The 57,193-nt window shown below is 66.7% G+C and carries 48 protein-coding genes and 5 tRNA genes (2 of these 53 only partly in view); 25 read left to right on the top strand and 28 right to left on the bottom strand.

The genetic code is table 11. The features are described 5' to 3' along the window. From alaS to AC5P67_RS05960, 3 genes are all read left to right on the top strand, one after another. A protein-coding gene (alaS, locus tag AC5P67_RS05970; RefSeq protein ID WP_005412938.1) for an alanine--tRNA ligase crosses the window boundary here: on the top strand, positions 1–2,519 show its 3' portion. 130 nt of this gene lie to the left of the window's left edge; only the last 2,519 of its 2,649 coding nucleotides appear in the window; the start codon falls outside the window, past its left edge; the stop codon is at positions 2,517–2,519. Between the two features lie 147 nt (positions 2,520–2,666). Then, positions 2,667–2,870 carry a carbon storage regulator CsrA gene (gene csrA / locus AC5P67_RS05965; protein WP_004152909.1) on the top strand — a complete coding sequence of 68 codons (204 nt, stop codon included), beginning with the start codon at positions 2,667–2,669 and terminating at the stop codon, positions 2,868–2,870. Positions 2,871–2,948: 78 nt separating this feature from the next. Continuing rightward, positions 2,949–3,041: transfer RNA gene (locus tag AC5P67_RS05960), tRNA-Ser, on the top strand. 74 nt (positions 3,042–3,115) lie between these two features. Here the strand turns inward: AC5P67_RS05960 and AC5P67_RS05955 are convergent. Together AC5P67_RS05955 and AC5P67_RS05950 are read right to left on the bottom strand one after the other, a co-directional pair. Continuing rightward, the gene (locus AC5P67_RS05955; RefSeq protein ID WP_005412939.1) at positions 3,116–3,577 is read right to left on the bottom strand and encodes a DUF4189 domain-containing protein; all 462 of its coding nucleotides are present in this window, start codon (positions 3,575–3,577) and stop codon (positions 3,116–3,118) included. A gap of 120 nt (positions 3,578–3,697) precedes the next feature. Then, a complete protein-coding gene (locus AC5P67_RS05950; protein ID WP_114618633.1) occupies positions 3,698–6,028 on the bottom strand; it encodes a TonB-dependent receptor domain-containing protein in 2,331 nt (776 codons plus the stop codon). 226 nt (positions 6,029–6,254) lie between these two features. Here AC5P67_RS05950 and AC5P67_RS05945 point away from each other — a divergent pair, with 226 nt between their 5' ends. Continuing rightward, a complete protein-coding gene (locus AC5P67_RS05945) occupies positions 6,255–6,737 on the top strand; it encodes a hypothetical protein (protein ID WP_005409028.1) in 483 nt (160 codons plus the stop codon). Between the two features lie 58 nt (positions 6,738–6,795). Here the strand turns inward: AC5P67_RS05945 and aceE are convergent, their stop codons facing one another. Both aceE and AC5P67_RS05935 read right to left on the bottom strand, forming a co-directional pair. Then, a complete protein-coding gene (gene aceE / locus AC5P67_RS05940) occupies positions 6,796–9,468 on the bottom strand; it encodes a pyruvate dehydrogenase (acetyl-transferring), homodimeric type (protein WP_495214389.1) in 2,673 nt (890 codons plus the stop codon). A 245-nt stretch (positions 9,469–9,713) separates the two neighbouring features. Then, a complete protein-coding gene (locus tag AC5P67_RS05935) occupies positions 9,714–10,112 on the bottom strand; it encodes a hypothetical protein (RefSeq protein WP_005409030.1) in 399 nt (132 codons plus the stop codon). 38 nt (positions 10,113–10,150) lie between these two features. On the opposite strand from AC5P67_RS05935, the gene AC5P67_RS05930 reads away from it, so the two are divergent. From AC5P67_RS05930 to AC5P67_RS05915, 4 genes are all read left to right on the top strand, one after another. Continuing rightward, complete coding sequence (locus AC5P67_RS05930) at positions 10,151–10,666, top strand: RNA polymerase sigma factor (protein ID WP_495214388.1); 516 nt, start codon at positions 10,151–10,153, stop codon at positions 10,664–10,666. Next, positions 10,663–11,685 (top strand): FecR family protein, encoded by a 1,023-nt coding sequence (locus tag AC5P67_RS05925; protein WP_154267820.1) that lies wholly within the window; start codon positions 10,663–10,665, stop codon positions 11,683–11,685. Before AC5P67_RS05930 ends, AC5P67_RS05925 begins: the two co-directional genes overlap by 4 nt. A 141-nt stretch (positions 11,686–11,826) precedes the next feature. Next, positions 11,827–14,760, top strand: a complete 2,934-nt coding sequence (locus tag AC5P67_RS05920) for a TonB-dependent receptor (protein WP_099485097.1) — start codon at positions 11,827–11,829, stop codon at positions 14,758–14,760. Between the two features lie 10 nt (positions 14,761–14,770). After that, positions 14,771–16,366: an alkaline phosphatase D family protein gene (locus AC5P67_RS05915; RefSeq protein WP_099485098.1), complete on the top strand. Its 1,596-nt coding sequence runs from the start codon at positions 14,771–14,773 to the stop codon at positions 16,364–16,366. 108 nt (positions 16,367–16,474) lie between these two features. Here AC5P67_RS05915 and AC5P67_RS05910 read toward each other — a convergent pair whose 3' ends face one another. The 4 genes from AC5P67_RS05910 to AC5P67_RS05895 all read right to left on the bottom strand — a co-directional run bounded on the left by AC5P67_RS05910 (position 16,475) and on the right by AC5P67_RS05895 (position 23,360). Continuing rightward, a complete protein-coding gene (locus AC5P67_RS05910; RefSeq protein ID WP_495214386.1) occupies positions 16,475–18,583 on the bottom strand; it encodes a phosphocholine-specific phospholipase C in 2,109 nt (702 codons plus the stop codon). 8 nt (positions 18,584–18,591) lie between these two features. Then, positions 18,592–20,970, bottom strand: coding sequence for a TonB-dependent receptor domain-containing protein (locus tag AC5P67_RS05905; RefSeq protein WP_279915547.1), 2,379 nt, complete (start codon positions 20,968–20,970; stop codon positions 18,592–18,594). Between the two features lie 120 nt (positions 20,971–21,090). Next, positions 21,091–22,017 (bottom strand): c-type cytochrome, encoded by a 927-nt coding sequence (locus tag AC5P67_RS05900; RefSeq protein ID WP_088431303.1) that lies wholly within the window; start codon positions 22,015–22,017, stop codon positions 21,091–21,093. Continuing rightward, entirely contained in the window at positions 22,014–23,360 is a 1,347-nt protein-coding gene (locus tag AC5P67_RS05895) for a c-type cytochrome (protein WP_088610881.1), read from the bottom strand. The genes AC5P67_RS05900 and AC5P67_RS05895 overlap by 4 nt, the downstream gene beginning before the upstream one ends. Positions 23,361–23,543: 183 nt before the next feature. On the opposite strand from AC5P67_RS05895, the gene AC5P67_RS05890 reads away from it, so the two are divergent. Beyond that, positions 23,544–24,662 carry an alpha/beta fold hydrolase gene (locus AC5P67_RS05890; RefSeq protein WP_005409039.1) on the top strand — a complete coding sequence of 373 codons (1,119 nt, stop codon included), beginning with the start codon at positions 23,544–23,546 and terminating at the stop codon, positions 24,660–24,662. An 81-nt stretch (positions 24,663–24,743) separates the two neighbouring features. Here AC5P67_RS05890 and AC5P67_RS05885 read toward each other — a convergent pair whose 3' ends face one another. Further along, a complete protein-coding gene (locus tag AC5P67_RS05885; RefSeq protein ID WP_111196825.1) occupies positions 24,744–25,883 on the bottom strand; it encodes an MFS transporter in 1,140 nt (379 codons plus the stop codon). A 184-nt stretch (positions 25,884–26,067) separates the two neighbouring features. On the opposite strand from AC5P67_RS05885, the gene AC5P67_RS05880 reads away from it, so the two are divergent. Then, positions 26,068–26,763, top strand: a complete 696-nt coding sequence (locus AC5P67_RS05880) for an alpha/beta hydrolase (protein WP_062607615.1) — start codon at positions 26,068–26,070, stop codon at positions 26,761–26,763. Positions 26,764–26,894: 131 nt separating this feature from the next. Then, positions 26,895–29,099: a TonB-dependent siderophore receptor gene (locus AC5P67_RS05875; RefSeq protein WP_012479751.1), complete on the top strand. Its 2,205-nt coding sequence runs from the start codon at positions 26,895–26,897 to the stop codon at positions 29,097–29,099. 44 nt (positions 29,100–29,143) lie between these two features. On the opposite strand, the gene AC5P67_RS05870 is transcribed toward AC5P67_RS05875, so the two are convergent. Further along, entirely contained in the window at positions 29,144–29,845 is a 702-nt protein-coding gene (locus tag AC5P67_RS05870) for a pirin family protein (protein WP_012479752.1), read from the bottom strand. A gap of 140 nt (positions 29,846–29,985) precedes the next feature. On the opposite strand from AC5P67_RS05870, the gene AC5P67_RS05865 reads away from it, so the two are divergent. Beyond that, on the top strand, positions 29,986–30,984 hold the full coding sequence (locus AC5P67_RS05865; protein ID WP_171968723.1) for a LysR family transcriptional regulator: 999 nt from the start codon (positions 29,986–29,988) through the stop codon (positions 30,982–30,984). 525 nt (positions 30,985–31,509) lie between these two features. Here the strand turns inward: AC5P67_RS05865 and AC5P67_RS05860 are convergent. From AC5P67_RS05860 to AC5P67_RS05815, 10 genes are all read right to left on the bottom strand, one after another. Next, a tRNA-Arg gene (locus AC5P67_RS05860) sits at positions 31,510–31,586 on the bottom strand. A gap of 32 nt (positions 31,587–31,618) precedes the next feature. Beyond that, positions 31,619–31,695 (bottom strand) — tRNA-Arg (locus AC5P67_RS05855). A 58-nt stretch (positions 31,696–31,753) separates the two neighbouring features. Continuing rightward, positions 31,754–31,830: transfer RNA gene (locus AC5P67_RS05850), tRNA-Arg, on the bottom strand. After that, positions 31,821–32,747, bottom strand: a complete 927-nt coding sequence (locus AC5P67_RS05845; protein WP_099498280.1) for an alpha/beta hydrolase family protein — start codon at positions 32,745–32,747, stop codon at positions 31,821–31,823. Before AC5P67_RS05845 ends, AC5P67_RS05850 begins: the two co-directional genes overlap by 10 nt. Next, positions 32,744–33,553: a bifunctional hydroxymethylpyrimidine kinase/phosphomethylpyrimidine kinase gene (gene thiD / locus AC5P67_RS05840; RefSeq protein WP_005409046.1), complete on the bottom strand. Its 810-nt coding sequence runs from the start codon at positions 33,551–33,553 to the stop codon at positions 32,744–32,746. Before thiD ends, AC5P67_RS05845 begins: the two co-directional genes overlap by 4 nt. Before the next feature lie 64 nt (positions 33,554–33,617). Further along, complete coding sequence (locus tag AC5P67_RS05835) at positions 33,618–34,286, bottom strand: YoaK family protein (RefSeq protein WP_005409047.1); 669 nt, start codon at positions 34,284–34,286, stop codon at positions 33,618–33,620. Between the two features lie 12 nt (positions 34,287–34,298). Next, on the bottom strand, positions 34,299–34,805 hold the full coding sequence (locus AC5P67_RS05830) for a hypothetical protein (protein ID WP_100438391.1): 507 nt from the start codon (positions 34,803–34,805) through the stop codon (positions 34,299–34,301). Next, positions 34,802–36,202, bottom strand: coding sequence for a PhoH family protein (locus AC5P67_RS05825; RefSeq protein ID WP_005409049.1), 1,401 nt, complete (start codon positions 36,200–36,202; stop codon positions 34,802–34,804). The genes AC5P67_RS05830 and AC5P67_RS05825 overlap by 4 nt, the downstream gene beginning before the upstream one ends. Positions 36,203–36,286: 84 nt before the next feature. Next, positions 36,287–36,766, bottom strand: a complete 480-nt coding sequence (locus tag AC5P67_RS05820) for a peroxiredoxin (protein ID WP_005409050.1) — start codon at positions 36,764–36,766, stop codon at positions 36,287–36,289. A gap of 92 nt (positions 36,767–36,858) precedes the next feature. After that, positions 36,859–37,419 carry a glycine cleavage system transcriptional repressor gene (locus AC5P67_RS05815; protein WP_005409051.1) on the bottom strand — a complete coding sequence of 187 codons (561 nt, stop codon included), beginning with the start codon at positions 37,417–37,419 and terminating at the stop codon, positions 36,859–36,861. Positions 37,420–37,583: 164 nt separating this feature from the next. Between AC5P67_RS05815 and dapA the strand changes: the two genes are divergently transcribed. Beyond that, entirely contained in the window at positions 37,584–38,477 is an 894-nt protein-coding gene (gene dapA, locus AC5P67_RS05810; RefSeq protein ID WP_012479759.1) for a 4-hydroxy-tetrahydrodipicolinate synthase, read from the top strand. 32 nt (positions 38,478–38,509) lie between these two features. Continuing rightward, the gene (locus AC5P67_RS05805; RefSeq protein WP_005409053.1) at positions 38,510–39,025 is read left to right on the top strand and encodes a hypothetical protein; all 516 of its coding nucleotides are present in this window, start codon (positions 38,510–38,512) and stop codon (positions 39,023–39,025) included. A 207-nt stretch (positions 39,026–39,232) separates the two neighbouring features. Here the strand turns inward: AC5P67_RS05805 and fdxA are convergent, their stop codons facing one another. After that, a complete protein-coding gene (fdxA, locus tag AC5P67_RS05800; RefSeq protein WP_005409054.1) occupies positions 39,233–39,556 on the bottom strand; it encodes a ferredoxin FdxA in 324 nt (107 codons plus the stop codon). Positions 39,557–39,748: 192 nt separating this feature from the next. Here fdxA and AC5P67_RS05795 point away from each other — a divergent pair, with 192 nt between their 5' ends. Further along, positions 39,749–41,173, top strand: a complete 1,425-nt coding sequence (locus tag AC5P67_RS05795; protein WP_111118165.1) for a sugar porter family MFS transporter — start codon at positions 39,749–39,751, stop codon at positions 41,171–41,173. A gap of 324 nt (positions 41,174–41,497) precedes the next feature. Here the strand turns inward: AC5P67_RS05795 and AC5P67_RS05790 are convergent. Next, positions 41,498–41,572, bottom strand: a tRNA-Glu gene (locus AC5P67_RS05790). Between the two features lie 52 nt (positions 41,573–41,624). Here AC5P67_RS05790 and pcnB point away from each other — a divergent pair. From pcnB to pgi, 7 genes are all read left to right on the top strand, one after another. Then, positions 41,625–43,004 (top strand): polynucleotide adenylyltransferase PcnB, encoded by a 1,380-nt coding sequence (pcnB, locus tag AC5P67_RS05785; RefSeq protein ID WP_032965757.1) that lies wholly within the window; start codon positions 41,625–41,627, stop codon positions 43,002–43,004. A 3-nt stretch (positions 43,005–43,007) separates the two neighbouring features. After that, complete coding sequence (gene folK, locus AC5P67_RS05780; RefSeq protein ID WP_005409057.1) at positions 43,008–43,493, top strand: 2-amino-4-hydroxy-6-hydroxymethyldihydropteridine diphosphokinase; 486 nt, start codon at positions 43,008–43,010, stop codon at positions 43,491–43,493. A gap of 34 nt (positions 43,494–43,527) precedes the next feature. Beyond that, a complete protein-coding gene (panB, locus tag AC5P67_RS05775) occupies positions 43,528–44,343 on the top strand; it encodes a 3-methyl-2-oxobutanoate hydroxymethyltransferase (protein WP_005409058.1) in 816 nt (271 codons plus the stop codon). Further along, the gene (gene panC, locus AC5P67_RS05770; protein ID WP_005409059.1) at positions 44,340–45,179 is read left to right on the top strand and encodes a pantoate--beta-alanine ligase; all 840 of its coding nucleotides are present in this window, start codon (positions 44,340–44,342) and stop codon (positions 45,177–45,179) included. The genes panB and panC overlap by 4 nt, the downstream gene beginning before the upstream one ends. A gap of 66 nt (positions 45,180–45,245) precedes the next feature. Next, positions 45,246–45,743 (top strand): hypothetical protein, encoded by a 498-nt coding sequence (locus AC5P67_RS05765; protein ID WP_005409060.1) that lies wholly within the window; start codon positions 45,246–45,248, stop codon positions 45,741–45,743. An 87-nt stretch (positions 45,744–45,830) separates the two neighbouring features. Next, positions 45,831–46,211, top strand: coding sequence for an aspartate 1-decarboxylase (panD, locus tag AC5P67_RS05760; protein ID WP_005409061.1), 381 nt, complete (start codon positions 45,831–45,833; stop codon positions 46,209–46,211). Further along, a complete protein-coding gene (pgi, locus tag AC5P67_RS05755) occupies positions 46,208–47,722 on the top strand; it encodes a glucose-6-phosphate isomerase (RefSeq protein ID WP_111118164.1) in 1,515 nt (504 codons plus the stop codon). Before panD ends, pgi begins: the two co-directional genes overlap by 4 nt. A 138-nt stretch (positions 47,723–47,860) precedes the next feature. On the opposite strand, the gene AC5P67_RS05750 is transcribed toward pgi, so the two are convergent. Together AC5P67_RS05750 and AC5P67_RS05745 are read right to left on the bottom strand one after the other, a co-directional pair. After that, positions 47,861–48,424 carry a response regulator transcription factor gene (locus tag AC5P67_RS05750; protein WP_005409063.1) on the bottom strand — a complete coding sequence of 188 codons (564 nt, stop codon included), beginning with the start codon at positions 48,422–48,424 and terminating at the stop codon, positions 47,861–47,863. Continuing rightward, a complete protein-coding gene (locus tag AC5P67_RS05745) occupies positions 48,421–49,647 on the bottom strand; it encodes an ATP-binding protein (RefSeq protein WP_012479765.1) in 1,227 nt (408 codons plus the stop codon). The genes AC5P67_RS05750 and AC5P67_RS05745 overlap by 4 nt, the downstream gene beginning before the upstream one ends. A gap of 114 nt (positions 49,648–49,761) precedes the next feature. Between AC5P67_RS05745 and ispG the strand changes: the two genes are divergently transcribed. The 3 genes from ispG to AC5P67_RS05730 all read left to right on the top strand — a co-directional run bounded on the left by ispG (position 49,762) and on the right by AC5P67_RS05730 (position 52,605). Then, the gene (ispG, locus tag AC5P67_RS05740) at positions 49,762–51,027 is read left to right on the top strand and encodes a flavodoxin-dependent (E)-4-hydroxy-3-methylbut-2-enyl-diphosphate synthase (protein WP_005409065.1); all 1,266 of its coding nucleotides are present in this window, start codon (positions 49,762–49,764) and stop codon (positions 51,025–51,027) included. Further along, positions 51,008–51,757: a phosphatase PAP2 family protein gene (locus tag AC5P67_RS05735; protein WP_005409066.1), complete on the top strand. Its 750-nt coding sequence runs from the start codon at positions 51,008–51,010 to the stop codon at positions 51,755–51,757. The genes ispG and AC5P67_RS05735 overlap by 20 nt, the downstream gene beginning before the upstream one ends. A 200-nt stretch (positions 51,758–51,957) precedes the next feature. Continuing rightward, positions 51,958–52,605 (top strand): response regulator, encoded by a 648-nt coding sequence (locus tag AC5P67_RS05730; protein WP_005409067.1) that lies wholly within the window; start codon positions 51,958–51,960, stop codon positions 52,603–52,605. A 330-nt stretch (positions 52,606–52,935) separates the two neighbouring features. On the opposite strand, the gene eda is transcribed toward AC5P67_RS05730, so the two are convergent. From eda to glk, 4 genes are all read right to left on the bottom strand, one after another. Further along, positions 52,936–53,595 (bottom strand): bifunctional 4-hydroxy-2-oxoglutarate aldolase/2-dehydro-3-deoxy-phosphogluconate aldolase, encoded by a 660-nt coding sequence (gene eda, locus AC5P67_RS05725; protein WP_005409068.1) that lies wholly within the window; start codon positions 53,593–53,595, stop codon positions 52,936–52,938. 206 nt (positions 53,596–53,801) lie between these two features. Then, positions 53,802–55,718, bottom strand: a complete 1,917-nt coding sequence (edd, locus tag AC5P67_RS05720; RefSeq protein ID WP_005409069.1) for a phosphogluconate dehydratase — start codon at positions 55,716–55,718, stop codon at positions 53,802–53,804. A 58-nt stretch (positions 55,719–55,776) separates the two neighbouring features. After that, entirely contained in the window at positions 55,777–56,499 is a 723-nt protein-coding gene (pgl, locus tag AC5P67_RS05715; protein ID WP_005409070.1) for a 6-phosphogluconolactonase, read from the bottom strand. Further along, on the bottom strand, positions 56,496–57,193 hold the 3' portion of the coding sequence (gene glk / locus AC5P67_RS05710) for a glucokinase (protein WP_005412971.1). The gene runs 310 nt beyond the window's last position; 698 of the gene's 1,008 nt are visible here — the last part of the coding sequence; its start codon lies beyond the right edge, outside the window; its stop codon occupies positions 56,496–56,498. The genes pgl and glk overlap by 4 nt, the downstream gene beginning before the upstream one ends.

The following is a 57,193-nucleotide window of genomic DNA, read 5'->3' as shown; positions in this document are numbered from 1 at the left end:
CCAACTCCGGCATGGTGCAGTTCAAGGACGTGTTCCTTGGCGCGGAAAAGCGCAGCTACGTGCGCGCGGCCGACGTCCAGCGCTGCCTGCGCGCGGGCGGCAAGCACAACGACCTCGACCAGGTCGGCTACACCGCGCGCCACCACACTTTCTTCGAAATGCTGGGCAACTGGTCGTTCGGCGACTACTTCAAGAAGGACGCGATCGCCTGGGCCTGGGAACTGCTGACCCAGGTCTGGAAGCTGCCGGCCGAACGCCTGCTGGTCACCGTCTACCAGACCGATGACGAAGCCTACGCGCTGTGGCGCGACATGGTCGGCGTGCCGGAAGAGCGCATCGTGCGCATCGGCGACAACAAGGGCGCACCGTTTGCCTCGGACAACTTCTGGCAGATGGCCGACACCGGCCCGTGCGGCCCATGCACCGAGATCTTCTACGACCACGGTGACCATATTGCCGGTGGCCCCCCGGGTTCCCCGGATGAAGACGGCGACCGCTTCATCGAAATCTGGAACCTGGTGTTCATGCAGTTCGACCGCCAGCCCGACGGCACCCTGGTGCCACTGCCGGCGCCGTGCGTGGATACCGGCATGGGCCTGGAGCGCCTGGCGGCGATCCTGCAGCACGTGCACACCAACTATGAGATCGACCTGTTCCAGGCGCTGATCCGCAAGGCCTCCGAGCTGACCGGCACCGCCGACCTGGAAAACAAGTCGCTGCGCGTGATCGCCGACCACATCCGTGCCTGTTCGTTCCTGATCGTCGATGGCGTGCTGCCGTCCAACGAAGGCCGCGGTTACGTGCTGCGCCGTATCATCCGCCGCGCACTGCGCCACGGCTGGATGCTGGGCGTGCGCCAGCCGTTCTTCAGCAAGCTGGTGCCGACCCTGGTCGAGCAGATGGGCGAAGCCTATCCGGAACTGCCGGCTGCGGTGGACACCGTCACCCGTGCGCTGCAGGCCGAAGAAGAGCGTTTCGCCGAAACCCTCGATGCCGGCATGAAGATCTTCGAGGACGTCGCGGGCAAGGCCAGCAATGGCGTGATCCCGGGCGTTGACGCCTTCCGCCTGTACGACACCTATGGTTTCCCGCTCGACCTGACCCAGGACATCGCCCGCGAGCGCGACCTGACCGTCGACATTGCCGGCTTCGATGCGGCGATGGAGCAGCAGCGCGAGACCGCGCGCGCGGCCGGCAAGTTCGGTGGTGGCGTGACCCTGCCCGCCGAGCTGGTGGCGACCCTGAGCCCGACCCTGTTCCTGGGCTACGACCGCCTGCAGGCTGACGGCCTGACCGTGCTGGCCCTGCTCAAGGACGGCCGTCCGGTGCAGTCGGCCGATGCCGGTGACGCAGTCATCGTCATCACCAACCAGACCCCGTTCTACGCCGAGTCCGGCGGCCAGGTCGGTGACACCGGCGTACTGACCGGCAACGGCGTGCGCCTGGCGGTGGACGACACCCAGAAGTTCGCCGGCCAGTTCCATGGCCATGTCGGCACCCTGTCCGAAGGCGGCCTGAAGGTCGGCGACGTGCTCTCCGGCCAGGTCGATGGCGAGCGCCGTGGCGCCACCATCCTCAACCACTCGGCCACCCACCTGCTGCACGCCGCCCTGCGCGAAGTGCTGGGCAGCCACGTGCAGCAGAAGGGCTCGCTGGTCGCTCCGGACCGCCTGCGTTTCGACTTCTCGCACTTCCAGCCGATCAGCGCGGAAGAGCTTGCCGTGATCGAGCGCAAGGTCAACCAGCAGGTGCGCGCCAACAACGCCGCCGAAGTACACAACATGGGCATGCAGGAAGCGCTGGACTTCGGCGCGATGGCCCTGTTCGGCGAGAAGTACGGCGAGCACGTGCGCGTGTTGAAGATGGGTGACTACTCCACCGAGCTGTGCGGTGGTACCCACGTCAACCGTACCGGCGACATCGGCCTGTTCAAGATCACCTCCGAGGGCGGCGTCTCCGCGGGCGTGCGCCGCATCGAGGCTGTTACCGGCCAGGGTGCGCTGGATTACGTGGACGCCGAAGAGGCCCGCCTGGCCGAGGCCGCTGAACTGCTCGGTGGCAGCGCTGCCGACGTGGTCGAGAAGATCCGTGCCCTCGGCCAGCGCCAGAAGCAGCTGGAGCGCGAACTGGAGGCCGTGAAGGCCAAGGTCGCCGCCGGTGCCACGGCCGATCTGTCCGGCCAGGCCGTCGAGGTTGCTGGCGTGAAGGTACTGGCTGCCCGCCTGGAGGGCTTCGACGCCAAGGCCCTGCGTGACGCCATGGACCGCCTCAAGCAGCAGCTGGGCGACGCGGTGATCGTGCTGGCCGGCGCCCAGGACGGCAAGGCCGCCCTGGTCGCGGGTGTGAACGGCAGTGCAATGGGCAAGGTCAAGGCCGGGGAACTGTTGTCCCATATCGCCAGTCAGATCGGGGGCAAGGGCGGCGGACGCCCGGACCTCGCCCAGGGTGGTGGCGAGGACGGGCCCGCCCTTGCCACTGCGCTGGCTGCAGTCGTCGAATGGGTCAGCCCCCGCCTGTGATGAACCTGGCCGTCCCCCTCCTTGTAGGAGCGGGACGGCTGACGGTACCATTGCGAATCTTTTCCCTTTGTCGTGGTAGCGCTTCTTGACGGAGCGTCAAGCCGGTGGGGGATACCCTTCCACACGGTTCCATGGAGACTTACAAAAATGTTGATCCTGACTCGCCGCGTCGGCGAAACCCTGATGATCGGAGACTCGGTGAGCGTCACCGTGCTTGGCGTCAAGGGTAACCAGGTGCGTATCGGCATCACCGCGCCGAAGGACGTTGCTGTGCATCGCGAAGAGATCTATCAGCGCATCCAGCGCGGTGACGAAGCCGGTGGCACCGGTAGCGAAAATTCTGCCGAATAACGCTTTACCTTCGCACTCGATTAACGTTATGATTCACGCCCCGCTGAGGTGCAACGCACCAGACGCGGAGAAAACCCCGGAGTGATGCCCGAGTGGCCGAAGGGGCTCCCCTGCTAAGGGAGTATAGGGTCAAAAGCTCTATCGAGGGTTCGAATCCCTCTCACTCCGCCAGATACAAAGAAGCGCCTGCAGATCCTCGATCTGCAGGCGTTTTTCTTTATCCGACACTCGCAGCGTGGAGCTGACTATCCTGGCTGATCGGTGCGGGAGGCAGGCGTTGGCATGAGCGCAGGTGTCATCGCCGGTGCCGGAGCGGGTGTACCCGGCAGCTGTGGCGGTTCAATGTGACGAGGTGGAATTTCCCGCCACAGCAACGCGAGCGTGCAGTCGTTGGCACGTTCCCTGCACATTCTTTCAGCCTTCCGCTGCGCGGCGTCCGCCGTCTTCTCGCCCAGTGCAAAGCCCAACGCAATCGTGCCGGTCGCTATGGCCGAATAGCCTTCGCTGGTGGTGCTGGCGGACTGACCGCAATTGCGCGATCGCGCTGCGCAGTAGTGCAGCGACTGCTGCATCGCAGTGGTGAGGGAAGACTGGTTCATCGAATAGCCGTAGCGGCCATCCTTGTCGTAGGTGATCGCAGACGCAGCACTTGCGGCTGATGAAACGGGCAACAACAGCGCCAGTGAAACCGCATGCTTCCAGTTCATCACGCTCTCCTCTTTTGCCGATGGTGAATCAACCGGTGAATGTGGCGCAACCCCGCCGGGGGGCGGGTGAGAACGCCTGCAGGCCATTTGCCCGCAGGCGCGTACCGACGCGTTCGATCGTCAGAGCTTCACCGTCACGCCCACCTGGAAACCGCGCCCGGGCAGCGGCGCGATGTACTTCAGCGGCGAGTTGTGCGGCCGTGCTTCTTGATTGAGCAGGTTGCTGCCGTTGACGAACACCTCCATGCCGGCGATGTAGCTGTTGCGTACCGGCAGCTCACGGCTGACCTGCAGGTCGACCAGGTTGAACGCATCCAGCGGCACTTCCTCGCTCACGTTGCGGCCGAGGTACTTCTGCGTGTCGTAGTAGGTGCTGGACAGCCGCGCCTTCCAGCCCTCGCGCTGCCACTGCAGGGTGGCGCCGTAGCGGTTGGTCGGCATGTTCGGCAGGTACTCGCCGTCATTGTGGGCACGCAACGAATCCGGGTGATCGGCCTTGTTCTTCACCACGTCGGCGAAGGCGGACACGTTCAACGTGCCGTAGCGGCCCAGGTCCAATGCCTGCGAGGCATCGATCTCGAAGCCCTTCACCGTGGTGTCGGTCTGCTTCCAGTACTTCAGCGGCAGGCGGTTGGCGGTCTGCACGCCCGAGTAACCCAGGTACAGATAGTTCTCGTACTTCATCCGGTACGCGGTGGCCGACAGTTCGAAACCACCAAGGTGGAACAGGCCGGTCAGTTCCAGGTTCTTCGCGCGTTCCGGCTCGAGGTTCTGGTTGCCTTCTTCCTGGGTCATCACCGAATAGTGGGCATTGCTCGCATACAACTCGTTGATCTCCGGTGCGCGCTGGGAGGACGAGTAGCGCACCTTGGCGGCGAACAACGGACCGAGCTCGACATACGATCCCAGGCTGTAGCTGTTGAGCCGGTAGTCGCGGTCCTGCAGTTTCGTGTTGGCGGCATTGCGCGCGGTCTTGAAGCGGCTTGGTTGCAGGTCATGGTCAACGCGCTCGTGGCGCACGCCAGCGTCGAAACTGGCCCAGCCGAAGTCCAGCGTCTCCTTCAGGAACACCGCGTTGCTGCGGGTGTCGACGTCAGGCAGGTAGCGCAGCGAGCCACTGCCGGTGACATCACGCGACTGGTGGCTGAAACCCAGCATGCCGCTGAGCGGACCTACGCGCTGATGGCTGAGCAGCAGCTCGGCCTGGGTGCTCTCGAAATCGTAGTCGTTGGCGCGGGTGGCACCCAGCCGCTCGCCCGAGGTGTTGTCCAGCTTGGAAACGCGCAGTTCGGCGCGCTCGAACCACGGCAGCGGATCGCGCAGCAGGGCTTCCAGTGCATAGCGTTCCTGCTTGATCACCACCCCTACCGGCAGCCCGTTGGCATAGTTGGAACCGAACGACAGGTTCTGCATCGAGAACCCCGGCACGCCGTACTCGCTGTCCTTGGCATCGATGCTGATACCCACGTAACCACGGTCGAAAAACAGGGTCGACCCGAGCGCCACCTGCGAATTTCTCGCGTAGCTGTTGCCCAACCGGTGATGGTAATCGGGCGTCACGTCGTTGTTGATCTGCTTCTGCACGTACGAAGGCGTGCCGGGTACGTAGGCCGGGTTGACCGGATTGATGTAGGTGCGGCGCTGCCAGACCGAAGTCGGATTGTTGGTGTAGAAGGAGAAATCGCCGTCGGCCCAGTCCGGGTTTTCGGTCATGAACTGGTCGATGTAGGGCTGCGACGCCTTGTTGTAGATCTGCTGGACGCGCGCTTCCTTCTGGCAGCTGTCGGCCAGCGCAGAGTTCACGCCACCGGTCGGCGGGAACAGGCGCGTGTTGCAGACACTGGCCTTGCTGTTGCCGGGGATGTCGTAGTGCGAGATGCGCTGACGCGAGACCTGCAGGTTGGTCGAGAAGTTGCGCTGGTTGTTGAAGTTCATGCGGAAGCCCTGCGCGTCGGCGGCGTTGAAGCCCTTGCGCAGGACCAGTTCCATCGACTGGTCCTTGTCTTCCATGCTGCGCGAGATCAGGCCCGAATCGATCTCCACGCTGCCGCCGATCGCATTGCCGCCGTAGCGCACGGTGTCGGAAGACTTGTTGACGGTGACGCTGCGTACGAACAGCGGATCGAACGGGATGTTGATGTCGCCGCTGATCGCGTTCATCCCGAGGATGGACTGGCCGTCCTGCAGGATCTGCACGCGGTTGCCGCTGAGGCTGCGGATGACCGGGGCCCCCGCGTTCGGCCCGAAAGCACTGTTCTGCACGCCGGAGACGTGTTCGAGCAGGCCGCCCAGGGTGCGGTTCTGCGCCTGTGGGTTGTCGACGGTGACCCGGCTGTCGATACGGGAGGGCTGGCTGGCCTGGACCTGGAGGGTGGGGAGAGTGGGTTCGTCCGCGGCCTGGGCGCTGTGGACGGCGAACAGAAGGGCGGTAGCAAGGAGATGGCGACGCATGGCACGGTCCGTGAAATTGACGTGAAATGTTATAACGTAACCGTTCAGGTCAACAAGAGCGGAAACCGCCTCGATTCAATGGGGCAGGGTGCTTTGGCCTCTCGGGATGGGACGGAGTCTCCCTCGTTCAGCGCACCGCCTTGCGCGTGCTGCTGGCGACCGGCACGATCTGGGCACTGCCCCGCAACGCCCCACGCAGAGCTTCCTCATTCAAACGGAGCCCCGTATGAAGCTGTTGTCCGCTGTGTTGTTGTCTGCGCTTTCGCTCTCCGCCGTTCCGGCGCTGGCGGTGGAAGCTTGGCCCTCACCGTTGCTGGGGCGCTGGTCGCTGGATATCGCCACGTCTGCGTTACCCGAAGCACAGCGCCCGAAGCAGGTGGTGCTGGAGTTCAAGGACGCCGGTGCGGGGCGGTGGAGTTCACACGTTGACATCGTCCTGCACGACGGCAAGACGATGAAATCCGACGGCACGTTGGCGCTGGACGGTACGCCCGGGCCCTTGTCCGGCACCTACGGCGCGGACAAGGCCAACCTGAAACTGCCGGCGCCGAATACCCTGGTGATGCAGCTGGTGGACCATGGCACGCCGGCCTCCACCCGCATCTATACCGTGGCGGCGGACCGTACGACGATGACCGAGACCAAGGCGTTCTACGGCCACGACGGCACGCCGATCCTGCAGACCAACCTGTTCAAGCGGATACCGTAGCGGCGCCGCCTGCGCCATGCCCACGGGGAGGGAATCCGCGGGCATGGCACCGGCAGCCTTACACCGAGGCCGGGTCGCGCTTGCCGGTGTCGATGCCGTACTTGTCGATGGCCTCCTGCATCCGCACGCGCTCGATGCGGCCTTCGTCGGCCAGCGACTTCAGGGCGGCCAGCACGATGAAGTGGCGATCCACTTCGAAGAACGTGCGCAGCGACTCACGCGTGTCGGAACGGCCGAAGCCATCGGTACCGAGTGCGATGAAGCGGCGGTCGTTGATGAAGGGACGGATCTGGTCGCCGACGATCTTCATGTAGTCGGTGGCCACCACCACCGGGCCATCATGGCCCTGCAGGCACTCCTGCACGTAGGGTACGCGCGGTTCCTCAGCCGGGTGCAGCAGGTTCCAGCGTTCGGCGGCCAGGCCATCGCGGCGCAGTTCGGTCAGGCTGGTCGCGCTCCACACATCGCTGGCGATGCCGAAGTCCTGCTGCAGCAGTTCTGCCGCAGCTTCCACCTCGCGCAGGATCGAGCCTGCGCCCATCAGCTGCACGCGTGGCTGCGAGGCGGCATCGGCGGCTGCCGGACGCAGCAGGTAGAGGCCCTTCAGGATGCCGGCCTCGGCGCCTTCGGGCAGTGCCGGCTGCGGGTAGTTCTCGTTGAGTACGGTGATGTAGTAGTAGATGTCTTCCTGGTCGACATACATGCGGCGCAGGCCGTCATGGATGATCACCGCCAGCTCGTAGTTGTAGGTCGGGTCGTAGGACACGCAGCTGGGAATCACCGACGACAGCACGTGGCTGTGGCCGTCATCGTGCTGCAGGCCTTCGCCCATCAGCGTGGTGCGGCCCGACGTGGCACCGAGCAGGAAACCGCGGGTACGCGCATCGGCAGCGGCCCAGGCCAGGTCTCCGACGCGCTGCAGGCCGAACATCGAATAGAAGATGTAGAACGGGATCGTGGCCAGGCCGTGGTTGCTGTAGGCGGTACCGGCGGCGATCCACGAACAGATCGCACCGGATTCATTGATGCCTTCCTGCAGGATCTGGCCGTCCTTGGCTTCCTTGTAATAGCTCAGCTGGCCGGCGTCCTGCGGGGTGTACAGCTGGCCCAGGTAGGAGTGGATGCCGATCTGGCGGAACAGGCCTTCCATGCCGAAGGTGCGCGATTCATCGGGCACGATCGGAATGACCAGCTTGCCCAGCTCCGGGTCCTTCAGCAGGCTGGTGAGGATGCGCACGAAGCCCATGGTGGTGGACTGACCGCGATCGCCGCTGCCCTGCAGCTGGGTGTTGAAGATCGACAGCGGCGGCAGCGGCAGCGGATCGACCTTGGCCAGGCGCGCCGGCAGCTGCCCGCCCTGGATGCGGCGGCGCTCGGCGAAGTAGGCCGCTTCGGCGCTGCCCGGTTCCGGGCGCAGATAGGGCATCTCCTCCAGCTGGTCGTCGCTGACCGGCAGGTTGAAGCGGTCGCGGAAAGCGCGCACCGCATCGGCGCTCATCTTCTTCAGCTGGTGGTTGATGTTCTGGCCTTCGCCCGCTTCGCCCATGCCGAAACCCTTGACCGTCTTGGCCAGGATCACCGTCGGCCGGCCGCTGGTTTTCACCGCCTGCTGGTAGGCGGCATACACCTTCTGCGGATCGTGGCCACCACGTGCCAGCGCCCAGATGTCGTCGTCGCTCATGTGCGCGACCAGCTCCAGCAGCTCGGGGTAGCGGCCGAAGAAATGCTCGCGCACGTAGGCGCCGCTCTGCGACTTGAAGGTCTGGTAGTCGCCGTCCACACATTCCATCATGCGCTGGCGCAGCAGGCCGCTGTGGTCGCGGGCCAGCAGGTCGTCCCAGCCACTGCCCCAGATCAGCTTGATCACGTTCCAGCCGGCCGCGCGGAAGGTGCATTCCAGTTCCTGGATGACCTTGGCGTTGCCGCGTACCGGACCGTCCAAGCGCTGCAGGTTGCAGTTGACCACGAACACGATGTTGTCCAGCCGCTCGCGGCCGGCCAGGGAAATTGCCGCCAGCGATTCGGGCTGGTCCATCTCGCCGTCGCCGAGGAAGGCCCAGACCTTGCGGCCCTGGTGTTCTTTCAGGCCGCGGTATTCCAGGTAGCGCATGTAGCGCGCCTGGTAGGCGGCGGTCAGCGGGCCCAGCCCCATCGACACGGTGGGGAACTGCCAGAACTCCGGCATCAGGCGCGGGTGCGGATACGAGGACAGGCCTTCGCGACCGGCTTCGCGGCGGAAGTTGTCCATGCGCGCTGGATCGATGCGGCCTTCCACGTACGCGCGGCCGTAGATCCCCGGCGCGGAGTGGCCCTGGATGTAGATCATGTCGCCGTCGAAGGTGTCAGTACGGCCACGGAAGAAATGATCGAAGCCCACGTCGTACAGCACAGCCGCCGACTGGTAGGTGGCGATGTGGCCGCCGACGTTGGAGTGCTTGCCGGCACGCAGCACCATCACCATCGCGTTCCAGCGGATCATCGCGTTCAGGCGGCGCTCGATGGCCAGGTCACCCGGGTAGGCCGGCTGGCGCTCGGGCGGGATGGTGTTGACGTAGGCGGTCCAGGCACGGGTATGCAGGTCGCCGTGCTGCCGGGCGTCCAGATCGCTCAGCTGGTCGATCAGGTAGTGCGCGCGCGGCCGGCCGCCGGCCTGCATCACCGCCTCCAGCGATTCACGCCACTCCTGGGTTTCCAGTGGATCGGTATCGAAGGGAATGAGGGCTTGGTTCATGGCTGTCTCCAGAGGGCGCCGGTCGGACGTCTGCCTGGGCGACAACACCGGCAGGGCGCACAGCACTGGAGCGGGGTCGCAACGGCGGGCGCCGTGACGCGAAGGGCGACCGTGGCGGCCACCGAGAAGACAAGCGTAGGCCTGCCCCCCACGCTTCGGTAGGCGTGCAGGGCTTGGGTCTCTGGCAAGCAAGGGTTGGTGCCGCGCGCCGTATCATGGGCCGATGCGCTGGGCGCGGCCGCTGATCAGGCCGGGGACAGCCCCGGCAGGAACACCGGGATGATCGCCACGCCGACGCCCAGCAGGCACCAGGCGACGATGGGCAACCAGCGCGCCAGGCGTTGGGCGGGTTCCGGTGCACGACGACCGCCGATCCACAACAGCAGCGTGAGCACACCCAGCGCATAGGCGAGGACGACGATCACCGGATGCACATGGATGACCCGGCTGGGCGGCCACATCTGCTGCTGGTAGGCGGTGGTGTGGGCGACCAGCAGCAGGAACAGCAGGCTGCTGAAGGTGTTGATGGCGGTGCGTGCGTTGATGGGAGCACTCCTTGTGCGGGCTGCCGGGACATTGCAGGGGCCGCATTCTAGCGGCTGCCTGCCGGTCGTTGAAACGCCACTGTCATCGATGGCGGTCACCCTGCGTGGCTTTCCAGCCTCGGGGTGGTTGGCCGGCCGTGAACAGCGTGAGGATCTGGGAGAAGAGCTACGCGCTGCGGCGCCGGCTGCTGCGTGGCTTCTTCCTGCGTCGCGGTTCGGCCAGCGAGGATGCCGAAGACCTGGCGCAGGAGGTCTACCTGCGCCTGCTGCGCAGCACCGGCGAGGATGCCGATGCGGTCGAGAACCCGGAAGCCTACCTGTTCACCGTGGCGGCCAACCTGGCGCGCGAGCATGCGCGCGCGCGGTGGTCGCTGCCGCCGCTGGAAGACGTCGACCTGCTGGCCGAAGTGCTGAAAAGCGAAGAAGACATCGAAGGTGAATTCGAGCGTGCGCAGCGCTGGAACGATATCCGCAGCACCATCGCACGACTGCCGGCGACCACGCGGCGGGTGATGGAACTGCACTACCGCGACGGGCTGGACTGCCCGCGAATCAGCCAGCAGCTGCAGGTGTCGGTGCACATGGTGCGAAAGCACATCGGCAAGGGGCTGGAGGCCTGCAGGAAGGCGCTGGGCGCCAGGGAGCTCACATGAACCGGACCTCATCGCCCGCGGCCGACGACACGATCGCCTGCGAGGCCATGGACTGGTTCCTGCGCAATCGCGAGGGGGCGCTGGATGAGGCCGGGCGCCTCGCGTTCCTGGACTGGATGAAGCGCTCGCCGGAGCACGTGCGCGCCTACATGCACGCCCTTGCCTTGCACCGGCAGGTGGGCGAGGCGCTGCAATCGCCGTTGCCTGACGACGCGGCGGTTCCACCGCGGCAGGTCGCCGCCAAGGTGGTGCCGCTGTTCGGTAGCGTGCACGCGCCGCCGCGCGCTGTGCCGCGTCGCGGTCGTGCGCGCTGGTGGGTGGCGGCGGCCGCAGCCTGTATCACCCTGCTCGGCGTGGGCCTGGTTCCGCAGGTGATGCCCACCGAGCAGCTTTACAGTGCCGGACAGGGTGAACTTCGCGACCTGGTGCTGCCCGACCAGACCCAGGTGCGGCTCAACGCGGACAGCCGCCTGCGGGTACGCATGGGCTGGTTCAGCCGCAAGGTGGAGCTGCTGCAGGGTGAGGCAACGTTCGACATCGCCCGCGACCGCCGTCCGTTCGAGGTGGCGGTGAACGGCCTGGAGATCCGCGACATCGGCACGGTGTTCGATGTATCGCGACGGCTGCAGAGCACGCGCATCGGCGTGGTCTCCGGCGAGGTGGAGGTATGGAGCCAGGGTGTGGACCCCCGGCGTCTTGCGCAACTGCGCGAAGGCCGGGTGGTGCAGGTCGACGCGCGCAGCCATGCGGTCGAGTCATTGGACCTGCCATTGTCGATGCTGCTGGACTGGCAGCAGCGCAAAGTGTCCTTCCTCGACGAGCGGCTTGACGAGGTGGCCGCTGCCTTCAACCGGCACAACCAGGTGCAGGTACGCGTGCTGGACGAAGGTGCGGCATCGGCACGGTTGTCCGGCAGCCTCGATGCGCATCGCATCGGTGCGCTGCAGGCCTTCCTCGAACGCGACCCGCGCTTCGTGGTGAGGCGCGAAGGCGACACCGTGCGGGTTGGCAGCCGCTGAGGCCCGTGCGGTCGTGGACTGTCAGAAAAAATTCATCGAATCCGCGTTCTCCACTTCGGTGGATGCCGGCTCTTACTTGGGAGAAGCCGCTGCCGATCCGCGCAGCGGCGCCTGCTGCCTTCTCTCTTCCAAGGACCCGTGATGCGCAACACGCTCTACCTGTCGATCATCCTCGCCCTGTCCCCCTGCAGCGTGCCGCTGGCCTTCGCCGCCGGTGCCGATGGCCTGGAGGCGCGTGTATCCACGCCGATCGCGGCGCAGCCGTTGGCGCGTGCGCTGGAGCAGCTGTCGCGCGGTTCCGGGGTGCAGTTCCTGTACTCGGCCGGCGGTGATGCCCGCATGGCCGGTGCGGTGCCGCGCGGTGCCACCGTCAGGCAGGCGCTGGACGCGCTGCTGGCCGGTACCGGCCTGGGGTACACCGTGGTGGATGGCAATGTCATCGCCATCGATCCGGCGCCAGCTCGCAACCAACCGAAGCCGGCCGCGCCGAAGCCGCGCGAGGCCGAGGCAATGGTGGCGCCGACCCTGGACACGGTGAAGGTGATTGCCGCACATGAGGTCATCGACCAGAAGAAGTCGTCGCCGGTGATCAAGGATTCGGTGGTGTATGACGAGATGGACAGCTACGGCGACGAGACCCTGGCCGAGAGCCTGATGGCCGCTCCAGGGCTGAGTGCGGTGGAGGATGCCGGCGAGCCACGTTACGTGACCGTGCGCGGCGTGCAGGCCAACCTCAACTACACCACCATCGATGGCATCGCGATTGCCAGCGTGGGGGGCAGTGGCTCCGGCGAGCGCATGAACAACCTGCAGCTGATTCCCAGCGACATCGGCACCCGTACCGACATCTACAAGAGCTTCAGTGCCGAGCAGGCACCGGATGCGATCGGCGGCGTGATCGACATCATCAGCCGCAGTGCCTTCGACCGGTCAGGCAAGTACGTGTTTGCCGATGTGGCAGGCATCTACTCCACCGCCGAGACCAACGTCGAGCGCAGCGCAGGCGGCAACCACGAGACCCTGGGTCACTTCGGCAAGAGCGCCAAGATGGTGTTCTCCAACCAGTTTGGTGTCGACCAGGAGTTCGGCATCGTTGCGGTGGCACGCTACGAGCAGCGTTCGCGCAACAGCGTCAAGCGCTGGGTGGAGTCGAACTACTACTACAACGACGCTGGCAAATACCTCACCGACGGTACCACGGGTCCGGACGAGGCCAAGGGCTGGAACGGGCTGCGTGCGCCTGGCAACTTCAGCACTGGCACCTATACCAACTTCATCACCAACTTCGGTGGCTCCGCCAAGCTTGAGTGGAAGCCGTCGGATGATCCGTTCTACGCATCGCTGCTGGTGTATTCGTACCGGTTCTACGAGAACTCGACGATGAACAAGACGGATCTGTACGGCAACGCCAAGTTTCCGGTCCGCAACCAGACCGAAGACAGCGGCACCACCCAGATCAACAGCATCTACATCAAGAACCGCCACGACCGCTGGGACCGCAGCAACCGTGGCGCCATCGCCAGCTTCAACTGGGACATGGGTGACCGTTCGCGGCTGACCCTGCGCGGTGGCCATACCGAAGAGACCTTCCACAACAGCCAGGTCTACTGGGGGGTACGCGCCTACCCGAGCAACCTGTTCGTCGACTACGAGAACGACAGCCACGGATTCCCCAACGCGGTGGCCGTTTCCGATTCCAGCCTGCTGACCAGTTCCGCATTCAAGCTCAATCCGGCGCAGGCCTACGTCTCCCCGCGCGATGCCAAGGAGAGCATCGACAACCTGCGCGCCGACTTCAGCTACAACATCGACGCCGATGCGAGAGGTTTCGGCCTGGCCGCCGGCGCCGAGTACCGCCACCTGAAGATCTGGCAGGACATCGACTTCGACTATTTCAAGAGCAGTGCCACGCTCAACGACTACCTGTATCCGGGTTCGACGCTGCTGGGCAGCGTGCCGGGCTTCCCGCTGATCGACAACCGCAAGTGGAACGAGCAACTGCTGCCGAAACTGGGCAACAACAATGCGGCGTATCCGAATGCCAACTTCACCAGTGACTACAAGTACGTGGAGGACATCACCAATGCCTATGTGTCCGCGCACTACGCCTGGGACCGGCTGCTGCTGATCGGCGGCCTGCGCTACGACCACACCCGCTTCGATGCCTACAGTCCGTTCAGCGATGATGGCGGCACTACCTATACCTCTGCGTTCCGCAACACGAGCGGTGGCTACAACAATCTGCTGCCCTCGTTGAACGCAACCTTCAAGCTCACCGAGGACCAGCGCCTGCGCTTCTCCGCCAGCCGCACGCTGGGCCGGCCGACGCCGAGCAACATCGCCCAGGCCACCAGCACCAACTGTGGCGATGACGAGGAGGGCAGGGGCTTCTGCAGCATCAAGCAGGGCAATGCCGACCTGCAGCCGCGCCGTTCCACCAACATCGACCTGGCGTGGGACCTGTATTTCAACGGCAACAACGGCCTGGTCTCGGTGGCGCTGTTCGACAAGGTGATCAAGGACGACATCTACACCCTGACCACCTTCGAGGACGTGGGTGATACCCGCTACCGGGTGACCCAGCCGATGAACACCGATGAGTCCAAGCTGCGCGGTGTCGAGTTCGCGGTGGCCAACCGCAACCTGCAGTGGGGCCGCCAGCGCTTCGACATGTACTTCAACGCCACGCGGCTGGAAGGCCAGACCAACTACCGCATCAGTGATGGCACCGAGCGCCGCCTGGACCGGCTGCTGTACCAGCCGGACTGGTCGCTCAACGGTTCGGTGATCTGGCGCATGCCGTGGAAGAGCGCGCAACTGCGCCTGTCCGGCACCTACCGCAGCCGGATGCTGGTCGACTTCGGCGACACCCAGTGGCTGGATTCGTACTACGACCCGTACATGACCTTCAACATGGGCTTCAGCCACAAGGTCAGCAAGCACGTGACGCTGAAGTACGAGGCCAAGAACCTGTTCAACACCCAGCCGACCTACAGCACCGGCCCGAACGGGCGCTTCCGTACCGAGATCGACGACTATGGCCGCTTCTTCTACTTCCACATCATCTACAACTGAGGGCACAGCCGTGGAGACGATCAATCGCAGGCGATTCCTGGCCCTGGCCGGCCTGTCCGCTGCCGGTGCCTGGATGGGCACGGCACACGCGCTGGCCGCGCAGGGCGATGCCACCGCGCTGAACCCGCGCAACCTGCTGGCCAAGCCGCGCTTTGCCAGCACACCCTTCACCCTGGGCGTGGCCTCGGGTGATCCCTCGGCCGATGGCATGGTGCTGTGGACGCGCCTGGCGACCGAACCGCTGGTGTTCGGCGGCGGCATGCCGACCCGGCCGATGCTGGTCGAGTGGCAACTGGCCGCAGACGAAGGCATGCGCAGGGTGGTACGCCAGGGGACGGCGATGGCGCATCCCGAACTCGGCCACGCCGTGCACGTGGAGCTGGACGGGTTGGCGCCCGGACGGCCCTACTGGTACCGCTTCAGCGTCGGTGGCCACGCCAGTGCGGTTGGTTGCACCCGCACGCTGCCCGCAGCCACGGCCGCGGTGGATCGCGTGCGCTTTGCGGTGGCCGGTTGCCAGCACTACGAAGAAGGCCACTACACCGCGTGGCGGCGCATTGCCGAGGAACCGCTCGATTTCGTCTTCCACTATGGTGACTACATCTACGAAGGCGAAAGTCAGCCGGGCCTGCGGAAGATGAACGGCCAGCCGTTCACCAACCTGCGCAACCACGTCGGCCCGCAGATCTACACGCTGGATGATTACCGCCGCCGCTACGCCCAGTACAAGAGCGATACGGACCTGCAGGCCGCGCATGCGGCGGCACCGTGGTTCGTCACCTTTGACGACCACGAAGTGGACAACAACTGGGCCGGCGCCGAAGACCAGGATGACACGCCCAGCGAAGTATTCCTGCTGCGCCGCGCACAGGCGTTCCAGGCCTACTACGAGAACATGCCGTTGCGCCGTTCGGCATTCCCGCGCGATGGCCACATGCAGATGTACCGACGTGCACGCTACGGCACGCTGATGGACCTGCACCTGCTCGACACCCGCCAGTACCGCAGCAAGCAGGTGAACATGGCGCTGCGTGAGGAGGTGGAATCGCCGGAGCGCAGCATCGTGGGGGCGAAGCAGGAGCGCTGGCTGTTCGACGGCCTGGCCGATGCCGCACCGCGCTGGCACACCATCGCCCACCAGGTGGCGCTGGGCAACTACATGCGCGAGAAGGATGGGGTGGTGCAGTCGTCCGACGACCAGTGGTCGGGCTATCTGGACAGCCGCCGGCGCCTGCTCGACCACATCCAGAAGGTGGGCTTCGGCAACGTGGTGACCGCCTGCGGCGACGCGCATCGCCACTATGCCAGCGATCTGGTGCAGGACCACCGTGACTCGGGCGTGGTCTCCAGCGAGTTCCTCGCCACGTCGATCACCTCCGGCGCCGATGGCCAGGGTGTGGACGCGTATGCCAGGAACCAGCTTGCGCACAGCCCCTATCTGAAGGCGACCACCGACAAGCGTGGCTACGTGCTGTGCGATGTCACCCGCGATGCGTGGATCGGCGACATGAAGACGCTGGATACCGTGATGCAGCCGAATGGCGCGGTGCAGAGCTGGAAGCGCTATGCGGTGGAGCACGGCCGGCCGGGGCTGCAGGAGGCCTGAATCTACCGGTCTGCGCTGTAGAGCCGAGCCCACGCTCGGCTGCTTTCTCGGGGCAATGCGACCCGGACGAGAAGCAGCCGAGCGTGGGCTCGGCTCTGCAGGGATTCCTCAATCCTGCTCGAACCGCAGTGGTTCGCTGCCCATCGCCGGGTCACTCGTGCCGGGGCGCCCATCCTCGGCGCGACCGGCCAGGCGCAGCATGCTCTCGCCCGCGCCGATCTGCAGGTCATACCAGCCCGCCGTGGGCGTTGCGTCCCACGCCAACGCGGTTTCTGCGTGTGCGGGTAGTACCAGCGCCTGATCGGGCATGTGCCCGGCATAGGCACCAGGCTGCACACGCACCTGCTGCGCGCCGTCACCCAGGTTGCGCAGCCGCAGCCTCAGTTGGCCATCCGTGCGATCAATTGAAGCCTGCAGCGCAGGATCCTTGGCCGCCCCCTGGAAGTGGCGGTGGAAGCCGTTCGGGCCCAGCAGCCACAGGTCATAGCGGCCCTGGGCATCAAGCGGCCAGCGCTCGCGCAGCGCCATGCCCGGGAGCAGCGTGTAGCGGCGCGGCACCGCATCCAGCCGCAGCCGGTCGTAGACATGCAGCACTGCCGCCGCGCCTTCGCAGGATAGCGCCAGATCCACGCCCGAAGCGTCCACCGCAGCCATCGATGCCTGCGGCCGATAGGGCAGGGCGCGCGCCGGGCGTATGCCGACTTCCTGCTTCGCTGGTTTCAGCCCCTCCGGCAGCGCCGGCACGGTTCGCCCTGGCAACGCAGCGGCGCGTGCGGCCACCGCGCTCACGTCGGGCAGGCCGCGTACGAACGGGCGGGTATCGCGCTGGGCGAAGTCGAAGGCGTTGCTGAGGTCGCCGCAGACCGCGCGGCGCCACGGCGAGATGTCCGGTGCCGCCACACCGAAGCGGCGTTCGATCAGTCGAATGACCGAGGTGTGGTCGTAGACCTGCGAGTCGACCCAGCCACCCCGACTCCACGGCGAGATCACATACAGCGGCACGCGCGGGCCCAGTCCATACGGGCGGCCGCGCAGTTCGGCGGCATCGTACTTCTCGTCGCCCGGTGCGGGATTGCGGTGGTATTCGCCCTCGGTACTGACCGAGGACGCACCCGCCCAGCCGCCATCCACCGGCGAAGGCGGTGCCGGTGGCGGCATGTGGTCGAAGAAGCCGTCGTTCTCATCGAACATCAGCAGCAGGGCGGTGCGGCTCCAGACTTCCGGATCGGCAGTCAGCGCATCCAGCACGCGCGCGGTATAGGCCGCGCCCTGCGCCGGACTGGAGGGTCCGGGGTGCTCGCTGCCGGCCGCGTCGGCGATGATGAAGCTGACCTGCGGCAGGCGCCCGGCCAGTACGTCCTGGCGTAGCTGTGGCAGGCCACGGGTGCTGACCCCGCGTGCGCGCAGTTGCGGGTCATGCCCGGGTGCAGCACTGTACGCCCGACGGAACGCCTCGAAGCCGGCCAGCGGGTTGTCGGTGAAGTTGTCCGCCATGTCCTGGTAGATCTGCCAGGACACGCCGGCCTTCTGCAGGCGCTCGACATGGCTGGTCCAGCGGTAGGACGCCGGATGCCCGCCGTGTTCGGGGAAGTTGTCATGCGAGTTGGCGATCACCGGGCCGCCGGCGCGGGCCTGTGCATCGTTGTGGCCGGTCCACAGGAACACCCGGTTCGGGTTGGTGCCGGCCTGCATGGCGCAGTGGTAGGCGTCGCAGATCGTGAACGCATCGGCCAGCGCGAACTGGAACGGCATGTCGCTGCGCTGGAAGTAGCCCATGGAGTGGTTCTGCTTGGCCTTCGGCCAGTGCCCCATGCGGCCGTGGTCCCAGGCGCGCTGCGCATCGGGCCAGGTGTGCGGCGTGCCTTCCACCCGCATGTAGCCGAAGTGCGCGGCGGTATCCAGCGGGAACGGTGCGATCGCCCGCGTGCCACTGGCATCGGGCTGCAGCCACAGGTTGCGCGCGCGGCCACCGGCCTGCAGCGCGGGGGCCGGGGCCACGAAGCGGTCACCGAAACCACGTACGCCCGGCAGCGTGCCGAAGTAGTGGTCGAACGAACGGTTCTCCTGCATGAACACCACGATGTGCTGCAGGTCTTCGAGGCTGCGCGTCTGCGCGGCGGGGGCGATCGCTGCGGCCCGGGCGATGCTGGGCAGCAGCGGGGCAAGGCCGGCGGCAACGCCGGCCTGCAACAACCGGCGTCGGCCGATATCGGTCACGGGCTCACTCACAGGTCCACGCGGAAGGAGATGCCGACGGTGCGCGGGGCGCCGATGAAGGCGTTGTCGCGGCCGTCCACCCCCGCAAGATACCGCTTATCGGTGAGGTTGCTCACCACCAGGTTGGCACCCATGCCCTTCAGGCGCGGCGACAGGCCCTGCAGGTCGAAACCGATGTTGGCATTGAACACGGTGGCCGAGGGCAGCTTGTTGACGTTGGCGGCATCAAGGTAGCGCGTGCCCAGGTACCGTCCGGAGAGGCCGAAGTTCCAGTTGGCGCCCTGCCAGTCGGCCGACAGCACCAGGGTGTTCTCCGGCTGGCCGATCACCTTGGCACCGTCGACGATGCCGAGCTGCGTATCGCGTGCGGCATTGCCACTGCCCAGGTATTTGGAGCGGTTGTAGGTGTAGGCCGCGTTGATCCGCCAGCCATTGTCCCACCCATAGCCGAACGCCGCTTCCAGGCCGTTGCTTTCCACGCCACCGAAGTTCTCGTAGACGCCGTCGGTCTCGCCCAGGTAGTCGATGCCGCTGACGAAGCCCGCCGGCAGGTAGACGATGCGGTTGTCGAACTTGATGTTGTACAGGGTCACCGAGGCGGTCAGCGGCCAGCGGCTGATGCGCATGCCCACTTCGATGTTGTCGGCGGTCTCCGGTTCGACATTGCGGAAGCGCTGCGGGTCGGTCTCGCCAAGTACGCCTGAAGGAATGGCGGCGAAATTCTGCGAGAAGCCGGCGAACAGCTCCATGCCTTCCACGCCCGGTGCCCAGGTGAAGCCGGTGGACAGCAGCGGATCGGACCTGGAATCGGATTTGACGTGCTCGCTGGCACCGATCACGCGGCGGCGCGACTGGTCGACGAAGAACTGCTTCACGCCCAGGCGGGCACTGAACGGCCCGAAGCGGGCCACGTCCTCGACGTAGTACATCTGCTCGTCAACCTTGTACTTGTCCTCGAACTGCACCCAGTACGGCTGGTGGTCGAAGGCGATGTCCTGGCCGACATTGAGCAGGCGGTGCCAGTCACGGCGTGCCGAACGGTCCAGCTTCTCCACCCACAGGCCGCCACGGATCGTGTTGTCGATCGCACCGAAGGTCTGCCGCCATTCGACGTCGGCGGTCACGCCCATGCGGTCGTTGTCGTAGTGGGTGTGGCGGTAGGACTGCGCGCCCAGCACGTTGCCCGCGTAGCAGTTCGGATCGTACTCGGCGGTGAAGCCCAGGCGCGGGGTGCAGCTGGCCAGGCGCTGCGCGGCGCTGCCATCGGGATTGACGAAGAAGATCTGGCCACGGTTGCTGCCGCCGTACACGGTCTTGCCACCGAGATATTCCGATTCGGGGCGGCCCGCACCCTCATCGCTGACCTGCGCCAGGTAGGGTGGCAGCCAGTCGCCACGACCTTGCATGCGGTGCCCGTAGGCGGCCACCGAGGCCTTGAACCCGTTGCCGCCGTCGAAGGCCGCACGCAGGTAACCAAAGGTGTTCTCGCGCAGTGCACGCGAGCCGGAACGGTAGTTCTGGTCCAGATACGGAATGCCGGTGAGGGTGCCGACCAGGTTGTCGCGATCCGGATTGGTGGCAAAGCCCTTCGGTGAGACGCTGGTGTATTCCGGCTCGTCGGCATCGTTGTAGGACAGGTAGCCGGTCAGGGTCCAGCGATCCAGTTCGGTGATGAACTTGCCGGCGATGTGGTCGTTGCTGGCGTGGCCGGTGCCGTCGATCCAGTCGTGCACCTTCGACGAGGAGGCGCTGATCCACGCGCGGGTGTGGCCGCCGAGCAGGCCGGTGTCGTAGCGCACGTAGTACTTGCGCGCCTCGTTGTCACCGGCGCCGACCACGAAGCGCAGGCGGCTGTCCTGCAGCGGATCGCTGGTGAGGAAGTTGAGCGTGCCGCCCAGTGCTTCGTTCGATCGCGAGGAGATGTCAGCGGTGCCTTGGCTGACTTCCACCGTCTCCAGGTCGAGGGTGTCGATGTAGCGGTTGGCCAGCGAGCCGCCGCCGTAGCCGGAGCCGCCGTTGGGCAGGCCGTCGATGGTGGTGCCGATCTGCTGGGTATCACGATTGGTGACGAACCCGCGCATGCTGATCTGCGTGCCCCACACCGACGAGCCGGTGGCGTCGGCCTCGCTGACCACCACGCCGGGTACTTCGTTGAGCGCATCGTTGACGCTGCTCATCACGGTCTGCCTGTTCAGTGTTTCTGCGCGCACCGACGTCTTGGCGTAGCTGGTGGCCTGGCCGATCACCTGCACCTGGTCGAGGGTACGCGCATCGCTGCTGCGCGCTTCGCCCGTATCGCCCTGCGGTGCTTCTGCGAGGGCGTCCAGGGCGGGGGCGATCAGCAGGGCAAGCAGCGAAACACGGGGAAAGCGCGCAATCGTTCGCATCGATACCGGACCTTGGGGGGAGAGAAGCCCCCGAGTGTCGACAGCACCAATGACATCGACATGACGTAGAGATGCAGGAACCGTGTTGTGTGACGGCCGACGCCCCCGGCCGCCTGCCTGTCAGTACCGCGCGTCCTTGGGTTTCGGGTCGCGCGGCCAGTCCTTGGCCTTGTTGGCGAAGTCCGGGCGTGGCTGGTTGATGAAGTAGCTGGCGATGTCCACCGCATCCTGGTCGGGCATCACCTGCTGCCCAAGCGGCGGCTCGCGGGTCACCGCCGGTGGCATGTTGTGCTTGATGAAGCCGGCGGCCTTGTACAGGCGCGCCATGCCCGCGCCGATGTTGAAGCTGTGGTCGCCCCATAGCGGCGGGAAGGCGATGTCACCGCTGGCGTCGCGCCGTCCTTCGCCGTTGTCGCCATGGCAGGCGGCGCACTGCACGGCGTACAGCGCCTGGCCGCGGACCGGGTCCGGGGTCAGCGTGCTGTCGATCGGTCCCTCACTGGGGGCGGCTACCTTTGCACCTTCTGGCACACGACTGCTCAACCACGCCATGTAATCGAGCATCGCACGCATCTGCGGCGAGTCCTTCGGCAGCGGCTTGCCGTTCATCGAACGCTGCAGGCAGCCGTTGATGCGCTCGGTCAGCCCGATCACCTTGCCCGGACGCGGCATGTAGCGCGGATAGGCGCCGCCGCCGGTATTGAAGTAGTGATTGCCGAAAGGCCGCTTGCCCTCAGCCATGTGGCACGAGTTGCAGTTCAGATCGTTGCCGACATTGTCCGGCAGCAGCCGTGCGGTCTCGTTGAGGATACGGCGGCCGAGCATCACCGATTCGGCATTGCCGAGCCCGGCGATTTCTTCGGCGCTGGGCGCATGGTAGTGGCCGACCACCTTGCCCTGCGCATCGAGGATATCGATCGTGCTGGCCACGGCGGCATCCAGGTCCGGGTACAGATGACGGTAAGCGAGGGTACCGGCGCCGGCCAGCAGCACGAGGGTGATCGCACTGCCGATCAGCAGGCGGGAGCGTTTGCGCGAACGTTTCATCGTGCGGCCTCCTGCGGAACGTAGTGCACCGGCTTGTCGCGCACCACCCGGCGCATGCGCGCCACGTCGACCTCGCTCACTGCACTGGCGTGGTTGCCCCAGCTGCTGCGGATGAAGGTCAGGATCTGTGCCAGCTGCGCATTCGGCAGCTGCTCGAAGCCGGGCATGGTGAAGGCCATGCGGTCATGCGGGGTATGCGGCGTGCGGCCGCCGATCAAGGTCACCTGCACCAGCGAGCTGGGGTCATCGGCGAACACGATCGAGTTGCCGGCCAAGGCTGGATAGACGCGCGGCATGCCGCGCCCGTCGGCGCGGTGGCAGGCCTGGCAGTGCTCGGCATAGGCCAGCGAACCGGCCACGCGGTAGTCGCCGCTACGCAGTGCGGCGGTGGTGGTGTCGGTACCGGGCGACCACTGTGCGCTGCGTCCTTCGCGGGCGGGCAGCTGCTTCAGGTAGCGCGCCATCGCCAGCAGGTCGGCGTCGGACAGGTACTGCGTGCTGTGCTCGACCACGTCGGCCATGCCGCCGAAGGCTGCCGAGCGATCGGTGCGACCGGTGCGCAGGAAGTCGACGATCTCGCCCTCGCTCCAGCTGGCCAGGCCGGTCGACTCGTTGCGCAGGTTCTTCGCATACCAGCCTTCCAGTACCGAGCCGGACAGGAACTGGCGGCTGCCATCATCGGCCATGGCCTTTTCCTGGAACGCCAACCCGCGTGGCGTGTGGCAGGCACCGCAGTGGGCCAGGCCTTCCACCAGTTCGGCGCCGCGCTGCTGGCTGGCATCCAGCGACGGATCCGGGTTGAACGTGCGCGGGCGTGCGAACAGCAGCTGCCACCAGGCCAGTGGCCAGCGCATGTTGGCCGGCCACGGGATCGTGCTGTCGGCGTTGTCCTGCTTCACCGGTTGCACCGAGCCCATGAAGTAGGCGTACAGCGCCTTGATCTCGGCGTCGCTGGCGATCACGTACGAGGCGTACGGCATGGCCGGATACAACGGCTGCCCATCGTGGCGGATGCCGCGACGTACCGCACGCTCGAAGTCGGCGTAGTCGTAGGCGCCAATGCCGGTGTCCGGATCGGGCGTGATGTTGGTCGAGTAGATCGTGCCCATCGGCGTCTGCATGCCGAGGCCACCGGCGAACGGCTTGCCGCCGGGCGCGGTGTGGCAGGCCGCGCAGTCGGCCGCGCGCGACAGGTATTGTCCCTGCGCGATCAATGCCGGATCGTGGATGTCGACCTGCGCGGCCTGTCGCGGTGCGAACCAGTAGGGCGTGGTGCGGGCGACGCCGTAGGCGGCGGCCAGCGTGGCGGCCAGGGCAATGGCGAGCTTGAACGAGGTGCGCATGGCGGCACTGTGGGCAATCCCGCGCGCGCGTTCATTGATCCGGATCAATGACTGAACAGATACAGCTTGTACACCAAGCTGAATCGTTCCTGCGTTGTCATCAAGCCGTCATCCATGCGCGATAGATGGCCCACGCGCGCGTCGCTAACCTGCCACGCAGTCGCACCTTTTCCCCGATCGCCCATGAAGCGCCTGCTGCTGTTGTTGCTGGCGTGCGCCGGCCTGTGGCTGGCTGCATGCTCGTCCTCGATCAATGCCTCGTCCACCTCGCTTGCCGATCGGCTGATCGCGCCGGGTGGCGTATCGACCCTGCTCGATCGTCCGCGTATTGCTGCGGCCATTGCCGAACTGCCCAATCGCCACGGCTTCGCGCCGGGCCGCGATGGCGTGCCGATCTTCTGGCGTGTGTTCGATCCTGGCGATTACGGCGCGCGTTACCACTACCTGCCGCAGCGCCACGAGAACGGCCTGCCGCTGGATACCGGCCTGAGCCTGGCAGTACCGCAGCCGTTCCGCGCGCAGGCACCGCGCGGTACCGTGGTGCTGCTGCACGGCTGGATGATGAACGGTGATTCGATGCTGCCGTGGTCGTTGCAGTTGGCCGAATCCGGCTACCGCGTGGTCACGCTTGACCTGCGCAACCATGGACAGTCCGGTACCGGGCCGTCGGGCTATGGCACCTATGAATCCGACGATGTGGTGGATGTGATCGGCGAGCTGCGCGCGCGTGGTGAAGTAACCGGCCCGCTGTACCTGTTCGGCGTGTCCTATGGCGCCGCCACAGCGGTATTCACCGCCGACAAGCTCGGCGACCAGGTGGAAGGGGTGGTGGCGATGGAGTCGTTCGCCAATGCCGGTGTGGCGATCCGCACGATGATTCCACACCTGATGGGACTGCAGCCGGAAGGCCTGAAGGCGCAGGCGATGGCGTCGTACGCGCGCTGGCGCTACGGCGGCCAGGACATCAACCAGGTGATCGCCGCCGCCAGCCGCCGTATCGACGTCGATCTGGACCGCGTGGATGTAGCGCGCGCGCTGGCCGATACCCGCGCCTGCGTGCTGCTGCTGCACGGCCAGGGCGACCAGCACATTCCGGTCAGCCAGGGCCGCGAACTGGCCCAGGCCAACCCGCGCGCGCACTACATCGAGATGCGCGGCGAGGACCACATCACCCTGCCGCTGCGGCTGGACCTGCTGGCCGGCGTGGTCGATGACTGGATGGCGCGCGACGAACACCACCCGAAGAGCGCCTGCCCGGCCCCACAGCTGCCGGCCCAGGCCGAGTGGCTGGCCCACCGCTGAAAAAAGGGGACGGAGGGAATTAAGTCGTTTCCCGCACAGTTGGACCAGAAACGACTTAATCCCCTCCGTCCCCTTTTTCTGTCAGGCCACGCGTCGTGCCAGCGAGTGGGCAGACGCCGCGACGCCCAGCAGCAGCGCGGCCACGCACAGGAAGGCGAAGCCGAGGCTGGTGGCGTGTGCCAGTGCACCGATCGCTGCCGGGCCGGCGAGGATGCCGGCGTAACCCAGCGTGGTGACTGCGGTGATTGCGATGCTCTCCGGCATCACCCGCTGCTGGCCGGCCATTGAGAACAGTGCCGGCACGATGTTGGCGCAGCCCAGCCCGACCAGCACATAGCCCGCCAGCGCCACCGGGAACGAGGGTACCAGCGTGGCCAGGGTGAAACCTGCTGCGGCGGTGATGCCGCCGAAGACCAGGGTGCGGGTGCGGCCGAGGCGCTCGACGATGCCGTCGCCGAACAGGCGCATCGCGGTCATTGCCAGGGTGAACAGCGCGAAGCCGGCGCCAGCCTGGTCACGCGGCACCTGCCGCACTTCGGCCAGGAACACCGCGCTCCAGTCCAGCATCGAGCCCTCGGCGAGGAACACCACGAAGGCCAGCACGCCGATGAACAGCACCACGCCGTGCGGCAGCGCCAGCAGTGGGCCGTCGTGCAGGATCCGTTGCGGGCGCCAGTGCGGCGCCGACAGCACCGCGACCAGCAGCAGTGCCGCCACCGAAACCAGCGCGGCCAGCCACAGCGGTGTACCCAGGATCAGCAGGCCGGTCATGCAGCCGGCGCCGACGAAGCCACCGATGCTGTAGAAGGCGTGGAAGCCGGACATCATCGCGCGCCCGGCGTCGCGCTCGACCGCGACCGCCTGCATGTTCATCGCACAATCCAGCGCACCGACGCCGGCGCCGAACACGAACAGCGCCGCACCCAGCGCCACCGGCGAGGGCGCCAGCACCAGCAAGGGCAGGGCGCACAGCATCATCGCGCAGGTGATCACCATCACCCGGCGGCAGCCCAGCCGCCCGGTCAGCGCGCCCGCCAACGGCATCGCCAGCAGCGAGCCGAGCCCAAGGCACAGCAGCACGGCGCCGAGGCTGGCGTCGGACAGCCCGGCCTTGGCCTTGGCGTAGGGCACCATCGGCGCCCATGCGGCGGTGGCGAATCCGGGAATGAAGAAGGCGGCGCGGGTGGCGTGCTGCTGGGCACGGGGGGATGAAGGCGTCATGCGCGATGCGAAGCTCCAGGGAACAGTCATGAAAACGATTTCAGACTGACTCGGCAAGTGCCATGCGCGACATCGGGCGACGCATACGATTGCAGTGACCCGATTGCGTCACCAGCGATTAACGCCACGCGCGGACAGTGGCTGCACGGTCTGCATTCCGCCGGCCGCTGCCGGAGACCTGTACATGAGCACGACACCGACCATCCTCCTCGTCCATGGCTTCTGGGGCGGGGCCGCACACTGGGCCAAGGTGATCCTGGAACTGCATCGCAACGGCCACGACCGTGTGCAGGCGGTGGAACTGCCGCTGACCTCGCTGGCCGACGACGCAGGGCGCACCCGGAAAATGATCCGGCAGATCGACGGGCCGGTGCTGCTGGTCGGCCACTCCTATGGTGGCGCGGTGATCAGCCAGGCCGGTAACGAACCCAACGTGAAGGGCCTAGTCTACATCGCCGCGTTCGCGCCCGATGCCGGCGAGAGTCCCGGTGGCATCACCCAGCAGCACCTGCCGGAGGCGGCACCGAACCTGGCACCTGACAGTGATGGCTACCTGTGGCTGCGTGCGGACAAGTTCCATGAGAGCTTCTGCCAGGATCTGAGCGAGGACGAAGGCCGGGTGATGGCCGTTACCCAGAAGGCACCGCTGGCCAGCACCTTCGGTGATGCGGTCAGCGACCCGGCGTGGAAGCACATGCCGAGCTGGTACCAGCTGTCCCGCCAGGACCGCATGATCGCGCCGGAAAACCAGAAGGCCATGGCCGCAAGGATGCAGCCCAGGCGCCTGCTGGAGCTGGATGCGAGCCATGCCTCGCTGGCTTCGCAGCCGAAGGAAGTGACCGCGCTGATCCTGGAGGCCTGCGCCGCCATCGCCGGCTGATTCCGCGCCAGCGCTCCGCACGACAGCCGCGGCGCAGGGGAGTACACTCCTGCGCCGCGGCTGTCCGGCCGCGTCCCTCTCTTCCCTCCAGCCGCCGCCAGAGGATCCCACCCTATCGTGGAGGTCCCGCCGTGCTGTCTGTGCCTGTTGTCCATACGCCGTCCCCCTTGCCGCGTCGCCGCGCGTTGCCGCAGGCGCTGGCCCGGGGTTTGCTGATCGCTGCACTGGGCAGCAGCGGTATTGCTGCTGCGCAGTCCAGTACGGATCCAGCCAAGGATTCGCAGGCGCCTGCATCACAGACCCTGCAGACCGTGCAGGTCACCGCCAACCTGCTCGGTACCATCACCGAGGGCAGCGGCGCCTATACGCCCGGCACCATTGCCACCGCGACCCGCCTGGTGCTGACGCCACGGCAGACCCCGCAGACCATCAGCGTGATCACCCGCGCACAGATGGATGACTTCGGCCTGCACGGCATCGACGACGTGATGCGGGTGACCCCCGGCATCAGCATCGTCACCTACGACAGCGAACGCACCGAGTACTACGCGCGCGGCTTCGCGATCCAGAACTTCCAGTACGACGGCATTCCGATGTCGCGCAATTCGGCGTACTCCGCCGGCAACACGCTCAGCGATACCGCCATCTACGACCGCATCGAAGTGCTCAAGGGCGCGACCGGCCTGCTGACCGGCATGGGCGATCCGGGTGCGACCATCAACCTGGTGCGCAAGAAGCCGGGCAAGGACTTCGCCGGCAGTGCTTCACTGGGTGTCGGCCGCTGGGACGACTACCGCGCCGAGCTTGATGTGGGTGGCCCGCTGACTGCCGATGGCCGCGTGCGTGGCCGTGCCGTGGGTGCCTGGGAAGACAAGCGCTCCAACCTGGACAACTACCAGCGCACCAGCAAGGTCGGCTATGCCGTGGTGGAAGCCGATCTGGGCGATCGCACGCTGCTGTCGGTCGGTGGCGACGTGATGGACAGCGACCCGAAGGGGTCGACGTGGGGCGGCATTCCGCTGCTGGACAGCGCCGGCAACTTCAACCGCATGCCGCGCTCGTTCAACAATGGTGCGCAATGGGCCGGCTGGCGCCAGTACGTGCGTACCGGTTTCACCACGTTGGAGCACACGTTCGCCAACGATTGGATTGCCAAGCTGCAGCTCAACCACCAGGTCAACGGCTATGACGCCGCATTGGCCGGTGCCGCCGCCGGCAATCCTGATCCGTTGACCGGCGAGGGCGTCAGCCTGTGGCTCGGCAAGTACGTTGGCAAGACCGTCAGCAATGCCGCCGACTTCTATGTGAGCGGGCGTTTCGGCCTGTTCGGGCGAGAGCATGAGCTGGTGGTCGGTGGCAGTGCCTCGCGCAAGCGCTGGACCAATACCGGCTACGGCCCGCAGGCGGGGTTCCCGGATACCGTGCCGGACTACAGGACCTGGAATGGCGACATTGCCGAACCGCAGTGGCAGCGCACCTATGACAACAATGAAGTGACCCGCGAGAATGGGCTGTACGTGGTTGGCCGCTTCGATCTGGCCGATCCGTTGAAGCTGATCGTCGGCAGCCGCCTGGCCAGTTACCGCTCGCCGGACACGCGAGAGACCGGCGTCCATGTGCCCTATGCCGGCGTGGTCTACGACCTCGGCGAGCATTACTCGGTGTATGCCAGCTACAGCACCATCTTCAAGCCGCAGGGCGAGCGTGACGAGCAGGGCAAGGCACTGGATCCACTGGAGGGCCGCAGCTACGAGGTTGGCCTGAAGGCTGAGTTCTTCGATGGACGCCTCAATGCCAGTGCGGCGCTGTTCCAGCTTGATCAGGACAACTTCGCCCAGCCCACCGGCGGCAAGACACCGGATGGCCAGGATGCCTACCGCGCCTTGATGGGCGTGCGCACCAAGGGTTACGAGCTTGAAATGTCGGGTCAGCTGGCCGAGGGCTGGCAGGTGCAGGGTGGGTTCTCCCACAAGATTGCCCGCCAGGCGGGCACCAAGGTGACCACGCTGGAACCGGAGAACCAGTTCAGCCTGCACACCCGCTACCGTCTGCGTGGCGCCTGGCAGGCGCTGACGCTGGGTGGTGGCGCACGCTGGCAGGATTCGACTTTCGGCGAGATCACCAACCCGGCCACGCGGGCCAAGGTGGTGCATCGCACGCAGCCGTACTGGTTGCTCGATGCGATGGCGCGCTACCAGTTCAACGATCGCCTGTCGGCCACGGTCAACGTCAACAACCTGCTCGACAAGCGTTACTACACGATCTTCAACTGGTACAGCACCTACACCTGGGGTGAGCCGCGCAACGTGCGGTTGAGCTTGAATTACAGGTTCTGACGCAGATGCGCCCGCGATGCTCTGCAGCATCGCGGGCGATGTGGTTACAGCGGCAGGTCGAACACCAGCACTTCGGCATCGTTGCCGTTTTCCAGCGTCAGCTGGGCTTCGTCGCTGACCTGCAGCGCATCACCGGCTTCCAGGGTGATGCCGTTGACCTGCAGCTGCCCACGGGCCACCTGCACATAGGCGCCACGACCGTTGCCAAGCGCATGGTGCAGCTTCTGGCCGCCATCGAGGATGGTGGCGAAGATGCGGGCATCCTGGTGGATGCGCAGCGAACCGTCGGCACCGTCCGGCGAAGCGATCAGGCGCAGCTGGCCGCGCTTGGTCTCCGGTGCGAAGTGGGTCTCCTCGTACGACGGCGTGATGTTCTCGGTGTCCGGGAAGATCCAGATCTGCAGGAAGTGCACGGTATCGTCGGCGGAATGGTTGAACTCGCTGTGGGTGACGCCGCTGCCGGCGCTCATGCGCTGCACGTCGCCGTAACGCAGCACCGAGCCGGTGCCCATCGAGTCCTTGTGTTCCAGCGCACCGCCCAGCACGTAGGAGATGATTTCCATGTTGCTGTGGCCGTGGGTGCCGAAGCCCTGGCCGCCGATCACCTTGTCTTCGTTGATCACCCGCAGCGGGCCGAAGCTGACGTAGCGCGGGTCGTAGTAGTTGGCGAAGGAGAAGGTATGGCGCGAGGACAGCCAGCCATGCTCGGCCAGGCCACGGGTAGCGCTCTTGCGGATCTGCAGCATGATGGAATCTCCTTGTTCGATGGTTTCGATGGGGCGGGGTGGGCCAGTAGCCGCTGTGTTTCCCCGTTGGAGAGAAGTATCCGCTTGCGCCCGGGGTTTGAAAAACGGATAGTTTTGACGTCCATCATCGAAAAATTCGAATGCTCAAGCTCAGCCTCGATGCCCTGCAGATCCTGGATGCCATCGACCGCCGCGGCTCGTTTGCCGGCGCCGGCAAGGCCCTGCACAAAGTGCCCTCGACCATCTCCTACACCGTGGCCAAGCTGGAGGAGGACCTGGGTGTTCAGCTGTTCGACCGGGTCGGCCCGCGCGCCGAACCGACCGAGGCCGGCCGCGCGCTGCTGGACGAGGGCCGGCACCTGCTGCGCGCCGCCCGCGAGCTGGAACTGCGGGTGCGCCGGGTGGCGTCGGGCTGGGAGACCGAACTGACGCTGGCGGTGGATTCGGTGTTCCCGACCTGGCTGCTCGGCCCGGATATCGCCGCGTTTCGTGAGGCCGAGGCACCGACCCGGCTGCGATTGATCGGCGAGGCCCTGTCCGGCACCTGGGAGGCCCTGCTGGACCGCCGTGCCGACCTGCTGGTCGGCGCGCCGGGTGAGGGCCCCAGTGGCGGTGGTTACGTGGTCGAGCCGCTGGGCACGGTGGAGTTCGTGTTCGCGGTCGCGCCCGGTCATCCGTTGGCCGCAGTGCCGGGTGTGCTGGGTCGCGAGCAGCTGGTCGAGCACTGCGCGATCGCGGTCTCTGATTCCGCGCGCAGGCTGCTGCCGCGCACGGTCGGCTTGTTGATGGGGCAGGAGATGCTGACGGTGCCGGACATGGCCAGCAAACTGAAGCTGCAGTGCGAAGGCGTGGGATTCGGTTTCCTGCCCGAACCGTGTGCGCGCGCTGCGGTGGCGCGCGGCCAGCTGGTGATCCGTGAGGTGGAGGAACACAAGCCGGAAGAGACCTTCTGGCTGGCCTGGCGCACCGGAGAGGATGGCGCCGCACTGCGCTGGTGGCGCGAGCGCCTGCGCAGGCCGGAGCTGCTGTCGCAGTGGTGGCAGGCAATGGCCAGGGGGGAGGGGTTTGGCAGGGCTGCGCCCTGCACCCGCTACGATCCAGAGCAACAGCAACAGCAACAGCAGAAGCTGGTTTCCTGAGGGATGGCGGGGTGGGTCCGGTTGCGGGAGACGCCGTAAACCCGTCCTTGGGGGCTTGGCCGCGGCATCCATGCCGCGGACACTCCCGCAACCGGACCCACCCCGCCTTCGACAGTTTCCGCGATCTGTCGGAACGGCGTACTGCTCTGGTAGGTGTCGACCTTGGTCGACACGGTAGATCCACGCCATGCGTGGATGCTCTTCGATCAATTGTCGAAATGTTCGAACTCGATGGAGATTCATCCACGCATGGCGTGGATCCATCAGATCGCGGAAATCTGTCAGAGGTGGGGCGGTGTCGGAGTGCGGGGTGTCAGCCGCATGGATGCGGCTGCCAAGCCTACATGGACGTACTTGCGGCGTCCCCGCACTCCGACACCGCCCCGCCATCCCACGGAATGCCAGCTTTTGCCGTGGCCGTTGAGGTTGCCGGCCAGCGGCCGGCACTACCAGGGTGCAGGGCGCAGCCCTGCCGAAAAACACACATAAAAAAACAGCAGGCCGAGGCCTGCTGTTTCGGTGTAATGGTGCGCCCGGAGAGATTCGAACTCCCGACCGCCTGGTTCGTAGCCAGGTACTCTATCCAACTGAGCTACGGGCGCCAATTACATGAACTTGTTGTGCTGACTGTGTATGGTGCGCCCGGAGAGATTCGAACTCCCGACCGCCTGGTTCGTAGCCAGGTACTCTATCCAACTGAGCTACGGGCGCGCGGTACACAATCAAATTTTACTGCATTTCCAGCGGCGGATGCTGGAAACCTGTCGAGTGGTGCGCCCGGAGAGATTCGAACTCCCGACCGCCTGGTTCGTAGCCAGGTACTCTATCCAACTGAGCTACGGGCGCCCTGCGACAGGAGCGGAATTATGCGGATGTCGGCGCGTACCGTCAACAGTTTTGTGAAAATTTTCATCCAACTGAATGAAAAAGCTGTCAGCCACGGCATCAGGGGCCTTCAGCCACGCGAAATGATCGGCGCGCGTGCCCAGTTCCTGCGCGGACAGCACGCGCAGCTGCGCGTCCACATTCGGCAGCTTCGCCAGCAGCGTCTGCATCGATCCGGTGGGGGCCAACCAGTCGTGCTCCATCAGCACCGCCTGTGCGCTGCCATGCACACGCGCCATCTGCGCATCGAGGTCTTCGTCCATGCCGACGGCGGCGTAATGGTTGTTCAGGCCGACGCGTGCCCAGTCGGCAATCAGTCCGCGCGCTTCGGTGCCACCAAAGCCGAGGCGACGGCCATGCAGCACGCCCTGGCGCTGTGCGATCCACGGCAGGAAGCGGTAGACCAGCGGCAGCAGCCAGCCACGCGGTGGTGGGAATCCGCGCCAGAACGGTGAGCCGCTGGCGGCCAGCCACAGCCGGTTGAAGTGCTGCGGGTTGCGGCCGGCATGCACGCAGGCCAGCTGCCCGCCCAGGCTATGGCCGCCGATGATCCAGGGCAGGGCGTCGCCTTCGTCATCCGCTGCGGCCAGGACGGCCTGGCTGGTCGGCAGATCCTGTTCGAGTACCTCGCGATAGCCCCAGTCCTGCGTGCGCGATGGGCGCAGCGAACTGCTGCCGTTGCCGCGCCACTCGTGCAGGTAGACCGCCACGCCCTTCGCCGCCAGCGCCAAAGCCAGTGGCAGGTAGTGGCGCGCGGCCACGCCCAGTGCCGGCAGCCACAGCAGGCGTGCGATGGGCTGTGCGGGCACGCAGGCGATCACCTCGAAGCGATGGCCGTCGTCGCACTGCACGGCAAGGACGCTCGGCGTCGGGCTCATGCGTGGGGTGCCGCGCCGAAGTGGTCGAGCACCAGCACCTCGCTGCGGCCGGGGGCATAGCCCTGCTGCAGGCCGCGTGCAACGTAGTCGATACCGGCTTCGCAGGCGTTGGCCAGGCTCAGGCCATTGCACAGCTGCGCGGCGATGGCCGAGGCCAGCGTGCAGCCGGTGCCATGTGCGTCCAGCGGCAGGCGCGCGTGGATGAATTCTTCGCTGCTGACGCCGTCGAAGTAGCGATCGATCACGCGATTGCCCTCATGCAGGTGGCCACCCTTGAGCAGCACTGCGCCGGCACCGAGGTCGAGCAGGGCCGAGGCGGCCTGTTCTGCGTCTTCGCCGTTGCTGATCTTCCGGCCGACCAGCAGTTCTGCTTCCGGCGTATTGGGGGTGATCAGCGTGGCCAGCGGGATCAGGCGCTCACGCATGGCCTGCAATGCGCTGTCTTCCAGCAGGCGTGCCCCACTGGTGGCGACCATCACCGGGTCCAGTACCACGTGTGGCGGGCGGTGCTTTTCGAGTGCATCAGCGACGGCATGGATCACTTCGGCGTTGGCCAGCATCCCCAGCTTCACCGCGTGGATGTCGAAGTCGTCGAAGCAGGCATCCAGCTGCGCGCGCAGGAACTCGATGGGTGGCACGTGCACGGCGATGACGCCGCGGGTGTTCTGCGCGGTCAGTGCAGCAATCGCGGAAAGGCCATGCACGCGGTGTGCGGCGAAGGCCTTGAGGTCAGCCTGGATGCCGGCGCCACCGCCGGAGTCGGAGCCGGCGATGGTGAGGGCGGAAACGGGAGTGGTCGGGCTCATCGGTTGATTGTGCCGTGGTCCCGCAGGGGAAGGTAGATCCACGCCATGCGTGGATGTCCTTGATTCAATACCGCCAACGCGCCCATTGCTGGTACAGCACATAACCCAGCCCGGTCAGGCCAGTCAGCAGGGCGGGGGCGAGCAGGGCGTCGTACTGCCAGCGCATGAACAGCCAGGCGCCGAGGACGCCGCCGGCGAGGAAGCCGCTGATGATCAGGCCGCTGAGGGTCAGCCGCCGTACCTGCAGCGGCAGCCCACGCAGCAGGTGGCCGAGGCCGATGCCGAGGTCGGTGAACATGCCGCTGAGGTGGGTGGTGCGCACCACTGCGCCACTGAAGGTGGTGGCCATCGCGTTCTGCAGGCCGCAGGCCATGGCGGCGGCCAGCGCGCCCCAGATCTGGTGTTGTTCAAAGAGCGGAATGGCCACCAGCAGCAGCGCCGATTCCAGCGCCAGTGCCACGCCATAGCGCCGGCCCAGCTGCAGGGCGCTGTCCTGGATCAGCAGGCCGCTGAGCATCGCGCCCAGCGAGAACGCGATCAGCAGCCCCCACAGGTGCCCGACGGCGCGCCAATCCCCCTGCGCCAGCGCCATGCCCAACTGGCTGGTACTGCCGGTCATGTGGCTGACCGCCTGGTGCTCGAAACCGAGGAAGCCGACCACGTTGACCATGCCGGCCACGCACGAGAGCGCGACCGCGCCGATCCAGACCCAGGTGGGCAGGCGTATTCCCATCGGCGGGGCCCCTCAGGGCCCGCCGAAGCCGCCGTTGAACTGCAGCTCGCTGAAGGTGTTGCTGGCCGGGTCGAACACCGCGCCCCAGAACTGCGCGCCGCCATCGCAGACGCGGATCGCTTCGCGGGCCGGATTGATGCCGCTGTCGTCGGGCAGGTGGAAGGCGTTGATGTAGATCAGCCGCTTGCCGGTGCTTTCGATGCCGACGTACTGGCGGTCGAAGTCCAGCACCTTCGGCACCTGCGCTTCCAGCGACGACAGCTTCGCCTCCAGCTGGTCGATCTGCTGCCGGCTGGGCGCCCAGTACCCCGACACCCGCCCGGCCTCGCGGCCGGGGCTGGTGCGCGAGCAGGTGTCGAGCACCTGCGCGGCGATGATCGGGCGGGTGACCACCCAGGACTGTCCGGTGCGCTCGGCGGTCGGCACGCTGGTCGGGCCGCGAATGGTGGTGCAGGCGCCCAGGGTGGCTGCGAGGGTGATCGCGGCCGTGGGCAGCAGCAGGCGGGTGCAGCGGTTCACAACACCTCCGAAGCGTAATCGGCCAGGCGCGAGCGTTCGCCTCGGCGCAGGGTGATGTGCGCACTATGCGGCCAGTTCTTGAAACGATCCACCGCGTAGGTCAGGCCCGAGGTGGTCTCGGTCAGGTACGGGGTGTCGATCTGCTCGACGTTGCCCAGGCAGACGATCTTGGTGCCGGGGCCGGCACGGGTGATCAGCGTCTTCATCTGCTTCGGGGTGAGGTTCTGCGCCTCGTCCAGGATCAGGTAGCGCGACAGGAAGGTACGGCCGCGCATGAAGTTCATCGAGCGGATCTTGATGCGGCTGGCCAGCAGGTCGTTGGTGGCCTGGCGACCCCAGGTGCCGCCTTCCTGGTTGTGCGTGAGCACTTCCAGGTTGTCGGTCAGCGCGCCCATCCACGGCGTCATCTTCTCCTCCTCGGTACCCGGCAGGAAACCGATGTCCTCGCCGACGCTGACCGTGGCGCGGGTCATGATGATCTCGCGGTAGCGCTGCTGGTCCATCGTCTGCGCCAGGCCGGCGGCCAGTGCCAGCAGGGTCTTGCCGGTACCGGCGGTACCCAGCAGGGTGACGAAGTCGATCTCCGGATCCATCAGTGCGTTGAGCGCGAAGTTCTGCTCGCGGTTGCGCGCACTGATACCCCAGACGGCGTGGCTGCCGTGGCGGAAATCATCGACCAGCGACAGCACTACCTTGCCGTCGCCGACCACGCGGCTGACGCGCAGTTCGACTTCGTCTTCGCCGGGCAGGTAGACGTACTGGTTCGGGTACCACTCCTCGCCGTCCTGCGCCTGGATTTCGTAATGGCTGCGGCCCTTGTCGCTCCAGCTGCGCAGGTCGTCACCGTGGCGCTTCCAGAAGTCTTCCGGCAGCTCGGTGGCGCCGGTGTAGAGGAGGCTGAAATCGTCCAGCGCGCGGTCGTTTTCGTAGTCCTCGGACACGATGCCGGCGATGGCGGCCTTGATCCGCAGGTTGATGTCCTTGGAAACGAACACCACCGGCAGGTCCGGCGTTTCTTCCTTCAGCGCCAGGATCGCGCCAAGGATGGCATTGTCGGGAATGACCTTGCCAAAGCTCTTGCCCGCGTCGAAGTGGCTGGTCTGGAAGCGCAGCTTGCCGGCGCTCTGCTTGCCGCGCAGCTGCAGGCCGTTGGGGCGCTGCAGCGGAATGCCGTCGGCCAGGTTGTCCAGGCCGGATTCCTGCACCAGCTCGTTGAGGAAGCGGCTCACCTGGCGGGCGTTGCGGCTCGCTTCGGAGGTGCCCTTCTTGCCGTTGTCCAGCTCCTCGATCACCTGCATGGGCAGGTAGATGTCGTGCTCCTCGAATTTGAACAGCGCGGTCGGATCGTGCATCAGCACGTTGGTATCCAGCACGTAGATGCGCTTGCCTCGGGTCATCGTCGATTCCTGGTTACGGACAGGGAAAAACCACCACGGCCTGCTGCGGGGCAGGGTGATGGCAGACACAGTAGGCAGTGGGACTCACTTGGACTGGGAGGCCTTCAGTTCGGCGAGAACGGCATCGGCATGGCCGGCAACCTTGACCTTGCGCCAGGACTGCACGATGCGGCTGTCGGGGGAAATCAGGAAGGTGCTGCGTTCGACGCCACGTACCTGCTTGCCGTACATGTTCTTCATCTTGATCACGTCGAAGGCGCTGCACAGCGCTTCGTCGCCATCGCTGACCAGCGGGAAGTTGAAGCCCTGCTTGGCACAGAAGTTGTCGTGCGACTTCACCGAGTCGCGAGAGACGCCGAGCACGACCGCGCCGGCCTTCTTGAACTTCGGCAGCAGGGCGTTGAAGTCGATGCCTTCGGTGGTGCAGCCGGGAGTGCTGTCCTTGGGGTAGAAGTACAGCACCAGCCACTGGCCGGCATAGTCGCCGAGAGTGGCCTGGTTGCCACCGGACAGCGCCAGCGGCAGGGAGAGGGTGGTGCTGTCCAGGGTATCGCCGTTGTTCATGAGGTCCTTCTGTCGAGCCTGGGTTGTTTCTACGACAATTGCATGAAACGCCACGCGCCCGTGAGAGGCGCGCGAAAAATCCGCACTCCCAATCAGAATTTCATCGGGTCCATGATCGCGTCCAGGTTCAGGTGGTCGCAGAACTCAAGGAAATCGTCGCGCAGCGCGGCGATGTGCATGTTGGCCGGCACGCCGATGGTGACCTGTGCACTGAACATTTCCGCACCGGTCTGCATGGCGCGGTAGCGCGTGCTCTGCAGGTTCTCGATGGTGATGCCCTGGCGGTCGAAGAAATCGGCCAGCTGGAACAGGATGCCCGGCTTGTCGGCGGCGATCACTTCGACAATGTACGGCAGCAGGTTGGACTGCGCCTGCTTGGCCGCGGTGCGGTACCAGACCAGCTTCAGGCCTTCCTCGCGCTCCAGCCGGGTCAGCATCGCCTCCAGCTTGGCCACCGAGTCCCAGGAGCCGGTGGCCAGGGCGGTGACCGAGACATCGCGGCCGACCGTGGCCAGGCGTGCGTCCACCAGATTGCAGCCGCTGTCGGCGATGCGGCGGGTGACGGACAGCAGGGGGGACTCCGGATGCGTCGTATAGGCGTTGATCAGGAGGTGGTTTTCGCTCGGCGCGGGGCGCGGGGTGGTGTCGGTCAAGGCGATTCCGGGTAATGCATGCGTTAGTCTGAATGCCCGCCAGAGGCGGGGATCCACCGGTGTCCAGCATACTTGCCCGTGCTTTCGCGCCGCAAGTAACATTCAGGTCGCCCCCGGCCTTTCGTGGCGGGCGTTTTCCCTTTCCAGCCAAGAGCAGCACGTCCTTGTCCCTTTCCGGCCTCATCACCGCGCTGGCGACCCCGTTCCGGGCCGACGGCGCCCTCGATCCCGACGGTTGGCAGCGCCTGCTGCACCTGCAACTGGAAGGTGGCGTCCATGGCGTTGTCGTTGCCGGCTCGACCGGCGAAGCGGCAACCCTCACCGATGCCGAGTACGACCTGCTGCTGGCCAGCGCGGTCGAACGCATTGGCGGCCGCATCCCGGTCATGGCCGGCACCGGCCTGTCCGGTACCGCCAAAACCATCGAACAGACCCGTCGTGCGGCCGCGCTTGGCGCCAGCCATGCACTGGTGGTCACCCCGCCTTACGTGAGGCCGACCCAGGCCGGCCTGATTGCCCATTATCGTGCGGTCGCCGACCAGGGCGGGTTGCCGGTCGTGCTGTACAACGTGCCCGGCCGTACCGGTTGCGACATGCAGCCGGAGACCGTGGCCGAACTGGCCAGCCATCCCAACATCGTCGGCATCAAGGAGGCGGTGGGCGACACCGGCCGGGTGCAGGCGCTGCTCGCACTGCGCAGCCCGCAGTTCGCCGTGCTCAGCGGCGACGACGGTACGGCCGCGCGTTCGATCCGGGCCGGTATCGACGGCCTGATCTCGGTCGGCTCCAATGTGCTGCCCGGCGCCTACCGCCGCATGTGCGAGCTGGCCGCCGCCCATGACCACGAAGCCACCGAGTCCTGGGATGCGCGCCTGCAGCCGTTCCATGATTTCTGCGGTGTTGAACCGAACCCGATTCCGGTCAAGGCGCTGCTGCGCCGTATCGGCATCGGCCATGACCTGCGCCTGCCGCTGCTGCCGCTGTCGGCGTCGCACCACGCGGCCGCCGACCATCTTGCCGGCGACATCGCCGCCCTTGAAGCCCTTTCCAGCCACTGACCTTCCGTCTTGGTCTGACCCAGGAGATTCACATGCGTCAATCCGTTTCCACTGTCCGCGTGCTGTCCTACGCCCTGCTTGCGGTGGCCGTTGCCGCCGGTACCACCGGCTGCTTCAAGCGTGGCGTCAAGGGCGACTACGCCCTGGCCCCGGAAATGCGTCCGCTGGAAGTGCCGCCGGACCTCAACCTGCCGGCCACCACCGGTGACAACAAGGTGCCGGCGCTGGTGTCGGCCACCAAGCCGGCAGCACCGGCGGCCGCGGCTCCGGCCGTTGGCAATACCGGTTTCACCATTGCCGGTGGCAAGGATGAAGCCTTCGCCAAGGTCGGTACCGCGCTGGAAGGCGTGGAGGGCGTGACCATCGCCAGCCGCGCCCAGCTGCTCGGCTCGTATGACGTGGCCTACGAAGGCAGCAACTTCCTGGTCCGCGTGGTCGCCGTCGATGCCGGCGCCTACATCTCCGCGGTCGACCCGCGTGGCCTGCCGGCCACCGCCGAAGCGCCGGTGAAGCTGATCGCCGCGCTGAAGGCGAAGCTGGCCCAGTAAGGGCTGCCTCTGGTAGAGACTGACCTTGGTCGGCGCTTCTGTGCCAACCAAGGTTGGCACCTACCGGATCGCAGGGTTGGCATACCGGATCGCGAGGTTGGCATACCGGATCGCAAGGCTGGCATGCCGGATCTTGCGGTTGGCGTTCACCGGAAAACAGAAAAGGGCGCCCGTGGGCGCCCTTTTCGTTGCCGCCGTGGGCGCTTCTCAGCGCTCCAGCAGCTTCAGCTTGTCCGGCTTGCCATCCCATTCGCCGGCGTCGGCGGGGGGGTCCTTGCGCACGGTCAGCACCGGCCACTCCTTCGCCAGCTCGGCGTTGAGGGCGACGAAGCCTTCCTGGCCGGCGGGGACATCGTCCTCCGGGAAGATCGCATTGACCGGGCACTCCGGCTCGCAGAGGGTGCAGTCGATGCACTCATCCGGGTCGATCACCAGGAAGTTCGGGCCTTCGTGGAAGCAATCCACGGGGCACACTTCCACGCAATCGGTGTGTTTGCACTTGATGCAGTTTTCGGTGACGACAAAGGGCATGGGCTGGGGGTGGATCGATTCCTGAACCCGCCAATTCTAGAACAGGTTGGCCCCCGCTGTCGGCGCGGGGCGGAAATCGGGCGTCTGGCAGGCGCGGCCGTGGCAGTCATTGGCGGCAGGGCGGGGCCTGTGCGACGCTGCGGGTCAGCCGGCTGCGTCGGGTGGCCGGCCCCCTTCCCAGCAGGATCGTCAATGTCACCAGCCCAGCCCAGCATCGCACTCCATGGCGGTGAGAACACTGCATTCATCGTCCTGATCAGCTGCGTGGCCACGCTCGGTGGATTCCTGTTCGGCTTCGACAGTGGTGTCATCAATGGCACCGTCGATGGCCTGCGTCAGGCCTTCAACTCCAGCGAGGCGGCGCTCGGTTTCGAAGTCGCCTCGATGCTGCTGGGCTGCGCGATCGGTGCGTTCCTGGCCGGCTGGCTGGGCGACCGCCTGGGACGCCGCGGTGTCCTGATCGTGTCGGCGCTGATGTTCCTGGTTTCGGCGCTGGGCGCCGGCGCCGCCCACGCCTCGTGGCTGTTCATCGCGGCCCGCGTGCTGGGCGGCTTTGCAGTAGGGGCGGCCAGCGTGATGTCGCCGGCCTACATCGCCGAGGTGGCCTCGGCGCGCTATCGCGGGCGCCTGGCCACAGTGCAGCAGATGGCGATCATCTGCGGCCTGTTCGCGGCGTTCCTCAGCAACTACCTGCTGGCCCGCGCCGCCGGGGCGTCGACCGAGCCGCTGTGGCTGGGCCATGAGGCGTGGCGATGGATGTTCTGGATGCAGGCGCTGCCCTCCGCGCTGTTCCTGCTGTTGCTGCTGGTGATTCCGGAAAGCCCGCGCTTCCTGGTGCTGAAAGGCCGCCAGGGGCAGGCGAGGGCGGTGCTCGCGCGGCTGTACGGTGATACCGCGGCGGCGGCCAAGCAGGCCGAGATCGAAACCAGCCTGGCCCAGGACCAGCACAAGCCGCGCTTCAGCGACCTGCGCGACACGGTCAGCGGCAAGCTGCGGCCGATCCTGTGGGTGGGTATTGGCCTGGCCATGTTCCAGCAGCTGGTCGGCATCAACGTGGTGTTCTACTACGGCGCAGTGCTGTGGCAGGCGGTCGGCTTTTCGGAAAGCGACGCGCTGTTGATCAACGTGCTGTCCGGTGGGCTGAGCATCGGTGCCTGCCTGCTGACGGTGCTGTTGATCGACCGCATCGGGCGCAGGCCGCTGCTGTGGATCGGCTCGGTCGGCATGTCGGTGGCGCTGGTGCTGATGGTGGTCGCGTTCGCCAGTGGCAGCCTGGCCGACGGTCGCCTGCAGCTGTCCGACGGCATGGGCCGGCTGGCACTGGTCGCGGCCAACGTCTACGTGGTGTTCTTCAACATGTCCTGGGGCCCGGTGATGTGGGTGATGCTGGGCGAGATGTTCCCCAACCAGATCCGCGGCCCGGCGCTGGCGGTGGCGGGTGCGGCGCAATGGACCTCGAACTTCGCGATCACCGTGACCTTCCCGATGCTGCTGGCCGGCATCGGCCTGGCCGGCGCCTATGGCATCTACGCGGTCGCGGCGATCCTCTCGATCGTCTTCGTGGTCCGCTACGTACGCGAGACCAAGGGCAAGGAGCTGGAGCAGATGGAAGGCTGACGGCGACTGGCTTCGGTTGCGTTCCGTTGGCGCCTGCTTGTCCAGAGTGTGAGAGGGCGGCCTGCCCCCTCCTGACAGTTCATGGTGCGTGCGGATGCGGCGAAGCGCTGGCCGGTTGTTGCCGCAGCTCGCGGGAAACCGTCCAGAGCCGGTGGGGTCACCCAGGGCAGGACCGTTGGCGCCATGGATGGCGCCATCGAGCCCCCATGGATGGGTTTACGGCGTGTCCTGCCCTGGGTGACCCCACCGGCTCAAGCCGATTGCAGGCCCGGAAAACAGAAAAGCCCGCACAAGGCGGGCTTTTTCGGTTCCTGCTGCAGCGACTGGCGCTCCCTAGGGGACTCGAACCCCTGTTTTAGCCTTGAGAGGGCCACGTCCTAACCACTAGACGAAGGGAGCGTAACTGTGTCGCTGCCGAGGCAGGAGCGCTAGTATATGCACCTCGATGCCATTGGGCAATCCCGAAACTTCAACCGGAAGCGCCAACATCATTTCCTCTGCTACATCACCGTTCAGCCTGCGCGTCATCCCGCGCGACCAGCACACGATCTCCCGCAAGGACATCAGCCCGAACGCCCTGCGCGTGCTTTATCGCCTGCGCGATGCCGGCTTCGGCGCCTACCTTGTCGGCGGCGCGGTGCGCGACCTGCTGGTCAATGGCCAACCCAAGGATTTCGACGTGGCCACCGACGCCACGCCCGAACAGGTCAAGCAGCTGTTCCGCAACTGCCGCCTGATCGGCCGCCGTTTCCGCCTCGCCCACGTTGTGTTCGGCCGCGAGATCATCGAAGTCGCCACCTTCCGCGCCAACAGCGATGACGGCAGTGGCGACCGCGAGATGGAAAACGGCATGCTTGTGCGCGACAACGTGTACGGCACCATCGAAGACGACGCCGTCCGCCGCGACTTCACCTGCAACGCCCTGTACTACGCCATCGAGGACTTCTCGGTGCGTGACTACACCGGTGGCTTCGAAGACGTGCAGGCGCGCCTGATGAAGCTCATCGGCGACCCGGTACAGCGCTACCAGGAAGACCCGGTGCGCATGCTGCGCGCCGTGCGCCTGGCGGCCAAGCTCGGCTTCCAGATCGAAGAGGGCACCGCCGCGCCGATCCCGCAGCTGGCTGGCCTGCTCAACGAAGCCGCGCCGGCACGCCTGTTCGAGGAAGTGCTGAAGCTGTTCCTGTCCGGGCACGGCGTGGCCAGCTTCGAAGGCCTGGAGCGCTACGGTCTGCTCGACGTGCTGTTCCCGGAAAGCGCCAGGGCGTTGAAGTCCAACCGCACCGGCGCGCTGCGCCGCATGCTGGTAGAGGGCCTGGCCAATACCGATGCCCGCGTGGCCAACGACGAGCCGGTCTCGCCGGCGTTCCTGTTCGCGCTGCTGCTGTGGCCGGCGTTCTGCCGCGCCCAGGCGACCCTGCTCAAGCAGGGCGTGGCGCCGGAAGAGGCGCAGCGTCGTGCCGCCGACCGCGTCACCGTGCAGCAGCTGAGCACCATCGCGCTGCCGCGCCGCTTCTCGCTGCCGATGCAGGAAATCTGGCTGCTGCAGTCGCGTTTCAGCTCGCGCCAGCGCAAGCGCGTGTTCCGCACGCTCACCCATCCGCGCTTCCGCGCCGCGTTCGACTTCCTCAGCCTGCGCCAGGTGGCCTCGGCCGAGCACGCTGCCGATGTTGAATTCTGGCGCGAGGCACAGGCCCAGTCGGGCCGCGAGCTGGAATCGTCGCTGGACGCGATGCACAGCGAAGAGGGCGATGACGAGAACGGAGCACCGCGCAAGCGTCGCCGTCGTCGCCGCCGCCCGGGGGCCTCGGCCGGTGCAGCTGGCGAATAAGCAATGATGCCAGCGTGGATCGGCCTCGGCGCCAACCTCGGCGATGCGGCCACGACTGTCGGCGCGGCGATCACTGCGCTGGACGGCCTGCCTGGGACCCGCGTGCTGCAGGCCTCGCGCCTGTACGCAACGCCGGCCTGGGGCAATGAAGACCAGCCACCGTTCGTCAACGCGGTGGCCGCGGTCGAAACGTCACTGGCAGCCGATGAACTGCTGCAGGCGATGCTGGCGCTGGAGCAGCGCTTTGGTCGCGTGCGCGATCCGGCGGTGCACTGGGGGCCGCGCGCGCTGGACCTGGACCTGCTGCTGTATGGCGCGCAGGTGCTCGACCAGCCCGGCCTGCAGGTGCCGCACCCCTACATGCACGAGCGTGCCTTCGTGCTGGTGCCGCTGGCCGAAATCGCGCCGGATCTGGCCATCCCCGGGCATGGCCGCGTGCGGGATGCAGTGATGCGGGTGGATGCCTGCGGGATCGCGCCGATAGGGTGATAATGCCCGGGTTATCTCCCCCGGTTATCAGCACATGAGCACCCACGCAGACAGCAAGCCCTGGACCGTTCCCGCCCTGGCCGAGGCCAAGCGCAATGGCCAGAAGCTGGTCATGTTGACCGCCTACGACGCTGGCTTTGCCCGCACCTTCGATGCCAATGGTGTCGACCTGATCCTGATCGGCGATTCGCTGGGCATGGTCGTGCAGGGCCATGATTCGACCCTGCCGGTGACCGTGGCCGACATGGTCTACCACACCCGCGCCGTGGCCCGTGTGCTGCAGCGCGCGCTGCTGGTGGCCGACCTGCCGTTCGGTGCCGATGCCACTCCGGAGCGCGCGCTGGATGCTTCGCTGCAGCTGCTGCAGGCCGGTGCCGAGATGGTCAAGATCGAAGGTGCCGGCTTCAAGGTCGACATCATCCGCTACCTGGTTGAGCGTGAGATTCCGGTCTGTGCGCATCTGGGCCTGACCCCGCAGTCGGTGCTGCGCCTGGGCGGCTTCAAGATCCAGGGCCGCGGCGATGCCGCGCGCCAGCTGGTGGAAGATGCCAGGGCCGTGGCCGCTGCCGGCGCCAGCATCATGGTGCTTGAGTGCGTGCCGACCCCGGTTGCCGCCGAGGTGACCGCTGCGGTGGAGGTGCCGACCATCGGCATCGGTGCCGGCCCGCAGTGCGACGGCCAGGTGCTGGTGCTGCACGATTTCCTCGGCCTGGACAGTGGCCATCGCCGCCCCAAGTTCGTCAAGGATTTCCTTGCCGAAGGCGGTTCGGTGGCCGGTGCCACCCGCGCCTACGCCGACGCCGTGCGCGACGGCAGCTTCCCCGACGAACAGCACGCTTACGCCTCATGATCCAGACCTTCAACGAGCTCGGCGCATTGCGCGGGCAGATCGCCCAGTGGAAGCGCGAGGGCCTGCGCGTGGCGCTGGTGCCCACCATGGGCAACCTTCACGGTGGCCATCATTCGCTGGTGACCCTGGCCCGCCAGTACGCCGACAAGGTGGTGGCAAGCATCTTCGTCAACCCGACCCAGTTCGGGCCGAACGAGGATTTCAGTCGCTATCCGCGTACGCCCGAGGCCGATGTGGCCGGGCTTGAGCAGGTCGGCTGCGATGCGGTGTGGCTGCCCAGCGTCGAGGCCATGTACCCGCTGGGCGTGGACAAGACCACGCAGATGCACGCGCCCGGCGTGAGCGAGGTGCTGGAAGGTGCCAGCCGCCCGGGCCACTTCGATGGCGTCTGCACGGTGGTGGCGCGCCTGTTCCTGCAGGTGCAGCCGGACGTGGCCGTGTTCGGCCGCAAGGACTACCAGCAGCTGGCGGTGATCCGGCAGATGGTGGCTGAGCTGTCGTTCCCGATCCAGATCGTCGGCGCGGACATCGTGCGCGACGAGGATGGTCTGGCCAAGAGTTCGCGGAACCAGTACCTGAGCGCCGAACAGCGCCCGGTCGCGACCACCATCCACCGCACCCTGCTGGGCATGCGCGAAGGCTACGTGGCCGGGCAGGCGCGTGATCGCATCGAGGCCGACGCCACGGCGGCATTGCAGGCGGCCGGTTTCCAGGTCGACTATGCGGTGCTGCGCACCCCGGAGCTGGCCGAGCCGACGTTCGATGGCGGTGGCCGCGTAGCGCTGATCGCCGCGCGCCTGGGCTCCACCCGCCTGATCGACAACCTGGAGTTCTGAGCCGCATGCGGCCCGGGGGCGCCCACAATGGGCGCCTCGCACCTTCCCATGGACGGGAGAACGGCAATGAAGACACCCTCCACTGACGCTGGTCGGCTTGCGCAGGCGTTGATCCTGGCCGTGCTGGCTGCCGGCATGCTGCCGGCGCAGCTGTTTGGCGGCCTGTTGTTCGCGCTCGAATTCAGGCGCACGCCGATGCCCGCGCTCACCGGCGGTGGACTGATGTTCGGGCTGGGCGTCTGCGTCGCCATCGCGGTGTTCCTGCCGATGGCGTTGCTCCTGCGGTCTCGGTGGCCCCTGCGCCGGACCCGCTTCGTGCTTGCAGGGTCTGCTCTGGGCGCGCTGGCCATGGCCATCCATGAGTGGCCGGGCGCGATCCATGGGCCGCTGCTGCAGCGCCTGCGCTATGTGGATACATTCGATGTGATCAGCTATGGGCTGACAGTGTTGGCTGCAGGGGGCCTGGGCCTGGCCTCCGGGCTGACCTTCCATACGGTGTTCAGGCTGTCACTGCAGGGCGGTGCCGTCAATGCCACGGCGCCGCCGCCGGGCGAGGGCGCCTGAACGGCCTTCAGCGTCCTGCGGCAGCCCCCTGACGACGGCCAAGCGGGTGCTAGAATCCTCTCTTTCCTTTGCCGTTGCAGCGCCCCCATGCACCTGTCCCTGCTCAAGACCAAGATCCACCGCGCCACCGTCACCCATTCCGAGCTGAACTACGAAGGCTCGATCGCCATCGACGACAACCTGCTGGCGGCCACCGGCATCCGCGAGTTCGAGCAGGTGCACATCTGGGACGTGACCAACGGTGCGCGTTTCTCGACCTATGCCATCCGCGCCGAAGCCGGCAGCGGCGTTGTCTCGCTCAACGGTGGCGCCGCGCGCCACGTGCAGGTCGGTGACATCATCATCATTGCCGCGTTCGCCAGCATGACCGAGCAGGAAGCCGACAGCTTCAAGCCGAAGCTGGTGTACGTTGATGGCAAGAACCAGATCACCCACACCAACGACACGATCCCGACCCAGGCCGCATGACAACGAACAACGGATTCGACTCCCTGCATTCCCACGCCCAGCGCCTGAAGGGCGCAAGCATTCCCGGCCTGCTCGCCGCCGAACCCGGCCGCGTACAGGACCTGGCGCTGCGGGTCGGTCCGTTGTACGTCAACTTTGCGCGGCAGAAATACGATGCCGCGGCGCTGCAGGCGTTGCTGGCGCTGGCGGCCGACCGTGACGTCGGCGGTGCCATCACCCGCCTGTTCCGCGGCGAGCAGGTCAACCTGACCGAAGGTCGCGCGGCGCTGCACACCGCGCTGCGCGGCGACGTGGTCGATGCGCCGGTGGCGGCCGAGGCCTATGCCACCGCGCGCGGGATCCGCCAGCGCATGGGCGTGCTGGTGCGCGCGCTGGAAGACAGTGGCGTGACCGATGTGGTCAGTGTCGGTATCGGTGGTTCCGACCTTGGCCCGCGCCTGGTTGCCGACGCGCTGCGCCCGGTCACCGGCGCGCGCCTGCGCGTGCATTTCGTGTCGAACGTGGACGGCGCCGCCATGCAGCGCACGCTGGCCACGCTGGATCCGGCCAAGACCGCCGGCATCCTGATTTCCAAGACCTTCGGTACGCAGGAAACCCTGCTCAACGGCCAGATCCTGCACGACTGGCTGGGCGGCAGCGAGCGCCTGTACGCGGTCAGCGCCAATCCGGAACGTGCCGCCAAGGCCTTTGCCATCGCCGCCGATCGTGTGCTGCCCATGTGGGATTGGGTCGGTGGCCGCTATTCGCTGTGGTCTGCGGTCGGTTTCCCGATCGCGCTGGCGATCGGCTTCGAGCGCTTTGAACAGCTGCTGGAAGGTGCTGCGCAGATGGATGCGCATGCGCTGGATGCGCCGCTGGAGCGCAACCTGCCGGTGCTGCACGGGCTGACCGACATCTGGAACCGCAACCTGCTGGGCCATGCCACGCATGCGGTGATGACCTACGACCAGCGCCTGGCGCTGTTGCCGGCCTACCTGCAGCAGCTGGTGATGGAAAGCCTGGGCAAGCGTGTGCAGCGTGATGGCCAGCCGGTCACCACCGATACCGTGCCGGTGTGGTGGGGCGGGGCGGGCACCGATGTGCAGCACAGCTTCTTCCAGGCACTGCACCAGGGCACCAGCATCGTTCCGGCCGACTTCATCGGCTGCGTGCACAACGACGATCCCTACACGATCAATCATCAGGCCCTGCTGGCCAATCTGCTGGCGCAGACCGAAGCACTGGCCAATGGCCAGAGCAGCGACGACCCGCACCGTGATTACCCGGGCGGCCGCCCGAGCACGCTGATCCTGCTCGACGCGCTGACCCCGCAGGCGCTGGGTGCGCTGATCGCCATGTACGAACACGCCGTGTACGTGCAGTCGGTGATCTGGAACATCAACGCCTTCGACCAGTTCGGTGTCGAACTGGGCAAGCAGCTGGCCAGCGGCCTGCTGCCGGCGCTGCAGGGCGAGGATGTGGCCGTTGCCGACCCGATGACCCGCGAGATCCTTGCGCAGCTGAAGCGCTGAGGCTCTGGTAGTGCCGGCCGCTGGCCGGCAACCTCATGAACGATTGAAGCATCACCTGGTTGCCGGCCAGCGGCCGGCACTACCAGAGCGGATGGGTTGGCGGCCAGCGGCCGGCACTACCATGAAGGGCGTGGTGCCTCAGCGGCTCGGGTCGCGTTCCGGGCTGGGCCGCTTGGCCAGCTTGCGCTGCAGCGAGCGCCGGTGCATGCCGAGCAGGCGCGCGGCTGCCGACACATTGCCGCCGGTCTCGTGCATCGCCTGCTGGATGTGTTCCCACTGCAGGCGGCTGATCGGTGTCATCGCGTCGGGCACTTCCATTTCGCCATCGTCGGCCGGGCCGTCATCCTCCTCGCCCAAAGCGCGAAGGATCATCGGTACCGTGGCTGGCTTGGGCAGGTAATCGTCCGCACCGAGCTTGATCGCTTCCACCGCAGTGGCGATGCTGGCGTAGCCGGTCACCAGCAGGATGCGCATGTCCGCGCGCAGCGCACGCAGCGGCTGGATCAGCGCCAGGCCGGAATCGCTGCCCAGCTTCAGGTCGATCAGGGCGAACGCGGGTGGGTGCTGGCGGGCCAGTGCCAGCGCACTGGCGGCATCCTGCGCGGTCTGCGTTTCAAGTCCCTTGCGGGCCAGGCTGCGCTGCAGGGTGCGCAGGTACAGTTCGTCGTCGTCGACCAGCAGGCCGAGGGTTGAGGCGCTCATGGGGTTTCCTCGCGTGGGGCCAGCGGCAGGCGGAAGCCGACGCGGCTGCCGGCCCCCTGGGCCGGGCGCATCCACATCTCGCCGTCGAGGCGTTCGATCGTGGCATGGGACAGGGCCAGGCCGACCCCCATGCCTTCACTCTTGCTGCTGCCGAACAGCTTGCCCGGCAGCACCGCGGCGCGCGCGTTGAAGCCGTGGCCGTAGTCGCGTACTTCGCCGATCAGATCGTCGCCTTCGATGCGCAGGTCCAGGTCCACGCGCGGCCGGCCGGCCTGTTCGCCGGCATCGGCGGCATTGTTGAGCAGGACCATCAGCAGGTGGCCCACGCCCGGGTCGAGCGGCAGCCGCAGCGGCGCATCGTCGTTGCGGTGCAGGTCGATGGTCGGTCGCACCAGGCGCCATTGCTCCAGCACCTGCTGCGCGCTGGAATGGCTGCGTCCGGGCGCATCGGCCGAGGCCGGTGCGGCCAGCGCCAGCACGCGCTCACGGCACTGCACCAGCAGCTCGCGCAGGGTTTCCATGTCCTCGCGCACTTCCGGCTCTTCACTGCGTTCGGCCACGTCGTCGGCGAGCAGGGTCATGGTTGCCAGCGGCGTGTTCAGTTCATGCGCCACCGAGGCGGCATGGGTGGCCAGGGCGACGATGCCCTCGTTGCGGGCGAAGCGCTCGCGCAGCGCCGACAGTTCCAGTTCGCGCTGGCGCAGCGCCAGCGCCAGCCGGGTGGAGAAGGTCAGCACCACCGCAGCGGAGATCAGGAAGTTGGCGACCACGCCCCAGCGGTTGAGGTCCTGCGCGCGGAAATAGCCGTCCGGCAGGGGCTGGCCGAAGATGCCGCTGGCGGCGTAGCCGAGCAGGCAGGCCAGCGCGACCGCCAGCGCCCAGCGCAGGGGCAGGGCGAACGCGGCCAGTGCGATCAGGATCAGGAACAGCGAGCTGAACGGATTGGCCATGCCACCGCTCCAGCCCACCATCCAGGTCAGGATGATCACGTCCACCAGGATGTGGCCGAATGCGGTCAGCGGCGCGGTGTCGGCCGCTTCCGGGCGCAGCTGGGTGTAGATGTTGAACAGGGCAAGCACCGCCACACCCGCCCACAGCGGCAGCTGCGGCAACGGCAGCCCCAGCACCCAGGTGGCGACCAGGATGGTGGCGGCCTGGCCGCCTACTGCAAGCCAGCGCAGGCTGCACAGGGTTCGGAGAAACGGGGCGTCGGGACCGGTCATTCACGCTCATCGTATGCGTTCGCGCGTGACCGTGCCTGCGACAATCGGCCGCAGCCGTGCCGCCGGCTGAATGCGAGTCACCCCGAATGCAGGGCCGGGCGGTAGAATGCGCCCATGCACGACGCCGTCACCCGCCCGACTCCGCCCTCCGATGCCACTGCCTGGCCGCGCCGCCAGACCCATGCCGTCCAGATCGGCGGAGTCACCGTGGGCGGAGGCAAGCCGGTGGTGGTGCAGTCGATGACCAACACCGACACCTCCGACGTCGCCTCCAGCGTGAAGCAGGTGGCCGAGTTGTGGCGTGCCGGTTCGGAGATGGTGCGGCTGACCGTCAATACCGTGGAAGCCGCTGCGGCGATCCCGCGCATTGTCGACAAGCTGGCGATGATGGGCATCGACGTGCCGCTGATCGGCGATTTCCACTACAACGGCCACCAGCTGCTGACCGCCGAACCGGCATGTGCCGAAGCACTGGCCAAGTACCGCATCAACCCGGGCAACGTCGGCTTCGGCAAGAAGAAGGATCTGCAGTTCGCCCAGCTGATCGAATTCGCCATCCGTTACAACAAGCCGGTGCGCATCGGCGCCAACTGGGGCTCGCTGGACCAGGCCCTGGCGGCGAAGCTGATGGACGAGAACAACCTGCGCGAACAGCCCTGGGACGCCGGCCGCGTGCTGCGCGAGGCGCTGATCCGCTCGGCGCTGGATTCGGCCGAGCAGGCGGTGGAGCTGGGCCTGCCGCGCGATCGCATCGTGCTGTCGGCCAAGGTCAGTGGCGTGCAGGAGCTGATCGCGGTGTACCGCGACCTGGCGCAGCGCTCCGACTTCGCCCTGCACCTGGGCCTGACCGAGGCCGGTATCGGCAGCAAGGGCATCGTGGCATCGTCCGCGGCGCTGGGCGTGCTGCTGCAGGAAGGCATCGGTGACACCATCCGCATCTCGCTGACCCCGGAGCCGGGCCAGTCGCGCACGCAGGAAGTGATCGTCGCCCAGGAACTGCTGCAGACCACCGGCCAGCGTGCCTTCACGCCGCTGGTCACGGCCTGCCCGGGCTGCGGCCGCACCACTTCCGAGTTCTTCCAGGAGCTGGCCAAGGTGGTGCAGAACCACGTGCGCGAGAAGATGCCGCTGTGGAAGATCCACCACCCGGGGGCGGAGAACATGACCCTGGCGGTGATGGGCTGCATCGTCAACGGGCCGGGCGAATCGCGTCACGCCAACATCGGCATCTCGCTGCCGGGCACGGGTGAGACGCCTGCGGCGCCGGTGTTCGTCGATGGTGAGAAGAAGGTGACCCTGCGTGGCGACAACATCGCCCAGGAGTTCGTCGCCCTGATCGACGATTACGTCGAACACACGTATGTCCGAAGCGCCGGATAAGCCTGCGATCCTCGCCGCACCGGAGTCCGCCTCCGGCTTCCGCCACTGGATGGCGCGCAACGCCTGGCGCCTGGTCCTGTTGTTCGGTGGCGTGCTGCTGCCGTTGGCAGGCTTTGTTGCCCTGGCGGATGAAGTGCACGAGTTTGAATCGTTCCATTTCGACGCGCCCCTGCTGTGGCAGATGCATGGCCTGCATTCGCCCTGGCTGGACCGCTTCTTCGTGCTCATCTCGAAACTGGGCTACGAGTGGTTCCTGATCCCGGCCGACGTGCTGATCATCGGCGTGCTGCTGGGCTACCGGCGCTGGCGCGAGGCGACCTTCGTCGCGGTCAGCTTCGTAGGGTCGGCGCTGCTGAACATGGGCAGCAAGCAGTTCTTCCAGCGGCAGCGCCCCAGCCTGTGGGAATCGATCGCGCCGGAATCGACGTTCAGCTTCCCCAGCGGGCATGCGATGGGTTCGATGACCCTTGCCGTGACCTTGGTACTGCTCGCCTGGAACACCCGTTGGCGCTGGCCGGTACTGATGCTGGCACCCGCGTTCAGCCTGCTGGTAAGCGTGTCGCGGGTCTATCTGGGGGTGCATTACCCCTCCGACATCCTGGCCGGATGGTGTGCCGCGCTGGTTTGGGTGGTAGGGTGCTATCTGGTCATGTTCAGTCGCCGGCACCCTTGGCGACGTCACGGCCCGCCGCCAGCGAAGGCCAGCGAAGCACCAACACAGGGGGTTTGACGTGGATGGCCCTTGAGGGACGTCTACGTGATAGATCAGTTGTTTCGTTGCAGCAGGTTCTGCAAGACAGGGGGCAAGCACAACGCGCGGTACTGTGATGCGCAAGGCAGATCGCCGACGCCGCATTCCGGACGCGCTTGCAGGGTATCGGCACCCTGCCTAGCTTGACCTGCAATGGCCGCATTCGAAGAGGTACATGAATGACGATTCGAGTCTACCTGGTGGATGACCACGCGCTGGTCCGCACCGGTATGAAGATGATTCTGTCGGGGGAAACCGACATCGAGGTGGTGGGCGAAGCCGAGACCGGCGAAGACGCGCTGCGTGAAGTCCGCCAGCTGCTGCCGGATGTGGTGCTGTGCGACCTGCACCTGCCGGGCGTGAGCGGCATGGAAGTGACCGAGCGCATCGTCCGCAGCCACCGCAATACCCGCGTGGTGATCGTGTCGGTACTGGAAGACGGCCCGCTACCCAAGCGCCTGCTCGAAGCCGGTGCGGCCGGTTACATCGGCAAGGGCTGCGATGCGCAGGAACTGCTGCGTGCGGTGCGTGATGTGGCGGCCGGTCGTCGCTACCTGGGCACCAGCATCGCGCAGAATCTGGCGCTGTCGACAGTGGAAGGCAATGGTTCGCCGTTCGACAACCTGTCGCCGCGCGAGCTTGAGGTGGCGCTGTTGCTGACCCAGGGCCTGCGCCAGGAAGACATCGCGCGGCGCCTGAGCCTGAGTGCGAAGACGGTGAACACGCACAAGGCGCGGTTGTTCGAGAAGATGGGGATCCACGACAACATCGCGCTGGCGCGGATGGCCAGCCAGTACGGGTTGGTGGATCCGGCACGGCCGCTGTAAGGGGTTCGGCCAACGGCTGAGCCCCTCGCGGTGTGCGGCCGGATTCGTGGGGTTGGCCCTGCGGAGGGATTGCGCAGGGGACGCCGTGAATCCATCCCTGGAGGCTCGGGCGCGCCATCCATGGCGCTTACGCCCCTGCGCAATCCCTCCGCAGGGCCACGGACGGTTTCCGTGCGCCGCCACCGCGGAATGAAGAAGGAAGAGCAGGAGCGGGTCGCGCGCTTTCCGCACTCGTCGCCCGGGGTCGGATCCCTTTCCCGGTGGGAAAGGGCTCTGACCCCTGATGATGCCGGAGCCGAGCATGGGCTCGGCTCTGCACCTTTGTCGGGCTCAGTGGCCGCGTACGCGCTGGATGATCTTGGCGGCGTCTGCGGCGCTGGCGCGCACCTTGTCCCATTCGCCGTTGGCGATCCAGTTGCCCGGCACCATCCACGAACCACCGATGCAGACCACGTTCTTCTGCTCGAGGTATTCGGCGGCGGTGTTCTCGGTGATGCCGCCGGTCGGGCACAGCTTCAGGTCCGCCACCGGGCCGGCCAGTCCCTTGATCATTGCCAGGCCACCCACAGCCGTGGCCGGGAACAGCTTGCACACGCGGAAGCCGCGGGCGTAGAGCGACAGCAGCTCGGTCGGGGTGGCCGCACCCGGCACCACCGGCAGCGGTGCAGCGGCCAGTGCATCAGCCAGTGCCGGCGGCGTACCCGGGGTCACCAGGAAGTCCGCACCCGCATCGATCGACTGCTGCATCTGCTCCACGGTCAGCACCGTACCGGCACCCACCACCACGTCCGGCAGCTCGCGCTTGAGCATCGCCAATGCTTCCATCGCCACTGGCGTACGCAGCGTCAGCTCGATCGCCGGCAAGCCACCTTCCAGCAGCGCCGCACTGACCGCCCGCGCCTGGTCCAGCGTATGAATCGTCACCACCGGCAGGATGCCCGCCGCACGCAACAGCTCCGCCGCCTTCACCTGATGTTGTTCGATACCCATGCTTTTGCCCTTGCCTTTTGCTCTTCTTGATTCAGTGGCCGCAGCGCAAATGACGCGCCGGGAATTGTCCAAGGGCAGTAGAGCGCCCTGGCCGGGACCGTGAGCGGCATGGATGCCGCGACCGAGCCCCCATGGATGGGTTTACGGCGTGTCCCGGCCAGGGCGCTCTACTGCCCAGGCCGGGAAGCCTGCCGCGGCTTTTCGCTTCAGGCGTCTTTTGCCTCATGCGGCGCCGCCGCCGCTGCGGCATCGTGCCCCAGCTCATATTCCGCGTCGTACTCCCACGGCCCGCCATCAGCCGCCGCCGGCCCGCACGAAATCGAAATCGCGCCCTGATCAGCCGGACCCACCACGCGACGGTTGATCGCGAACAGGTTGCGGCCCAGGTCATGCGCAGCCGGCGCGGTGTTCGGCGCCAGCGGACGTGCCGCCCATTCGGCCGCGTCCACCAGCACTTCCAGCGTGCCAGCCTCGCCATCCAGGCGGATCATGTCGCCCTCGCGGACCTTGGCCAGCGGACCGCCGCGTGCCGCTTCCGGCGTCACGTGGATCGCCGCCGGAATCTTGCCCGAGGCGCCGGACAGGCGACCGTCGGTGACCAGCGCCACGCGCCGGCCCTGGTTCTGCAGCAGGCCCAGCAGCGGCGCCAGCGAATGCAGTTCCGGCATGCCGTTCGCACGCGGGCCCTGGTAACGCACCACCGCCACGAAGTCCTGCGGCAGCAGGCCACCGGCGTGCAGCTTGTTCAGCACCTGCGGTGCATCGACCACCACGGCCGGCGCTTCGATCGTGCGGTACTGCGGCTTTACCGCCGACAGCTTGATCAGCGACTTGCCGAGGTTGCCGCGCAGCAGGCGCAGGCCGCCCTGGTGCTCGAACGGATTGTCGACGCCACGCACCACTTCGTCATCGGCGCTGCGTTCCAGGCCCGGCAGGTAGACCAGCTGGCCATCGCGCAGCTGCGGTTCGCGTGCGTAGTCGGCCATGCCGCCGCGCGCCACGCTGACCAGATCGCCGTGCATCAGGCCCGCCTTGATCAGCTCGCCGAACACGAACGCCGGGCCGCCAGCGGCCGCGAAGCGGTTCACGTCGGCCTCGCCGTTCGGATAGACGCGGGCCAGCAGCGGAATCAGCTGCGACAGTTCGTCGAAGTCGTCCCAGGTCAGCACGATTCCGGCGGCACGCGCCACCGCGATCCAGTGGATGGTGTGGTTGGTCGAACCGCCGGTGGCCATCAGCGCGATGACCGCGTTGATGATCGCGCGCTCGTCGATGATCCGGCCCAGCGGACGGAAGTCGTCGCCCAGTGCGGTGATGTCCAGTGCACGTTCGGTCGCTTCGCGGGTCAGCGCGTCGCGCAGCGGCGTGCCCGGATTGACGAACGACGCGCCCGGCAGCTGCACGCCCATCGCCTCCAGCAGCACCTGGTTGGAATTGGCGGTGCCGTAGAAGGTGCAGGTGCCGGCGCCGTGGTATGAGGCGGACTCGGCTTCCAGCAGCTCTTCGCGGGTGGCTTCGCCGGCGGCGTAGCGCTCGCGCACTTCCGCCTTCTGCTTGTTGGGGATGCCCGGGGTCATCGGGCCGGCCGGCACGAACACCGCCGGCAAGTGGCCGAAGGCCAGCGCACCGATCAGCAGGCCGGGCACGATCTTGTCGCACACGCCGAGGTAGACGGTGCTGTCGAACATGTCGTGGCTGAGCCCGATCGCGGTCGCCTGCGCGATCACATCGCGCGAGAACAGCGACAGTTCCATGCCACCGCGGCCCTGGGTGACGCCGTCGCACATCGCCGGCACACCGCCGGCCACCTGTGCCGTAGCACCGAGCTCGCGGGCGATCTCGCGGATCTGCTCGGGATAGGTCTCGAACGGCTGGTGCGCCGAGAGCATGTCGTTGTAGGCGGTGATGATGCCCAGGTTCGGCGTTACGCCGCCGCGCAGGCGGCTCTTGTCGGTGCCGCCACAGGCGGCGAATCCGTGGGCGAGGTTGCCGCAGCTCAGGCGGCTGCGGAACGGGCCTTCGCGCAGGGAGGCGTCGATCGCGGCCAGGTAGGCGGCACGCGAGGCGGCGCTGCGGCGGATGACGCGCTCAGTGATGGCTTGCAGTTGCGGATGGAGGCTCATTGGCTACCGGCGTTCAAGGTGGCGAGAGGCAAGCGGCGGCAGGGCGCCGCCGCCGACATCAATCAGCCCAGTGGACGCGCAGGCGCGCGCCTTCCAGGTTGATCGCGTTGAGGATCGGGTACTGCTGGGCGTCGTTGCTGTCCAACGCCTGGCGCAGCACCTGCAGCTTCTGCTTGCCGCGCAGCAGCAGCAGGCGCTGGCGGCATTGGCGCAGCCCATGCGGGGTCAGCGTGATGCGCAGCGGCCACTGGTTCGCGCCCGGGCAGCCGGTGGCATCCAGCGCGGCATAGGGCAGGGCGCTTTCCAGTGCGCGGGCCAGGTCCTTCGAGCCCGGGAACAGCGAGGCGGTGTGGCCATCGTTGCCCATCCCCAGTGCCACCAGGCTCGGCGGCTGGCTGTGCTGGGCCTGCAGGTTGGCGGTGTAGACGCATTCCTGCAGCGGCTTGCCGATGCGCACCAGCGGATCGAAATGCGCACCTTCGGCACGCTTGAGCAGGTGCTCGCGCACCAGCCATGCGTTGCTGTCGCGATCCTGCGGCGACAGCCAGCGCTCGTCGGCCAGGCTCACTTCAACCCGGTCCCAGTGCACGTCCAGTTCGGCCAGCGCCTGGTAGACCGGTGCCGGCGTGGTGCCGCCGGACAACAGGATGCGGGCGCGGCCCACTTCATTGATGTCGTGGTTGAGGGTCTGCGCCATCTCGGCGGCTACCGCTTCGATCCAGCCGTCGGCATCGCCGTGGTGGATGAACTCGACGCGGTCGTCGTGGAAGGTGGGGCTCATGCGGCAACTCCAGGTGCGTCACGTTCGGCATCGGCGGCATAGGCGGCGGCGCCCAGCAGTCCGGCATGGGGATGCATCACGGCCAGCGACGGCACCCGCGCCATGATCGAAGAGAACCGCCCCTTGTGTTCGAAGCGCTGGCGGAACCCGGAGTGCTGCAGCGAATCGAGCATCTTCGGGGTCAGTCCACCGGTGAGGAACACGCCGTCCCAGGCGCCCTGGGTCAGTACCAGGTCGCCGGCAATGGCGCCGAACACGGCGCAGAACACATCGACGGTGCGCATTGCCTGCGGATCGCCATGCAGGGCGCGGGCGGTCACGTCCACCGGCTGCAGCTGGCCCGGGTCGATACCGGCCATCTCGCACACCGCGCGATGGATGTTGACCAGGCCGGGGCCACAGATCAGGCGCTCATTGGAGACGCGGCCGAATTGCTCGGACAGGATCTCCAGGATGCGGATCTCCTCCGGCGTTCCCGGCGGGAAGCTGACATGGCCGCCTTCGGTTTCCAGCGGGTAGCAGCGGCCGTGGCGCAGGATCAGGCCCCCGACGCCGAGCCCGGTACCGGGCCCGATCACCGCATAGTTGCGTGGCTGGCCCGGCTTGCCCGGGACCCAGGCGGCGCCACCGACCTGGACCACGTCCTCGGGTTGCAGCAGCGAGATCGCCATTGCCTGTGCGGCGAAGTCGTTGA

The organism is Stenotrophomonas sp. YJH_SMC_21 (assembly GCF_059369555.1).
Note: the sequence above shows the minus strand (reverse complement) of the source record. Positions and strands in the feature narration are given on the sequence as shown.

Bases quoted from the DNA above. Each gene is read 5' to 3' on its own strand.
- AC5P67_RS05825 (WP_005409049.1), bottom strand. From the start codon at position 36,202: ATGACCCGAGGCAAGCGCATCTACGTGCTGGATACCAACGTGCTGATG.
- AC5P67_RS05865 (WP_171968723.1), top strand. From the start codon at position 29,986: ATGCTCAAGCTCAGCCTCGATGCCCTGCAGATCCTGGATGCCATCGAC.
- AC5P67_RS05820 (WP_005409050.1), bottom strand. From the start codon at position 36,766: ATGAACAACGGCGATACCCTGGACAGCACCACCCTCTCCCTGCCGCTG.
- AC5P67_RS05750 (WP_005409063.1), bottom strand. From the start codon at position 48,424: ATGAGCGCCTCAACCCTCGGCCTGCTGGTCGACGACGACGAACTGTAC.
- AC5P67_RS05730 (WP_005409067.1), top strand. From the start codon at position 51,958: ATGACGATTCGAGTCTACCTGGTGGATGACCACGCGCTGGTCCGCACC.
- AC5P67_RS05955 (WP_005412939.1), bottom strand. From the start codon at position 3,577: ATGAACTGGAAGCATGCGGTTTCACTGGCGCTGTTGTTGCCCGTTTCA.
- AC5P67_RS05805 (WP_005409053.1), top strand. From the start codon at position 38,510: ATGCGTCAATCCGTTTCCACTGTCCGCGTGCTGTCCTACGCCCTGCTT.
- csrA (WP_004152909.1), top strand. From the start codon at position 2,667: ATGTTGATCCTGACTCGCCGCGTCGGCGAAACCCTGATGATCGGAGAC.
- AC5P67_RS05895 (WP_088610881.1), bottom strand. From the start codon at position 23,360: ATGCGCACCTCGTTCAAGCTCGCCATTGCCCTGGCCGCCACGCTGGCC.
- ispG (WP_005409065.1), top strand. From the start codon at position 49,762: ATGCACGACGCCGTCACCCGCCCGACTCCGCCCTCCGATGCCACTGCC.
- panB (WP_005409058.1), top strand. From the start codon at position 43,528: ATGAGCACCCACGCAGACAGCAAGCCCTGGACCGTTCCCGCCCTGGCC.
- thiD (WP_005409046.1), bottom strand. From the start codon at position 33,553: ATGAGCCCGACCACTCCCGTTTCCGCCCTCACCATCGCCGGCTCCGAC.
- AC5P67_RS05845 (WP_099498280.1), bottom strand. From the start codon at position 32,747: ATGAGCCCGACGCCGAGCGTCCTTGCCGTGCAGTGCGACGACGGCCAT.
- pgi (WP_111118164.1), top strand. From the start codon at position 46,208: ATGACAACGAACAACGGATTCGACTCCCTGCATTCCCACGCCCAGCGC.
- AC5P67_RS05870 (WP_012479752.1), bottom strand. From the start codon at position 29,845: ATGCTGCAGATCCGCAAGAGCGCTACCCGTGGCCTGGCCGAGCATGGC.
- AC5P67_RS05945 (WP_005409028.1), top strand. From the start codon at position 6,255: ATGAAGCTGTTGTCCGCTGTGTTGTTGTCTGCGCTTTCGCTCTCCGCC.
- AC5P67_RS05880 (WP_062607615.1), top strand. From the start codon at position 26,068: ATGAGCACGACACCGACCATCCTCCTCGTCCATGGCTTCTGGGGCGGG.
- AC5P67_RS05890 (WP_005409039.1), top strand. From the start codon at position 23,544: ATGAAGCGCCTGCTGCTGTTGTTGCTGGCGTGCGCCGGCCTGTGGCTG.
- panD (WP_005409061.1), top strand. From the start codon at position 45,831: ATGCACCTGTCCCTGCTCAAGACCAAGATCCACCGCGCCACCGTCACC.
- AC5P67_RS05920 (WP_099485097.1), top strand. From the start codon at position 11,827: ATGCGCAACACGCTCTACCTGTCGATCATCCTCGCCCTGTCCCCCTGC.
- eda (WP_005409068.1), bottom strand. From the start codon at position 53,595: ATGGGTATCGAACAACATCAGGTGAAGGCGGCGGAGCTGTTGCGTGCG.
- AC5P67_RS05835 (WP_005409047.1), bottom strand. From the start codon at position 34,286: ATGGGAATACGCCTGCCCACCTGGGTCTGGATCGGCGCGGTCGCGCTC.
- AC5P67_RS05925 (WP_154267820.1), top strand. From the start codon at position 10,663: ATGAACCGGACCTCATCGCCCGCGGCCGACGACACGATCGCCTGCGAG.
- AC5P67_RS05765 (WP_005409060.1), top strand. From the start codon at position 45,246: ATGAAGACACCCTCCACTGACGCTGGTCGGCTTGCGCAGGCGTTGATC.
- AC5P67_RS05735 (WP_005409066.1), top strand. From the start codon at position 51,008: ATGTCCGAAGCGCCGGATAAGCCTGCGATCCTCGCCGCACCGGAGTCC.
- AC5P67_RS05885 (WP_111196825.1), bottom strand. From the start codon at position 25,883: ATGACGCCTTCATCCCCCCGTGCCCAGCAGCACGCCACCCGCGCCGCC.
- AC5P67_RS05795 (WP_111118165.1), top strand. From the start codon at position 39,749: ATGTCACCAGCCCAGCCCAGCATCGCACTCCATGGCGGTGAGAACACT.
- AC5P67_RS05900 (WP_088431303.1), bottom strand. From the start codon at position 22,017: ATGAAACGTTCGCGCAAACGCTCCCGCCTGCTGATCGGCAGTGCGATC.
- fdxA (WP_005409054.1), bottom strand. From the start codon at position 39,556: ATGCCCTTTGTCGTCACCGAAAACTGCATCAAGTGCAAACACACCGAT.
- AC5P67_RS05950 (WP_114618633.1), bottom strand. From the start codon at position 6,028: ATGCGTCGCCATCTCCTTGCTACCGCCCTTCTGTTCGCCGTCCACAGC.
- AC5P67_RS05905 (WP_279915547.1), bottom strand. From the start codon at position 20,970: ATGCGAACGATTGCGCGCTTTCCCCGTGTTTCGCTGCTTGCCCTGCTG.
- aceE (WP_495214389.1), bottom strand. From the start codon at position 9,468: ATGAACCAAGCCCTCATTCCCTTCGATACCGATCCACTGGAAACCCAG.
- folK (WP_005409057.1), top strand. From the start codon at position 43,008: ATGATGCCAGCGTGGATCGGCCTCGGCGCCAACCTCGGCGATGCGGCC.
- edd (WP_005409069.1), bottom strand. From the start codon at position 55,718: ATGAGCCTCCATCCGCAACTGCAAGCCATCACTGAGCGCGTCATCCGC.
- panC (WP_005409059.1), top strand. From the start codon at position 44,340: ATGATCCAGACCTTCAACGAGCTCGGCGCATTGCGCGGGCAGATCGCC.
- AC5P67_RS05745 (WP_012479765.1), bottom strand. From the start codon at position 49,647: ATGACCGGTCCCGACGCCCCGTTTCTCCGAACCCTGTGCAGCCTGCGC.
- pgl (WP_005409070.1), bottom strand. From the start codon at position 56,499: ATGAGCCCCACCTTCCACGACGACCGCGTCGAGTTCATCCACCACGGC.